50 protein-coding genes (2 of these 50 cut by a window edge) are annotated in these 57,671 nt (G+C 71.5%); 40 read left to right on the forward strand and 10 right to left on the reverse strand.

Going from position 1 to position 57,671, the window contains the following annotated elements; genetic code table 11:
• The 5 genes from ACFYPG_RS20050 to ACFYPG_RS20070 all read left to right on the forward strand — a co-directional run.
• Window positions 1-682, forward strand: the 3' portion of a protein-coding gene (locus ACFYPG_RS20050) for a branched-chain amino acid ABC transporter permease (RefSeq protein WP_387353313.1). The gene continues 200 nt to the left of window position 1, outside the view; 682 of the gene's 882 nt are visible here — the last part of the coding sequence; its start codon lies beyond the left edge, outside the window; the stop codon is at window positions 680-682.
• The gene (locus tag ACFYPG_RS20055) at window positions 679-1,692 is read left to right on the forward strand and encodes a branched-chain amino acid ABC transporter permease (RefSeq protein WP_112583339.1); all 1,014 of its coding nucleotides are present in this window, start codon (window positions 679-681) and stop codon (window positions 1,690-1,692) included. Before ACFYPG_RS20050 ends, ACFYPG_RS20055 begins: the two co-directional genes overlap by 4 nt.
• A gap of 78 nt (window positions 1,693-1,770) precedes the next feature.
• Window positions 1,771-2,442: a transcriptional regulator gene (locus ACFYPG_RS20060; RefSeq protein ID WP_387353315.1), complete on the forward strand. Its 672-nt coding sequence runs from the start codon at window positions 1,771-1,773 to the stop codon at window positions 2,440-2,442.
• Between the two features lie 84 nt (window positions 2,443-2,526).
• A complete protein-coding gene (locus ACFYPG_RS20065) occupies window positions 2,527-4,095 on the forward strand; it encodes an MFS transporter (RefSeq protein WP_355007307.1) in 1,569 nt (522 codons plus the stop codon).
• Between the two features lie 11 nt (window positions 4,096-4,106).
• Entirely contained in the window at window positions 4,107-4,715 is a 609-nt protein-coding gene (locus ACFYPG_RS20070; protein ID WP_355007308.1) for a TetR/AcrR family transcriptional regulator, read from the forward strand.
• A gap of 116 nt (window positions 4,716-4,831) precedes the next feature.
• On the opposite strand, the gene ACFYPG_RS20075 is transcribed toward ACFYPG_RS20070, so the two are convergent.
• Both ACFYPG_RS20075 and ACFYPG_RS20080 read right to left on the reverse strand, forming a co-directional pair.
• A complete protein-coding gene (locus ACFYPG_RS20075; protein WP_355007309.1) occupies window positions 4,832-6,751 on the reverse strand; it encodes a helix-turn-helix domain-containing protein in 1,920 nt (639 codons plus the stop codon).
• 14 nt (window positions 6,752-6,765) lie between these two features.
• The gene (locus ACFYPG_RS20080) at window positions 6,766-7,548 is read right to left on the reverse strand and encodes a 3-hydroxybutyrate dehydrogenase (RefSeq protein ID WP_355007310.1); all 783 of its coding nucleotides are present in this window, start codon (window positions 7,546-7,548) and stop codon (window positions 6,766-6,768) included.
• 1,034 nt (window positions 7,549-8,582) lie between these two features.
• Between ACFYPG_RS20080 and ruvC the strand changes: the two genes are divergently transcribed.
• The 8 genes from ruvC (at window position 8,583) to ACFYPG_RS20120 (ending at window position 18,090) form a co-directional block, all read left to right on the forward strand.
• Window positions 8,583-9,110: a crossover junction endodeoxyribonuclease RuvC gene (gene ruvC / locus ACFYPG_RS20085; RefSeq protein ID WP_112584546.1), complete on the forward strand. Its 528-nt coding sequence runs from the start codon at window positions 8,583-8,585 to the stop codon at window positions 9,108-9,110.
• A complete protein-coding gene (gene ruvA / locus ACFYPG_RS20090; RefSeq protein ID WP_210784947.1) occupies window positions 9,107-9,709 on the forward strand; it encodes a Holliday junction branch migration protein RuvA in 603 nt (200 codons plus the stop codon). Before ruvC ends, ruvA begins: the two co-directional genes overlap by 4 nt.
• Window positions 9,710-9,784: 75 nt before the next feature.
• Window positions 9,785-10,852: a Holliday junction branch migration DNA helicase RuvB gene (gene ruvB, locus ACFYPG_RS20095; protein WP_355007311.1), complete on the forward strand. Its 1,068-nt coding sequence runs from the start codon at window positions 9,785-9,787 to the stop codon at window positions 10,850-10,852.
• Window positions 10,853-10,973: 121 nt separating this feature from the next.
• Window positions 10,974-11,330 (forward strand): preprotein translocase subunit YajC, encoded by a 357-nt coding sequence (gene yajC / locus ACFYPG_RS20100; RefSeq protein WP_355007312.1) that lies wholly within the window; start codon window positions 10,974-10,976, stop codon window positions 11,328-11,330.
• A 280-nt stretch (window positions 11,331-11,610) separates the two neighbouring features.
• Window positions 11,611-13,524, forward strand: coding sequence for a protein translocase subunit SecD (gene secD / locus ACFYPG_RS20105; protein ID WP_355007313.1), 1,914 nt, complete (start codon window positions 11,611-11,613; stop codon window positions 13,522-13,524).
• A 1-nt stretch (window position 13,525) separates the two neighbouring features.
• On the forward strand, window positions 13,526-14,725 hold the full coding sequence (secF, locus tag ACFYPG_RS20110) for a protein translocase subunit SecF (RefSeq protein WP_355007314.1): 1,200 nt from the start codon (window positions 13,526-13,528) through the stop codon (window positions 14,723-14,725).
• A 78-nt stretch (window positions 14,726-14,803) separates the two neighbouring features.
• On the forward strand, window positions 14,804-15,370 hold the full coding sequence (locus ACFYPG_RS20115; RefSeq protein ID WP_355007315.1) for an adenine phosphoribosyltransferase: 567 nt from the start codon (window positions 14,804-14,806) through the stop codon (window positions 15,368-15,370).
• Window positions 15,371-15,567: 197 nt separating this feature from the next.
• The gene (locus ACFYPG_RS20120) at window positions 15,568-18,090 is read left to right on the forward strand and encodes a RelA/SpoT family protein (RefSeq protein ID WP_387353321.1); all 2,523 of its coding nucleotides are present in this window, start codon (window positions 15,568-15,570) and stop codon (window positions 18,088-18,090) included.
• A 77-nt stretch (window positions 18,091-18,167) separates the two neighbouring features.
• Here the strand turns inward: ACFYPG_RS20120 and ACFYPG_RS20125 are convergent, their stop codons facing one another.
• On the reverse strand, window positions 18,168-19,007 hold the full coding sequence (locus ACFYPG_RS20125) for a peptidylprolyl isomerase (protein ID WP_387353323.1): 840 nt from the start codon (window positions 19,005-19,007) through the stop codon (window positions 18,168-18,170).
• 59 nt (window positions 19,008-19,066) lie between these two features.
• Entirely contained in the window at window positions 19,067-19,951 is an 885-nt protein-coding gene (locus ACFYPG_RS20130; protein ID WP_355009235.1) for a peptidylprolyl isomerase, read from the reverse strand.
• Between the two features lie 270 nt (window positions 19,952-20,221).
• Between ACFYPG_RS20130 and ACFYPG_RS20135 the strand changes: the two genes are divergently transcribed.
• From ACFYPG_RS20135 to ACFYPG_RS20145, 3 genes are all read left to right on the forward strand, one after another.
• Window positions 20,222-20,932 carry an MBL fold metallo-hydrolase gene (locus ACFYPG_RS20135; RefSeq protein ID WP_238659786.1) on the forward strand — a complete coding sequence of 237 codons (711 nt, stop codon included), beginning with the start codon at window positions 20,222-20,224 and terminating at the stop codon, window positions 20,930-20,932.
• 73 nt (window positions 20,933-21,005) lie between these two features.
• Window positions 21,006-22,334: a histidine--tRNA ligase gene (hisS, locus tag ACFYPG_RS20140; RefSeq protein WP_387353325.1), complete on the forward strand. Its 1,329-nt coding sequence runs from the start codon at window positions 21,006-21,008 to the stop codon at window positions 22,332-22,334.
• Window positions 22,335-22,405: 71 nt separating this feature from the next.
• Window positions 22,406-23,347: an acyl-ACP desaturase gene (locus ACFYPG_RS20145; protein WP_181518646.1), complete on the forward strand. Its 942-nt coding sequence runs from the start codon at window positions 22,406-22,408 to the stop codon at window positions 23,345-23,347.
• A 151-nt stretch (window positions 23,348-23,498) separates the two neighbouring features.
• On the opposite strand, the gene ACFYPG_RS20150 is transcribed toward ACFYPG_RS20145, so the two are convergent.
• Window positions 23,499-24,005 (reverse strand): PaaI family thioesterase, encoded by a 507-nt coding sequence (locus ACFYPG_RS20150; RefSeq protein WP_355009233.1) that lies wholly within the window; start codon window positions 24,003-24,005, stop codon window positions 23,499-23,501.
• A gap of 55 nt (window positions 24,006-24,060) precedes the next feature.
• Between ACFYPG_RS20150 and ACFYPG_RS20155 the strand changes: the two genes are divergently transcribed.
• Together ACFYPG_RS20155 and ACFYPG_RS20160 are read left to right on the forward strand one after the other, a co-directional pair.
• Window positions 24,061-24,537: a winged helix-turn-helix transcriptional regulator gene (locus ACFYPG_RS20155; RefSeq protein ID WP_387353328.1), complete on the forward strand. Its 477-nt coding sequence runs from the start codon at window positions 24,061-24,063 to the stop codon at window positions 24,535-24,537.
• Between the two features lie 299 nt (window positions 24,538-24,836).
• Window positions 24,837-25,883 carry a S1 family peptidase gene (locus tag ACFYPG_RS20160; protein ID WP_355009231.1) on the forward strand — a complete coding sequence of 349 codons (1,047 nt, stop codon included), beginning with the start codon at window positions 24,837-24,839 and terminating at the stop codon, window positions 25,881-25,883.
• A 76-nt stretch (window positions 25,884-25,959) separates the two neighbouring features.
• On the opposite strand, the gene ACFYPG_RS20165 is transcribed toward ACFYPG_RS20160, so the two are convergent.
• The 3 genes from ACFYPG_RS20165 to ACFYPG_RS20175 all read right to left on the reverse strand — a co-directional run bounded on the left by ACFYPG_RS20165 (window position 25,960) and on the right by ACFYPG_RS20175 (window position 28,194).
• A complete protein-coding gene (locus ACFYPG_RS20165; RefSeq protein WP_387353330.1) occupies window positions 25,960-26,583 on the reverse strand; it encodes a DUF998 domain-containing protein in 624 nt (207 codons plus the stop codon).
• A gap of 136 nt (window positions 26,584-26,719) precedes the next feature.
• Entirely contained in the window at window positions 26,720-27,454 is a 735-nt protein-coding gene (locus ACFYPG_RS20170; RefSeq protein WP_387353331.1) for a DUF998 domain-containing protein, read from the reverse strand.
• Window positions 27,455-27,507: 53 nt separating this feature from the next.
• Complete coding sequence (locus ACFYPG_RS20175) at window positions 27,508-28,194, reverse strand: hypothetical protein (RefSeq protein WP_387353333.1); 687 nt, start codon at window positions 28,192-28,194, stop codon at window positions 27,508-27,510.
• A 351-nt stretch (window positions 28,195-28,545) separates the two neighbouring features.
• Between ACFYPG_RS20175 and ACFYPG_RS20180 the strand changes: the two genes are divergently transcribed.
• From ACFYPG_RS20180 to ACFYPG_RS20200, 5 genes are all read left to right on the forward strand, one after another.
• Window positions 28,546-29,220, forward strand: coding sequence for a hypothetical protein (locus ACFYPG_RS20180; protein ID WP_387353335.1), 675 nt, complete (start codon window positions 28,546-28,548; stop codon window positions 29,218-29,220).
• A 134-nt stretch (window positions 29,221-29,354) separates the two neighbouring features.
• Entirely contained in the window at window positions 29,355-31,160 is a 1,806-nt protein-coding gene (aspS, locus tag ACFYPG_RS20185) for an aspartate--tRNA ligase (protein ID WP_355009226.1), read from the forward strand.
• A gap of 100 nt (window positions 31,161-31,260) precedes the next feature.
• Window positions 31,261-32,073, forward strand: a complete 813-nt coding sequence (locus tag ACFYPG_RS20190) for a sugar nucleotide-binding protein (protein ID WP_387353337.1) — start codon at window positions 31,261-31,263, stop codon at window positions 32,071-32,073.
• Between the two features lie 61 nt (window positions 32,074-32,134).
• A complete protein-coding gene (locus tag ACFYPG_RS20195) occupies window positions 32,135-32,743 on the forward strand; it encodes a helix-turn-helix domain-containing protein (RefSeq protein ID WP_355009224.1) in 609 nt (202 codons plus the stop codon).
• On the forward strand, window positions 32,740-34,026 hold the full coding sequence (locus ACFYPG_RS20200; protein ID WP_387353339.1) for an MFS transporter: 1,287 nt from the start codon (window positions 32,740-32,742) through the stop codon (window positions 34,024-34,026). Before ACFYPG_RS20195 ends, ACFYPG_RS20200 begins: the two co-directional genes overlap by 4 nt.
• Window positions 34,027-34,060: 34 nt before the next feature.
• On the opposite strand, the gene ACFYPG_RS20205 is transcribed toward ACFYPG_RS20200, so the two are convergent.
• On the reverse strand, window positions 34,061-34,807 hold the full coding sequence (locus ACFYPG_RS20205) for a GNAT family N-acetyltransferase (protein WP_387353341.1): 747 nt from the start codon (window positions 34,805-34,807) through the stop codon (window positions 34,061-34,063).
• 140 nt (window positions 34,808-34,947) lie between these two features.
• Between ACFYPG_RS20205 and ACFYPG_RS20210 the strand changes: the two genes are divergently transcribed.
• From ACFYPG_RS20210 to mltG, 8 genes are all read left to right on the forward strand, one after another.
• Complete coding sequence (locus ACFYPG_RS20210) at window positions 34,948-35,160, forward strand: hypothetical protein (RefSeq protein WP_124855015.1); 213 nt, start codon at window positions 34,948-34,950, stop codon at window positions 35,158-35,160.
• 74 nt (window positions 35,161-35,234) lie between these two features.
• Window positions 35,235-36,773: a replication-associated recombination protein A gene (locus tag ACFYPG_RS20215; RefSeq protein WP_387353343.1), complete on the forward strand. Its 1,539-nt coding sequence runs from the start codon at window positions 35,235-35,237 to the stop codon at window positions 36,771-36,773.
• Between the two features lie 2,447 nt (window positions 36,774-39,220).
• The gene (locus ACFYPG_RS20220; RefSeq protein WP_355009241.1) at window positions 39,221-39,916 is read left to right on the forward strand and encodes a hypothetical protein; all 696 of its coding nucleotides are present in this window, start codon (window positions 39,221-39,223) and stop codon (window positions 39,914-39,916) included.
• Window positions 39,917-40,065: 149 nt separating this feature from the next.
• Entirely contained in the window at window positions 40,066-40,530 is a 465-nt protein-coding gene (locus tag ACFYPG_RS20225; protein ID WP_124823092.1) for a DUF948 domain-containing protein, read from the forward strand.
• 30 nt (window positions 40,531-40,560) lie between these two features.
• Window positions 40,561-40,866 (forward strand): hypothetical protein, encoded by a 306-nt coding sequence (locus ACFYPG_RS20230; RefSeq protein WP_091401860.1) that lies wholly within the window; start codon window positions 40,561-40,563, stop codon window positions 40,864-40,866.
• A complete protein-coding gene (gene alaS, locus ACFYPG_RS20235) occupies window positions 40,863-43,541 on the forward strand; it encodes an alanine--tRNA ligase (RefSeq protein ID WP_387353346.1) in 2,679 nt (892 codons plus the stop codon). Before ACFYPG_RS20230 ends, alaS begins: the two co-directional genes overlap by 4 nt.
• Window positions 43,542-43,613: 72 nt before the next feature.
• Window positions 43,614-44,072 (forward strand): Holliday junction resolvase RuvX, encoded by a 459-nt coding sequence (gene ruvX / locus ACFYPG_RS20240; RefSeq protein ID WP_387353348.1) that lies wholly within the window; start codon window positions 43,614-43,616, stop codon window positions 44,070-44,072.
• Window positions 44,072-45,265, forward strand: a complete 1,194-nt coding sequence (gene mltG, locus ACFYPG_RS20245) for an endolytic transglycosylase MltG (RefSeq protein WP_387353350.1) — start codon at window positions 44,072-44,074, stop codon at window positions 45,263-45,265. The genes ruvX and mltG overlap by 1 nt, the downstream gene beginning before the upstream one ends.
• Window positions 45,266-45,375: 110 nt before the next feature.
• Here mltG and ACFYPG_RS20250 read toward each other — a convergent pair whose 3' ends face one another.
• A complete protein-coding gene (locus tag ACFYPG_RS20250; RefSeq protein ID WP_355009217.1) occupies window positions 45,376-45,807 on the reverse strand; it encodes a peptidoglycan-binding protein in 432 nt (143 codons plus the stop codon).
• 266 nt (window positions 45,808-46,073) lie between these two features.
• Here ACFYPG_RS20250 and ACFYPG_RS20255 point away from each other — a divergent pair, with 266 nt between their 5' ends.
• From ACFYPG_RS20255 to ACFYPG_RS20295, 9 genes are all read left to right on the forward strand, one after another.
• The gene (locus tag ACFYPG_RS20255; protein WP_387353352.1) at window positions 46,074-46,904 is read left to right on the forward strand and encodes a shikimate dehydrogenase; all 831 of its coding nucleotides are present in this window, start codon (window positions 46,074-46,076) and stop codon (window positions 46,902-46,904) included.
• A 249-nt stretch (window positions 46,905-47,153) separates the two neighbouring features.
• Window positions 47,154-48,860, forward strand: coding sequence for a glycosyl hydrolase (locus tag ACFYPG_RS20260; protein ID WP_355009215.1), 1,707 nt, complete (start codon window positions 47,154-47,156; stop codon window positions 48,858-48,860).
• 221 nt (window positions 48,861-49,081) lie between these two features.
• Window positions 49,082-51,019 carry a hypothetical protein gene (locus tag ACFYPG_RS20265; protein WP_387353354.1) on the forward strand — a complete coding sequence of 646 codons (1,938 nt, stop codon included), beginning with the start codon at window positions 49,082-49,084 and terminating at the stop codon, window positions 51,017-51,019.
• 132 nt (window positions 51,020-51,151) lie between these two features.
• The gene (locus tag ACFYPG_RS20270; protein ID WP_355009213.1) at window positions 51,152-51,667 is read left to right on the forward strand and encodes a DapH/DapD/GlmU-related protein; all 516 of its coding nucleotides are present in this window, start codon (window positions 51,152-51,154) and stop codon (window positions 51,665-51,667) included.
• On the forward strand, window positions 51,660-53,258 hold the full coding sequence (locus ACFYPG_RS20275; protein WP_387353356.1) for a lipopolysaccharide biosynthesis protein: 1,599 nt from the start codon (window positions 51,660-51,662) through the stop codon (window positions 53,256-53,258). Before ACFYPG_RS20270 ends, ACFYPG_RS20275 begins: the two co-directional genes overlap by 8 nt.
• Window positions 53,259-53,326: 68 nt before the next feature.
• Window positions 53,327-54,616, forward strand: a complete 1,290-nt coding sequence (locus ACFYPG_RS20280) for an O-antigen ligase family protein (protein WP_355009211.1) — start codon at window positions 53,327-53,329, stop codon at window positions 54,614-54,616.
• Window positions 54,613-56,250: a lipopolysaccharide biosynthesis protein gene (locus ACFYPG_RS20285; RefSeq protein ID WP_387353359.1), complete on the forward strand. Its 1,638-nt coding sequence runs from the start codon at window positions 54,613-54,615 to the stop codon at window positions 56,248-56,250. Before ACFYPG_RS20280 ends, ACFYPG_RS20285 begins: the two co-directional genes overlap by 4 nt.
• Window positions 56,251-56,258: 8 nt before the next feature.
• Window positions 56,259-57,161, forward strand: coding sequence for a sulfotransferase domain-containing protein (locus tag ACFYPG_RS20290; RefSeq protein WP_355009240.1), 903 nt, complete (start codon window positions 56,259-56,261; stop codon window positions 57,159-57,161).
• Window positions 57,158-57,671, forward strand: the 5' end (the start) of a protein-coding gene (locus ACFYPG_RS20295) for a hypothetical protein (protein WP_387353361.1). Its footprint extends 749 nt past the window's final position; only the first 514 of its 1,263 coding nucleotides appear in the window; the start codon lies at window positions 57,158-57,160; the stop codon falls past the right edge of the window. Before ACFYPG_RS20290 ends, ACFYPG_RS20295 begins: the two co-directional genes overlap by 4 nt.

The raw sequence follows: 57,671 nt of genomic DNA on the forward strand, positions 1-57,671 counted from the left end.
CATGCCGGTGGGGCTGGGTCTGCTCGGCATGGCGCTGGAACGCGCGGTGATCCACCGCCTCACCAGACTGGACCCGCTCTACAACTTCCTGCTCACCTTCGGTCTGACGCTGATCCTGCAGGACCTGGTGAAACTGCGCTACGGCGTGCAGTCCAGCCCGTACGAGACGCCGTCGCTGTTGAGCGGGTCGGTCGACTTCGGGCTGTTCGACTTCCCGACGTACCGGGTGTTCATCCTCGGCTTCGCGGTGCTGCTCTGCGTCGCGGTGTGGTGGGTGCTGACCCGGACCCGGATCGGCATGGTGGTCCGTGCGGCCACCGAGCGGCCGGACCTGACCCGTGCGTTCGGCATCGACGTCGGACGGTGGGTGACTCCGGTCTTCGGCTTCGGCATCGGGCTGGCCGGCCTCGCCGGTGTGCTGGCCGCACCGATGCGCGCGGTCAACCCGCTGATGGGCGCAGACCTGATCATCGTGGTGTTCGCGGTGGTGGTGATCGGCGGGCTGGGCTCGATCTTCGGGTCGGTCGCGGCAGGCTTCGGCATCGGACTCGTGCAGGCGTGGGGTGAGGCGTACCTCTCCAGTTTCCCGCTCGTCTCGCAGACGATCGTCTTCGTCGTGATGGCCGGCGTGCTGCTCTGGCGCCCGGCCGGCCTGTTCGGTCGGGAGGAGGCCCCCGCATGACCAACACCGTGGACACTCCTACCGACGCGTCCCGTTCGACGCCACCGTCCGGGCTGATCGCCGTGGCCCGGGCCCCCGGCTGGGTCCGGTACGCGCTGCTCGCCGTCGGCCTGGCCGTCGCGGCGTGGCTGCCCAACGGCCTCTACCCGGCGGTCGCGGTGGACATCCTCTGCTGGGCGCTCTTCGCCGTGGCGGTGGACCTGCTGCTCGGCTTCACCGGGCTGATGTCCTTCGGCCATGCCGCGTTCTGGGGCACCTCCGCGTACGTCACCGGGCTGGTGGCCATCCACGCCGGCCTGCCGTTTCCCCTCGCGGTGCTGGCCGGGGCCCTCGCCGCGGCCGTGCTGGCCGTGCCGATCGGGTACCTGGCGGTCAAGCGGACCGGCATCTACTTCGCCATGGTGACCCTGGCCTTCGCGCAGATGGTCTACTACGTCGCCAACGAGTGGCGCTCGGTGACGCAGGGCGAGAACGGCCTCCAGGGGGTGCCCCGCGAGCTGTTCGGCGTCGACCTCACCGACGACTACTTCTTCTACTACGCGATCCTGCCGATCGTGCTGCTCGGGCTCGCCGCCGCCTGGCGGATCGTGCACTCACCGTTCGGTCGGGTGCTGGTCGGCATCCGGGACAACCCGGCGCGGGCGCGGGCGCTGGGCTACCCGGTGCACCGCTACAAGCTCACCGCGTTCGTGCTCTCCGGGTTCATCGCCGGCCTCGGTGGCGGGTTGTTCGCGGTCGGCCACCGGTTCGTCTCGCTGGACGTGCTGCACTGGACCACCTCCGGCAAGGCGGTCATCGTGGTGGTGCTCGGCGGGATCGGCACCCTCTGGGGTGGGGTGCTCGGCGCCGCGCTCGTGGTCCGGCTGGAGGACTGGTTGTCGTTCTCCGGGTTCGAGGCGATCGGCCTGGTCACCGGCGGCATCTTCGTCCTGGTCGTGGTGCTGTTCCGGCGCGGCATCTGGGGCAGCGTCGCCGCGCTGGCCCACCGGCTGGCGGCCCGCCGCCGCTGAAATTCCGCGACGGCGCATCCGCCAGGTGCCCGCCGAGCGAACCCCCGGGTAGAGAACGTCTACCCGGGGGTACGTCTGGTGCTGACCGATCCGATGCCGGCGGAGGCCGTGGAGATCGCGCACAAGCAGGTGTCGCTGGCGGCCGAGGACCTGGACGCCAACGCCGTCGCGACGCTGGTGCTGGAGTTGGCCGAGGCCTGGGGCGTGCCGGCGTTCTGGGAGCAGGTCTGTCGTCCGTTGCTGGCCCGGCTGTCGGGGCGTACCGCCGTCGAGGTCGTCGTCGAGCACGCCCTCTGCGAGGGTGTCCGGGTCGGGTTGGACGCGTACCGCCGGGAGCCGGGCCGGTCACTGCGCACCGGCGGGGTGCTGCTGGCCGGTGCCGAGAAGGAGGCGCACAGCCTGGGTCTGCTGGCGCTCGCCGCCGCGTTGCGCGAGCAGGGTCGCGGCTGTCTGAACCTTGGCCCCGCGTTGCCCTGGTCCGCACTCACCAGTGCGGTGTACCGGGCCCGACCGCGCACCGTCGTGCTCTGGTCGCAGACGCCGCTCACCGGCCGCGCGTACCGTCTGGTGCGCTTCGCCAGGGATTTTCCGCGCCTTCGGGTGTACGGCGCGGGGCCGGGCTGGATCGAGCCGCTCAGCGGTCCGGCGGTCCGTCTCGGCACGTTGACGGCGGCCGTCGACGCCTGCCTGTCGGTCGCGGCCGGGCGTGATGCCCACCACATACGATACGGATCGGTGCCGTATCGTTAATGGGAGTCGTAGGCTGATCCGCGTTACGAGTCTGACCCGTATCGTATTGCGTCTCGGGTGACAAGCGTGGGGGGAAAGCCAGGCATGGAGCTGCACAACAACACCGGACACCCGAGGCGGTGGGCGATCCTGGGGGTGCTGGTGATCAGCCTCCTCGTGGTCGTCCTCGACAACACGATCCTCAACGTCGCCCTGCGCACCCTGGCCGACCCGGTGCACGGTCTCGGCGCCAGCCAGGGCGAGCTGGAGTGGTCCATCAACTCCTACACGCTCGTCTTCGCCGGGCTGCTGTTCACCTTCGGAGTCCTCGGCGACCGCGCCGGCCGCAAGCGCTTCCTGATGATCGGTCTGGTGCTGTTCGGCCTGGCGTCGCTGCTCTCCGCGTACGCCCAGAGCCCCGGACAGCTCATCGCGGCCCGCGCCCTGATGGGGGTCGGCGGCGCGGCCATCATGCCGGTGACACTGTCGATCATCTCCAACGTCTTCGACCCGCGCGAGCGTGGTCGGGCCATCGGTGTCTGGGCCGGCGCTGTCGGTCTCGCCGTGGCGATCGGCCCGATCCTCGGCGGCGCGCTGCTGGAGCACTTCTGGTGGGGCTCGGTCTTCCTGATCAACGTGCCGGTGGTCGCCGCCGGCGTGGTCCTGGTGGCGCTGCTGGTCCCCGAGTCGCGTGACCCGCGGCCCGGCCGGATCGACGTGCTCGGCGTGCTGCTCTCCGTGGTCGGCCTGGTCGCCCTCTCCTACGGCATCATCGACGGCGGCGAGCACGGCTTCGACCGCCCGCTGGCCTGGGGCTCGATCCTGGTGGGCATCGCGGTGCTGGCCTGGTTCGTGCAGCACGAGCGGCGCAGCGACCACCCGTCGCTGGACGTCCGACTGTTCAAGGTGCCCCGGTTCGCCGCGCCGGTCGCCATCGTCGGCCTGGTCTTCTTCGCCGCGATGGGCTCGATGTTCTTCGGCTCGTTCTACCTGCAACTCGTACGCGACTACAGCCCGTTGCAGACCGGCCTGCTCTTCCTGCCCTTCGCCGGCGCCCAGTTGGTCTTCGCGCCGCGCAGCGCCGCGATGGTCCGCCGCTACGGTGGTAAGGCCGTCGCCGCCGTCGGGTTGGCGCTGACAGTGGTGTCCCTCGCTGCCTTCGTCTTCATCGGCGCCTCCACCCCGATCTGGATCGTGCTGCTGGTCTTCCTCATCCAGGGCGCCGGGATGGCCAACATCATGCCGCCGGCCACCGAGTCGATCATGTCGGCGCTGCCCCGGGAGAAGGCCGGAGTGGGCTCCGCGGTCAGCAACACCATCCGCCAGGTGGCCGGCGCGCTCGGCGTGGCCGTCCTCGGCTCGGTGCTCTCAGCGGTCTACCGCAGCGACATCGGTGACGCCCTGACCGGTCTGCCCACCCAGGCCCAGGACGCGGCCAACGAGTCGATCTCCGGGGCGTACGCGGCGGCGGGCCAGCTCGGTCCGGCGGCGCCGGGGCTGATCTCGGCGGCCAACGACGCCTTCGTGACCGCCATGCACTGGGCGGCCGGGCTCTCCGCGGTGATCGCCGCACTCGGGATGATCGTGGTGCTGCGCTGGATGCCGGGCAAGGAGGACGCGAGCGTCGCCCCGGCGGCGCCCGTCGCCGAGCCTGAGTTGGCCGGCACGGCATAGGTCCGGGAAGAATGGCGGACATGATGTCCACTGCCGATGCTCCGCGGTCGCCCGGTCGACCGCGGAGCATCCGCGCCGACGAGGCGATCATCGAGGCCACCCTCGACCTGCTCGCCGAGGGCAGCACCATCGAAGCGCTCTCGATCGAGGCGATCGCCACCCGCGCCGGGGTCGGCAAGGCCACCATCTACCGCCGGTGGGCCGGCAAGGACGCGTTGCTGCTGGACGCGTTGCGCCGACTCAAGGGCGTCATGGCCCAGCCGGCGGGCCACTCCGTCCGCGACGACCTGGTGCTGCTGGTCGGCGCGATCGGCAAGAACGTCGACCCGCGAGCAGCCAAGATCATGCCCTGCCTGGCACCCGCGGTGAACCGCAGCGCCGATCAGTTCCAGCTCTACCAGAACATCATCTCGCCCCGACGGCAGCTGATGCGCGAGGTGCTGCGTCGCGGCATCGACGAGGGGGTGCTGCGCGCCGACATCGACGTCGAGGTGACGATGGCGCTGCTCACCGGGCCGATGCTGATCCAGCGGGTGCTCCAGTGGAACCCGGACCTGGACGAGCAGACCCTGCCCGAACGGGTCGTCGACGCCGTGCTGGAGGGCATCCGGGCCCGCTGACACCGGGCGCTCGGTCGGCGGCTGTTGTCCGCCGACGCTGGTTGCTCGGTCGGCGGCTGTTGTCCGCCGACGCTGGTTGCCCGGTCGGCGGCGTTCCTGCCGCCGGCCGGCGTCGGTCAGCCGGCTGGTGTGCGCAGTCGGTGCAGGCGCAGCGCGAGCTGCACCTCCAGCGCACGCTCGGGCCGCTGCCAGTCGACGCCGAGCAACTGCCCGACCCGTTCCAACCGCTGGGTCACCGTGTTGACGTGCACGTGCAGTTGCTCGGCGGCCCGGGCCAGGCTGCCGCCCACCCCGAAGTACGCCTCCAGCGTCTTCACCAGAGCCGTGCCGCGCCGGGCGTCGTAGTCGAGCACCGGCCCGACGGTGGCGGTGAGAAACTCGGTCACGTCCTTCTCACCCCGGTCACCGACCGTGCCCAGCAACAACCCGACGAAGCCCAACTCCACGGTGCTCGCGCCCTGCCCGGCGCGGCCCAGCGCGCCCAGCGCCGTCAGGCACCGGTCCGCCTCCTGAAACGTCCCGGCCAGCGCCGACGGCGTGTTCGACGGGCCACTCGCTCCGGCGGTCACCGGTCGACCGGTCACCCGGGACAGGTCCCGGGCCACCGCGCGGGCGCTGCCACCCGCGTCCAACCCCGGCAGCATCAGCACCACCCGACCGTCGCGCGCCGCGGCCAGCCCGCCCCGCGCCGACGCGTACGTGGTGGCCCAGGACAGCACCCGCTGCCGAGCCGAACCGGTCGCGGCGATCGCGTCGTCGCCCACCGCCACCAGCACGTGCGGCGCGTCCAGGTCCACCCCGAGCCGACGGGCCCGACTGCGAAGCGCGTCGGTGTCGCGCAGCGGGCGGGCGATCAGGTCGTCCAGCAACTCGCCACGCACCCGCCCCTCCGCCTCCGCGACCGTCCGGCGGAACAGCAGCAGCAGCGCGGTCACCAACGCGGCCCGCTCCAGGATGCGCTGGTCGGCGTCGACCAACTCGTCGTCCGGGCGCAGCACCAGGGCGCCCAGGTTCTCCGCGCCCGCCACCACCGCCGCGTACCAGAGCGGACCCCGGCGTACGCTGCGCCCCTCGGTCCTGGACGCGGCCACCGCCTCGACGATGTCCGCGCGGTCCGGCTCCTCGATCTCACCCACCCGGGCCAGCAGGCGGCCCTCGGCGTCCAGCGCCAGCAGCGCGCCGCCCAGCACCTCGGTCACCGCGGCCGCCACGTCCTCCACGCCGCCGCCGCGCAGTACCAGCGCGGTCATCCGGTCGTGTGCCGCGGCGGCCCGCTCCACCGAGCTGCTGTGCGCCCGGATGGTGGTGTTCGCCGCCGACAACTCGGCCAACGCCGAACGGGTCTCGGTCAGCAGCCGGGCGGTGTCGATCGCCACCGCGGCGTGCGCGGCCAGCGACACCAGCAGCGCCACCTCCTCCCGAACGAACGGCCGGGCCGAACGGTTGGCCGCGTAGAGCACGCCGATGGAGGTCGAACCGAGCCGCAGCGGCACCCCCAGGATCGCCACCAGACCCTCCTCGCCCACCCCGGCGTCGATCTCGCCGGTGTGGTGGAAGCGCGCGTCCTCGCCGTAGTTGGCGGTGACGTACGGGGCACCGGACTGGGCCACCAGGCCACCGAGACCGGCACCCATCGGCAGGCGCAGCCGCTGGAAACGGGCCGACACCGACCCGTCGGTCACCCGCATGTAGGTGTCGCCACGTTCGTCGTCGTTGAGCGTCATGTACGCCACGTCCGCGCCCAGCAGATGACGGGCCCGGTGCACGATCGCCCGCAACACGTCGTCCAGATCGCGCAGCCCCGCCAGGTCGCTGACCGTGTCGTACAGGCCGGACAGCTCGCTCTCCCGGCGGCGGCGACGCTCCAGCAGCGCGCGGACCCGCAACGCCACCGACTTGGCCTGCTCCAGCTCGGCCAGCCGGTCCGGCGGTAGCCCGGCGGCCCGCGCGGCCACCAGCGGTCCCTCGAACTCGACCGCCGCGGCCTCTCGGGCGAGCAGCTCCAGGAACTCCACCGGCGAAGACATGGTCGACATTGTGCTCAGCCCCACTAGTTGGCCGTCCAGCCCCCGTCGAGGGCGATCGACGCCCCGGTGATGAACGCCGCCGGCGGCGAGCAGAGGTACGCCAGCAGCTCGGCCACCTCCTCCGGCTCGATCAACCGTTTGATCGCGGCCCGGGCCAGCATGATCTTCTCGATCACCTCGGCCTCGTCGATGCCGTGACTGGCCGCCTGGTCGGCGATCTGGCTCTCCACCAGCGCGGTACGCACGTACGCCGGGTTGATGCAGTTGGCGGTGACGCCGTGCGCGGCGCCCTCCAACGCGACCACCTTCGACAGCCCCTCCAGGGCGTGCTTGGCCGAGACGTAGGCCGCCTTGTACGGCGAGGCGCGCAACCCGTGCACCGAGGAGATGTTGACGATCCGCCCCCAGCCCCGCGCGTACATGTGCGGCAGCGCCCGGCGGATCAGCAGAAACGGCGCCTCCACCATCACCCGCTGGATGTACTCGAACCGCTCGACGGGAAAGTCCTGCAACGGTGCGACGTGCTGGAGCCCGGCGTTGTTCACCACGATGTCCACGTCCACGTCGAGCGAATCCACCGCCGCGGCGTCGGACAGGTCCACGCCCTCGGCCCGGCCACCGGCCTCGGCGGCCACCGCCTTGGCCGCCTCCAGGTTGCGGTCCACCACGAGCACCTTGGCGCCGGCCGCGCCCAGCCGCAGGGCGCACGCCCGCCCGATGCCGCCGCCGCCCCCGGTGACCAGGGCGGTCCGACCGGAGAGGTCGAGCTGTACGACGTGGGGGACCACCACGGGTTCTGCCGTCATGGCGCAAGAAGTTACGAGCTGTGTGCTCCCCGGCACATGGGCCAGCGACACATACTCCGTACCAAAGCTGTGTGGCCCACCCGCCCCCTAGTACCCGCTCCCACCCACCGCCCCCTTTGCACCCCGCTTCCGCGCCTCGCCGTCTCGCCGCGCCTTGTGCCGCCCCGCCGCCCCGCCCGCCCGGCCCATCCCGTCCCGCCGCGCCTTGGGTCGCGCCGCCGCCTGCTGGGCCTCGCGCCGCCGCCTGCTGGGCCTCGCGCCGCCGCCTGCTGGGCCTCGCGCCGCCGCCTGCTGGGCCTCGCGCCGCCGGGCCTGGCCTCTGCCACAGCCCGCCACGCCGCACGCCGCAATATCGCGTTAGCGCTGTGGCTGGCGGGTCAACCCGTGCTGGAGAAGGGGCTCCTGGTCGATCACCGTAGGTGGAGCGAGAAGATCGCGTCGATCTTGCGGTTTCGGTTGTCGACATGGGTGAGATGCGGCTTGTGTCGGGACAGGAAGTGCAAGATCGCGGGGCAGGGGCAGGGGCAGGGGCAGGGGCAGGGGCAGCGCGGGGCGGGGTGGCGCGGGGCGGCGCGGGGCGGCGCGGGGCGGCGCGGCGGGGGCGATCATGGAGTTGTGGTGCCCGGATTGGCGGTTTGTGGGCGTTTTGTTGCCCACCACGACTGCATGATCGGCGAGGTGGCGCCGGTGACGAGCAGCCGCCCCGCCCAACGCAACGGTGTTGTCCTGGATGTGGGGGCATCCAGGCGCGCCGTGGCCACTAAATCCTGGATCGGGCGTGACCTTGACGGCGGTGGGTGTCCCCGCAGGCCGCTCCCGGTCACTCGGAACGACGTTTGTCGTGAAGATCCGCGCAATATCAGGGATGTTGCTGTCTCTCGCGCGCTGGAGGCAGCAACATCCGGCAAGTTGCGCAGATCTTGGGGCGTGGGTGGGGGCGTGGCGGCGTGGCGGCGTGTCCCGTGGGGCTGGTGGGAAGGGCGCCGGTTAGGGTGTCGAACACACGTACTGCTGACGGCTGGGGAGGGGGCGGCGTGCGCGTGCTCGGTGTGGACCCGGGGTTGACCCGGTGCGGGGTGGGTGTGGTCGAGGGTGTGCCCGGCCGGCCCTGCACCCTGGTCGCCTACTACGTGGTCTACACCGACCCGGCCGACGACCTGGCGTTGCGCCTGTTGCACCTGGACCGGTCGCTGAACAAGCTGGTCGCCGAGCATCAACCGGAGAGCGTTGCCGTCGAGCGGGTGTTCAGTCAGCACAACGTTCGTACCGTGATGGGCACCGCGCAGGCCAGTGGCATCGCCGTGCTGGCCGGGGCGCGGGCCGGGCTGCCGGTGCAGACGTACACCCCGAGCGAGGTGAAGGCCGCCGTGACCGGGTCCGGTCAGGCCGACAAGGCACAGATGACCGCGATGGTGACCCGGCTGTTGCGGCTGGCCGAGCCGCCGAAGCCGGCGGACGCCGCCGACGCGTTGGCCCTGGCCATCTGCCATGTATGGCGCGGCGGGACCCGCTCCAAGCTGGCCGCCGCGGCCGACAGGGCACGACGAGGAGGAGCGCGATGATCGCCAGCGTGCGCGGCACGGTGACCGCGACGGGTCCGGACCAGGCGGTGATCGAGGTCGGCGGGGTCGGGCTCGCCGTGCACTGCGCCCCGGGGACCCTCGCGGAGCTGCGGGTCGGCCAGGTCGCCCGGCTCGCCACCAGTTTGATCGTGCGGGAAGACTCGCTGACTCTTTACGGCTTCGCCGACGACGACGCCAAGTCTCTGTTCGAGCTGCTCCAGACCGCGAGTGGCGTCGGCCCGCGACTGGCCCAGGCGGTGCTGGCGGTGCACACCCCGGACGCGGTACGCAAGGCGATCGCCAACGCGGACACGGCCGCCCTGACCCGCGTACCCGGGATTGGCAAGAAGGGCGCGGAACGTCTGGTGCTGGAACTACGGGACCGGATCGGCCCGGTGCCGATCGGCGCCGACGGGGCGGCCGGGGTGACCCGCGGCAGCTGGCCCGACCAGGTCCGGCAGGCGCTGGTGGGGCTGGGTTGGACGGCCGGGCAGGCCGATCAGGCGGTGGCCGCGGTGGCGGAGTCGATCGAGGGTGAGACCCCGCCGGTGCCGGTCCTGCTCAAGCAGGCCATCCGACTGCTGGGCCGCACCCGATGACCGCCCGGGCGGCACGATGAGTGCGAGGAGTGAGCCGGGTTTGCGAGCCCCGCAGTCGCGAATGAAGGCGGCACGATGAGTGAGACCGAGGGGCTCGTCTCGGCGTACGTCAGCGACGCCGATCGGGACGCGGAGGCCACGGTGCGGCCGAGGCGGCTGGCCGAGTTCATCGCCCAGGACCGGGTACGCGACCAGCTCGACCTGTTGTTGCAGGGCGCGATGCGGCGGGGGTCGCCGCCGGATCACATCCTGCTGTCCGGCCCACCCGGGTTGGGCAAGACGAGTCTGGCCAACATCGTCGCCGCCGAGCTGGGCGCGGGCATCCGGGTGACCAGCGGCCCGGCGATCGAGCGTTCCGGCGATCTGGCGGCGATCCTGACCAGCCTCGCCGAGGGCGACGTGCTCTTCATCGACGAGATCCATCGGATCGCGCGGCCGGCCGAGGAGTTGCTGTACAGCGCGATGGAGGACTTCCGGGTCGACGTGGTGGTGGGCAAGGGGCCCGGTGCGACGGCGATCCCGCTGGACGTGGAGCCGTTCACCCTGGTCGGCGCGACGACCCGTTCGGGTCTGTTGACCGGGCCGATGCGGGACCGGTTCGGCTTCGTGGCGCACCTCGACTTCTACGCGCCGGCGGATCTGGAGACGTTGCTGCACCGTTCGGCGCGGATCCTGGGGGTGCCGATCACCCCGGAGGGCGCCACCGAGATCGCCGGTCGGTCCCGGGGCACGCCCCGGATCGCGAACCGGTTGCTGCGCCGGGTCCGCGACTATGCCGAGGTCCGGGCGGACGGGGTGGTCGATCTCGACACCGCGCGTGCGGCCCTGATCGTGTACGACGTGGACGCGCTCGGCCTGGACCGGCTGGACCGGGCGGTGTTGACCGCGTTGGTCGACTCGTTCCGGGGCGGCCCGGTCGGGTTGTCCACCCTCGCGGTGGCGGTGGGGGAGCAGCCGGACACGGTCGAGGAGGTCTGCGAGCCGTTCCTGGTGCGGGCTGGGCTGTTGGCCCGTACGCCCAGGGGTCGGGTGGCGACCGAGGCCGCTTGGCGGCATCTGGGACGCACTCCGCCGAATGGTACATTTGGTGTGGATAGTCCACCTGTGCCCGACTTGTTCTCCTTGGACGTCGATCAGCCGTGATGTGAACGTGATCTGTGCCGCATTCGGCGTTCCCAGGTGCAGGGTTTAGACTTCGCCGCGGTCTGTACAGGACGTGAGAATCCGCCTCCGCTCCGGCACCCCGGTGCCGGGCAGGTGGCCAATGGGAAGGTCAGTAACCGTGCAATTGGCAGCAGCGGGTGGCGGGGCCGGCGGTTTCACGCCGATCCTGATGATCGCCCTGCTCTTCGGTGTCATGTACTTCATGATGATCCGGCCGCAGCAGAAGCGCCGCAAAGAGGCAGAGGCGATGCAGTCCAACCTCGGCCCCGGCGACGAGGTCGTGACCATCGGTGGGCTCTACGGCACTGTCACCGGCATCGAGGACGACACCGTCCTGATCGAGGTCGCCCCGGGCGTGCAGACCCGGTACGCCCGCCCGGCCATCGCGCGGGTGGTTACCCGCGCGGAGCTGCCGAGCGAGCCGGTCACCGAGGACGCGGACACCGTCAAGGAGTGACCCCTTCCCTCGGGGAGCGGCGATTGCGGCGTACGGCCGGTCGGCCGGCTTCCGGGGTCGTCGCGCCCGGACGGGGCAGCGGGCGAGACGTGAAAACTGGATAGTTGGGTCGACGCCGGGCGTCGGCACGTTCCCGTGACCGTCGGCGTTCCGCGCCGGGGGCGCCCGGTCCTCGTGTCGGCATTCCGTCGGCTCAAGGCAGACCCGTCGGGCGGGACCCCCGGCCCGACACCGCCGCCGCTGCGACAGCGGCGCGACCGTACAGGGAGACAGGACAGCCGTGGCACCACCTCAGGGACAGATGCGCCCCGGGCGGCAGCTCGCCGTGCTCGGGTTCATCTTCGTGGTCCTCTATCTTCTGGTGTTCTTCGCCGGCGCCAGCGGCAGCTGGAAGGACCGGCTCGAGCCCAAGCTCGGCCTGGACCTCATCGGCGGCACGCGGGTGACACTGGAGGCGACCAACAGCGTCGACGGCAAGCCCCCGACGGCGGAGAACCTCGAGGAGGCCCGCGAGATCATCGAGAGTCGGGTCAACGCGTTCGGCGTGGCCGAGGCCGAGGTGGTCACCGAGGGCAACCGCAACATCGTCATCTCCCTGCCCGGTGAGAACCGGAACCTCGACGACGTGGGCGAAGCGGCCGAGTTGCGCTTCCGCAAGGTGCTCAAGGGCGCGTCCGGCAGCGGGGTGGCCGAGGCGCCGCCCGCCGCCACGCCGACCCCGTCCGGCAGCGCCGCCCCGACCGGCAGCGCGACCCCGTCCGGTGCCGCGACCCCGTCCGGCAGCGCCTCGCCGAAGGTGACCTCGTCGCCCAGCGGCGGTCAGGGCGGAATGGCCCCGGCGTCGCCCAGCGCCACGCCGACCCCCTCCGCGTCCGCCACGGCCTCGCCGAGCGCCGCCGCGCCCAGCGCCAGTGCCGAGCCGGTGCCGGCCAGCGTCGAGGAGCAGCGCAAGGCCGTCGAGCAGAAGGTCGGCGCCGCCGCGTGGCAGGCCGCCAACGGGTTGCAGGCCCCGGCCGATCTGACCGCCGACCCGTCGCTGGCCGAGAAGTTCAAGCCGTTCGGCACGCTGTCTCCGCAGGAGGTCGCGGTGCTGCCGGCGCAGATGCAGTTCAACGTGCCGACGATCGGCTGCGCGCAGCTCGACCAGCGCCCTCCGGCGTCGATCTCCGACGCCAAGCAGCAGGTGGTCTCCTGCGAGGACGGCGCGTCGAAGTACCTGCTCGACCAGGCCAAGGTGCTGGGCACCGACGTGTCCGACGCCGACGCGGTGCTCGACCAGACCAACGCCTGGGTGGTCAGCCTGGACTTCACCGGCGACGGTCAGGGCAAGTGGACCTCGCTGACCCGTGAGGCGTTCAACAACGAGGGTCAGGCCTGCGACGCGACCGCCCTGGGCCAGGACGGCAAGTGCCGGGTGGCCGTCGTGCTGGACAACAAGATCGTCTCCTCCCCGGAGATCCAGGGCGTGCTGACCGGCAACTCCCAGATCACCGGCACCTTCACCCAGAAGGACGCCAGCACCCTCGCCGGTCAGCTCCGCTATGGCGCGCTGCCGGTGACCTTCGAGCAGCAGGAAGCGCAGAACGTCACCGCCACGCTGGGTGCCAGCCACCTGCGCGCCGGTCTGCTCGCTGCCGGCATCGGCATGCTGCTGGTCATCATCTACGCGTTCTTCTACTACCGGCTGCTCGGCTCGGTGATCTTCCTGAGCCTCATCCTCTCCGCGCTGCTGGTCTTCGGCGCGCTGGTGGTGCTCGGCCGGCAGATCGGCTTCACGCTCACCCTCGCCGGCATCGCCGGAATGATCGTCTCGCTCGGTGTGGCGGCGGACTCGTTCGTCATCTACTTCGAACGACTGAAAGACGAGATCCGGGAGGGACGCAGCCCGCGTAGCGCGGTGCCCCGCGCCTGGATCCGGGCCCGTCGGACGATCATCTCGGCCAACGCGATCACCCTGCTCTCCGCTGTGGTGCTCTATGTGGTCTCGGTCGGCACCGTCAAGGGCTTCGCGTTCGCGCTCGGCCTCGCCACAGTGCTGGACCTGGTCGTGGTCTTCCTCTTCCGGCACCCGATCATGACGATGTTCGCCCGGACCCAGGCGTTCCTGTCCCCGCGGGTCAGCGGTCTGGGCCGAGCACTGCCGGCTCGCAACCAGCCGACTCAGCCCCGCAACCCGCGCGCCAAGGAGGCCTGAGATGGCTGAAAACGGTTTGGCGAGCCGCCTCTACAACGGCGAGGCCGGTCTCAACATCGTCGGTCGACGCAAGCTCTGGTTCGGCGTCGCCGGGCTCCTCATCCTGATCGCGATCCTCAGCTTCTCGATCCGTGGGTTCAGCCTGGGCATCGAGTTCGCCGGCGGCAACTCGTTCCAGGTGCCGGCCAGCGTCGGCACCCTGGACGACGCCGAGCGGGAGGTCAACTCGGCCCTCGCCGCCGAGAACACCGGCGTCACGGTGGCCACCACGCAGAAGGTCGGCGGTCCGGGCGGCGACTCCTACGAGCTCCGCACGCCGCAGCTCACCGCCGAGCAGGCCACCGCGGTCAAGGCCCAGATCGCCGAGGACCTCGGCATCAGCGCCGACCAGATCAGCGACAACCAGGTCAGTGAGGCCTGGGGCAGCCAGGTGACCGAGCGGGCCGTACTCGGTCTGGTCATCTTCATCGCGCTGGTGATGGTCTACCTGATCCTGCGCTTCGAGTGGCGGATGGCCGTGGCCGCGGTCGCCTCGCTGATCACGAACCTGATCCTCACCGCCGGCATCTACTCGCTGGTCGGCTTCGAGGTCACCCCGTCGACGATCATCGGCTTCCTCACCATCCTGGGCTTCGCGCTCTACGACGTGGTGGTGGTCTTCGACAAGGTCCAGGAGAACACCCGGGGCATCACCGCCAACAACAACCAGACGTACGCCGAGGCGTCCAACCTGGCCATCAACCAGAGCCTGATGCGGTCGTTGAACACCTCGGTGGTCGCCCTGCTGCCGGTCGGTGGTCTGCTCTTCATCGGTGCCGGCCTGCTCGGTGCCGGCACGCTGAAGGACCTGGGTCTGGTGCTGTTCGTCGGTATGGCGGTGGCGTTCCTGACCTCCATCCTGGTGGCCACTCCGCTGCTGGCGCTGTTGAAGAACTACGACCCGCGGATCCAGGCGCACAACAAGCGCGTCCTGACCCGGCGGGGCGCGATCAGCCGCGGCGAGGTCACCGGTAAGGGTGCTGCCGCGAGCCCGGTCGCCCAGGCCGACGCGACCGACGAGCCTGTCGACCAGGACGCCGCCGCGCTGGCCGGTGCCGCCCCCAAGGTGGGCGCTCGGCCGGCGGGCAAGCGGTCCACCGGTGCCCGGGGCGGTCGCCCGGGTGGTGGCGGCAACCGGCCGGGTGGCGCCAAGCGGCGCTGACCCGACACGAAACACCCGAACGGCGTCCGGCATGCTGTTGCCGGACGCCGTTCGTCGTCGAAGGAGAGCGAAACAGCCGTGACGGAGACCCACAGCGCCGCAGCGCACGGGGACAGTGGCCCGGAGGCCGCCCGACTGGTCGCCAGTCGGGTGCTGGACGTGCCCGACTTCCCCAAGCCCGGCGTCATGTTCAAGGACCTGATGCCACTGTTCGCCGACGGCAGGGTCTTCCGTGAGGTGATCGACGGGATCGTTGCCCACCACGGGCGGGACACCTTCGACGTGGTGGTCGGCATCGAGGCGCGCGGGTTCGTCGTCGCGGCGGCCATCGCGTACGCGACCGGGGTGGGCGTGGTGCCGGTGCGCAAGGCCGGCAAGCTGCCGCGCCCCGCGCACTCGGTCTCCTACGAGTTGGAGTACGGCGAGGCCACCCTCGAAGTGCACGAGGACGCCTTCACCGCCGGGCACCGGGTGCTGGTGGTCGACGACGTGCTGGCCACCGGTGGCACGGCCGAGGCGACGCTGGACCTGGTCGAGCGGGCCGGTGGCACCGTCGCCGGCTTCACTGTGCTGCTGGAACTCGGCTTCCTGGGTGGGCGCGAGCGACTGGCGCCGCGTCCCGTCCACGCCCTGTTGACTGTTTGAGTCGGTCGGTACTCTGCTGACCGTTTGGTCCCGGACCGGTCGGATGGACGCGGCGCCGACCGTCCGGCGGAGCGGCAGGGGGCCGTCCGTGCGGGTAGCATTGCCCTTTGCTGACGCCGGCGGTATCCCGTCCGGCGGGCGAGACCAGGTCGGCCGATCTTCGGCCGGCGTGTTTCCGGCGAGCGGTGAGGAGGCCGGTGTCCCACGATGTCGTCCCTCCGGCGGAGGGCACGGTGCACCCGACAGGCGACGCTGACGGCTCGGTTACCGACCCGACAGGCGATGCGCCGGCCCGGGTGACGGGCAACGGCAACGGCTCCGGCCGGGCTCCCGGCGAAAGCGCGGTGAATCCGACCAGCGGCCCGCCGAGCGTCGAGGCGTCCCCTGGCGCCGATGGCGTCGTGGTGCCGTTTCCGGCCGACGCCGGCATCGACCCGTCGCCCAGCGGCGGGTTCGGGCTGTCCAACGCGCCCACCGGTCGGCGGGTCCGGGCCCGGCTGGCCCGGTTCAACGCGCCCTGGCAGACCTCCCAGGTCAGCGAGGTGCTGGAGCCGCTCATCGCCAGCCACCGGGACAACCACCCCAAGGCGGACGCCCGGCTGCTCCAGCGCGCCTTCGACACGGCCGCGCGGTGGCACTCCGGGCAGTACCGCAAGTCCGGTGACCCCTACATCACCCACCCCCTCGCCGTGGCGACGATCCTCGGCAACCTGGGGATGGACACCACCACGCTGGTCGCCGCGCTGCTGCACGACACCATCGAGGACACCGAGTACACCCTCGACCAGATGCGCGCCGACTTCGGTGGCGAGGTCGCCCTGCTGGTCGACGGCGTCACCAAGCTCGACAAGGTCAAGCTGGGTGACGCGGCCAAGGCCGAGACGATCCGCAAGATGGTCGTGGCCATGGCCAAGGACCCGCGGGTGCTGGTGATCAAGCTGGCCGACCGGCTGCACAACATGCGCACCCTGACCTTCCTGCCCCGCCCCAAGCAGGAGCAGAAGGCCAAGGAGACCCTCGAGATCCTGGCGCCGCTGGCGCACCGGCTCGGTATGAACACGATCAAGTGGGAGCTGGAGGACCTGTCCTTCGGCACGCTGTTCCCGAAGCGCTACGAGGAGATCAACCGGCTGATCGGGGAGCACCAGCCGCAGCGCGAGGCGCTGCTGCGGCAGGTGACGCAGAAGGTGCAGACCGACCTGAAGGCCGCCAAGATCAAGGCGGAGACCACCGGGCGGCCGAAGCACCTCTACTCGATCTACCAGAAGATGATCGTGCGGGGTCGCGACTTCAACGACATCTACGACCTGGTCGGTGTGCGGATCCTGGTCGACACGGTTCGCGACTGCTACGCGGCGCTGGGGGTCATCCACGCCAACTGGCAGCCGGTGCCGGGCCGGTTCAAGGACTACATCGCGATGCCCAAGTTCAACATGTACCAGTCGTTGCACACGACTGTCATCGGGCCCACCGGCAAGCCGGTGGAGATGCAGATCCGCACGTACGCGATGCACCGCACCGCGGAGTTCGGCATCGCCGCGCACTGGAAGTACAAGGAGCACAAGGGCACCCAGATCGTCGGCCCGCCGGCACACATCGACGAGATGACCTGGCTGCGGCAGTTGCTCGACTGGCAGCGTGAGGCAGCCGACCCGAGCGAGTTCCTCGACGCGCTGCGCTTCGACCTGTCTAGCCAGGAGGTGTACGTCTTCACCCCGAAGGGTGACGTCATCCCGCTGCCGACCGGGTCGACGCCTGTGGACTTCGCGTACGCGGTGCACACCGAGGTGGGGCACAAGTGCATCGGCGCGCGGGTCAACGGCAAGCTGGTGCCGCTGGAATCGACGCTGTCCAACGGCGACGTGATCGAGATCTTCACGTCGAAGTCCGAGACGGCCGGCCCGACGCAGGACTGGTTGGGCTTCGTCAAGAGCCCTCGCGCCCGGACGAAGATCCGCCAGTACTTCAACAAGGAGCGGCGCGAGGAGGCGATCGAGGCCGGCAAGGACGCGATCGTCAAGGCGATGCGCAAGCAGGGCATGCCGTTGCAGCGGATGCTCACCTCCGACGCGCTCATGTCGATCGCCCGGGACCTGCACCTGGCCGATGTGGCGTCGCTCTACGCGGCGGTCGGCGACAGTCAGGTCTCCGCGCAGTCGGTGGTGCAGAAGCTGATGGCCGCGTACGGCGGCGAGGAGGGCGCGGCGGAGGACATCGCCGAGACCGCCGTCGCCACCCGGCCGCCACGCAGCCGGCAGAGCAGCAGCGACCCGGGCGTGGTGGTCCGGGGCGTCAGCGACGTCTGGATCAAGCTGGCCCGCTGCTGCACACCGGTCCCACCGGACTCGGTGTTCGGCTTCGTCACCCGCTCCGGCGGGGTGAGCGTGCACCGCGACGACTGCGCCAACGCCGAGGACCTGCGCGCGCAGAGCGAGCGGGTCGTCGAGGTGAGTTGGAAGCTCACCTCCGCGTCGACGTTCCTGGTCGCCATCCAGGTCGAGGCCCTGGACCGACACAAGCTGCTGGCCGACGTCACCAGGGTGCTCTCCGACGAACGGGTCAACATCCTCTCCGCGACCGTCACCACCACCCGTGACCGGGTGGCGGTGAGCCGGTTCAGCTTCGAGATGGCCGACCCGAAGCACCTGGGCCACCTGCTGGCCACGGTTCGCAAGGTCGACGGCGTCTTCGACGCCTACCGGGTCACCTCCGGGGCCTGAGCGCCAGTACTCCGTACCCTGGGAACACGACAGCGCCCGCCGGCTCAGCCGGCGGGCGCTTCGTCGTGCGCGTGGGGTCAGCCCTGCGGGTTGCTCATCGTGAGGTCCTTGATGATGACCTCCTTCTTCGGGTGGCCGCCGCCGGCCTGCTGGGCGAACGCCCCGTCGTCGCCGGTCTTGGCCACGTCCTTGACCAGGTCCATGCCGCCGGTGATGGTGCCCAGCACCGTGTACGCCGGGTCCAGCGGCGAGTCGCCGTAGACGATGAAGAACTGGCTGCCGGTGCTCCCCGGATCCTGCGACTTGGCCATCGCGATGACGCCCTCCGGGTACGGCGGGCGCTTGTCGGTGGGCAGGTTCTCCTCGGCCATGCGGTAGCTCGGGCCGCCCTGGCCGTCGGTGTCCCGCCAGCCGTTGCCGGTGGCGCTGGGGTCACCGCACTGCAACACCTTGATGCCCTCGCTCACGAGGCGGTGGCACTTGGTGTTGTCGAAGAAGTTCTTCTCCGCGAGGTAGGTGAAGCTGCCCGCCGTGCACGGCACCAGCGACCGGTCGACCTTGGCCGTGATCGGGCCGAGGTTGGTGTCGATCGTCATGGTCTGCACGCCCGTGGCGGACTGCTCGTTGCTCGGCACCCCCACGTCCTTGATCTGCGGGGGCCGCTGGTCGGTGGGCAGCGCGTTGTACGCGCACTCGGCTGCACCGGCCGCCGGCGCGGCGGTGTCGCTCTTGTCGTCGTCGCCGCCGAGGCTCACCGCCAGCCAGACGGTGCCGGCGACCACGAGCACCAGCGCGGCAGCCGCGCTGACGATCGCCGTCGTCTGCCGGCGCTTGCGGGCCTTGGCCGCGCGCTCGGCCATCTCCTTCTCGAGCCGGGCGCGTGCCGCCGCGCGCTGCCGCTCTCTGGTGGACGTCACGCCTGGATCCTCCTGGCTGTCTGCTGCTGGGTGCCGCTTGGGTGGTTGGTGGCGCCCGGTCAGCCGGCGCTCGGGCTGCTGGCCGGGGTGCCGGAGGCCGACGGAGCCGGTGCCGCACCGGTGACCGGCTCACCGACCGTGAGGCTCTGGATCGTCACATCGGTGCTGGGCTTGACCTTCGCCCCGGTCCCATTGTCCACGGTCGGGAGGGCGCCGATCTTCTCCACCACGTCAAGCCCGCCGGTCACCCGGCCGATGACCGGGTACTTCGGGTCGGCGGTGGTGAAGTCCTTGAAGAAGATCAGGAACTGGCTGCCGTTGCTGCCCGGCGGGTTGGAGACCATCGTCACCGTGCCCTTCGGGTACGTCGGCGGCTGGCCGGGGGCCGGACTGGCCGACGGCGACGCCGACGGCACGGTCGGCACCTCTTCGTCGTAGAACGAGTAGGTCGGCCCACCGAGACCCGTGCCGCTGGGGTCGCCGCAGCGCAGCGCGCCCTCGGCGGTGATCTCGTGGCACTTGGTGTTGTCGTAGAACGACCGGCTCGCCAGGTGGGCGATGCTCGCCGCCGCGCACGGAGAGTTGGTCAGGTTCAGTTCCGCGGTGATCGGCGCGCCCTGGTTGGTGGTCACGGTCATCGCCCGGGTGCCGTCGGTGGGCAGATCCTTGGTGGCCGGCGTGCCGACGTCCTTGAGGTTGGTGTTGGCCGTCGCGTCCTGCGGCGTCCAGAGGCAGGTGTCCTGTGCGGCCGTGTTCTGCTTCGGGTCGGAGTCGAAGGCCCCGAGCGCCCAGGCTGAGCCGGCCACGACCAGCACGAGGATCAGAGCGGCGCCAACTCCGGCCTGGATCTGCCGTCGGCGCCGCGTGGACGCGGCCCGGCGAGCCATCTGCCGGTCGAGCTTGGCCCGCGCCATTTTGCGCTGCCGGTCCCTGCTGGAAGCCACCGGTGCTCCCCTTTCCTCTGCCTGGTCGTCGCCGGCGGCCGGTCGCCCCGGCCCGTCCGGGCGTCACGTGTGCCGCGCCACACGCCCGCCAGAGTGTACGGCTAGTGACTGGGAATGTGGTGTACGAGGTCCACCCCATCCCGAGCAGCGCTTATCGGAGGTTGTCACTGTGCCTGGCGGGACGTGTGGGACGGACGCGGCAAACTCGCTCGGCCCGCCCGATAGGCTGCTGTGCAGGACGACAGCTGCTCGACGGAAAGGACAGCGCCTGTGCTCGTGGCCGGCTTTCCCGCGGACGCCTTCGGCACCAACTGCTACGTGGTTGCCACCGCGCCGGGGGAGCAGTGCGTGGTGGTCGACCCGGGCATCGGGGTGCTCGACCAGCTCGACGCGCTGCTCGCCGAGCACCGCCTGCATCCGGCCGCCGTGCTGCTCACCCACGGCCACCTCGACCACACCTTCTCGGTCGCTCCGGTCTGCGGCGCGCGCGGCATCACGGCGTACGTGCACCCCGGTGACCGGGAGATGCTGGCCGACCCGTCGAAGGGCCTCTCGACCGACCTGACGTCGCTCTTCGGCGGCCGGCTGAGCTACACCGAGCCGGAGGACGTGGCGGAGCTGACCGACGGCGCCACCCTCACACTCGCCGGCCTGGAGATCGCCGTCGACCATGCCCCGGGCCATACCGGCGGGTCGGTGCTGTTCCGGCTGCCGGGCGCCGGGTCGGGCTGGGAGGCTGACGAGCTGTGCCTCTCCGGTGACGTCCTCTTCGCCGGGTCGATCGGCCGCACCGACCTGCCGGGCGGGAGCATGCCGGCCATGCTCACCAGCCTGCGCGACAAGATCCTCCCGCTGGCCGACGACACCGTCGTGCTGCCCGGCCACGGCCCCAGCACCACCATCGGCCGCGAGCGCGCCAGCAACCCGTACCTCATCGAGGTGGCTGGCACGTCGCCGGCCGCTCCCACCCGGGGCCTCTAGATCTTCCGTCCGCGCCGCGCGCGGACCCACGACACCACCGCGCCACCGGCGCGGAACCGCAAGGAGTACGCCGATGAGCAAGCCCACGCCCATCTCCGGCTTCCCGGAGTGGACTCCCGGACAGCGGATGATCGAGCAGTTCGTGCTCGACAGGATCCGGGCCACCTTCGAGCTGTACGGCTTCGCGCCGCTGGAGACCCGCGCCGTGGAGCCGCTGGACCAGCTGCTGCGCAAGGGCGAGACCTCCAAGGAGGTCTACGTGATCCGGCGGCTGCACGCCGACGCCGAGGGTGCCGGTGGTGACGACCAGCTCGGCCTGCACTTCGACCTGACCGTGCCGTTCGCCCGGTACGTGTTGGAGAACGCCGGCAAGCTGAGCTTCCCGTTCCGCCGCTACCAGATCCAGAAGGTGTGGCGGGGCGAGCGGCCGCAGGAGGGCCGTTACCGGGAGTTCGTCCAGGCCGACATCGACATCGTCGACCGGGACACCCTGGCCGCGCACCACGAGGCGGAGATGCCGCTGGTCATCGGGGACGCGTTGCGCTCGTTGCCGATCCCACCGGTGACGATCCAGGCCAACAACCGCAAAATCTGCGAGGGTTTCTACCGGGGCATCGGGCTGACCGACCCGGAGGCGGCGCTGCGGGCCGTGGACAAGCTCGACAAGATCGGCCCGGCGAAGGTGGCCGAGCTGCTGGCCCAGACCGCCGGGGCGAGCGAGGCGCAGGCCAAGGCGTGCCTGGCGCTGGCCGAGATCTCCGCCCCGGACGCCTCGTTCGCCGACGCCGTCCGGGCGCTCGGGGTGAACGACCCGCTGCTCGACGAGGGCATTGAGGAGCTGGTCCGGGTGGTGGACACCGCCGCCGAGCACTCGCCCGGCCTCTGCGTGGCGGACCTGCGCATCGCCCGTGGGCTGGATTACTACACGGGCACCGTCTACGAGACCCAGCTGCGCGGCTACGAGCGCTTCGGCTCCATCTGCTCCGGCGGCCGGTACGACAACCTGGCCAGCGCCGGCGCTGTCTCGTACCCGGGGGTGGGGATCTCGATCGGTGTGACCCGGCTGCTCGGTCTGCTCTTCGGCGCGGGGGAGCTGTCGGTCTCGCGGGAGGTGCCGACCGCCGTGCTCGTCGCGGTGACCAGCGAGGAGCACCGTACGGCCAGCAACCGGGTGGCCGAGGCGCTGCGGCGGCGTGGGGTGCCGACCGAGGTGTCGCCGAGCGCGGCGAAGTTCGGCAAGCAGATCCGTTACGCCGAGCGTCGCGGTATCCCGTACGTGTGGTTCCCCGGTGCCGAGGGAGCGCCGGACGAGGTGAAGGACATCCGCTCCGGTGAGCAGGTCACGGCCGGTGCGGGGGAGTGGACGCCACCCCCGGGAGACCTCAAACCCACTGTCGGTTGAGTGCCCCCACTGGCGCTGACGGCCGCGGGGACCTACGGTAGCGTAAGTTACGCCACCGTAGGGAGTTTCTCGTGACCGTCAGCACCACAGTGAGCCAGACCGCGCTGCTCGTCGAGTTGGAGCCGGTTGTCGCCCGCAACCTGGACCGCCACCTCTCGCTCGCCAAGGAGTGGTTCCCGCACGAGTACGTGCCGTGGAGCGAAGGGCGGACCTTCGACGGGCCACTCGGCGGCGAGGCGTGGTCACCGACCGACTCCACCATCCCGGACGTGGCCCGCACCGCGCTGATCGTGAACCTGCTGACCGAGGACAACCTGCCCTCGTACCACCACGAGATCGCCACCCTGTTCGGTCGCGACGGCGCGTGGGGCACCTGGGTGCACCGGTGGACCGCCGAGGAGGGCCGGCACGGCGTCGCGATCCGCGACTACCTGACCGTCAGCCGGGCGGTCGACCCGGTGGCGTTGGAGCGGGCCCGGATGACGCACATGTCGGAGGGCTACACCAACGCCCACGGCGACGAGGTGCTGCACTCGCTGGCGTACGTCTCGTTCCAGGAGCTGGCCACCCGGATCTCGCACCGCAACACCGGCAAGGCCACCGGCGACCCCACCTGCGAGGCGCTGCTGGCCCGGGTGGCCGCCGACGAGAACCTGCACATGGTCTTCTACCGCAACCTGCTCGCTGCCGCGTTCGAGCTGGCTCCGAGCCAGGCCATGCGGGCCGTCGCCGACGTGGTGGCCGACTTCCAGATGCCGGGCAGCGGCATCGACGGGTTCGCCCGCAAGTCGGTGGCGATCGCCCTGGCCGGCATCTACGACCTGCGCCAGCACCGCGACGAGGTGCTGCAGCCGGTCCTGCGTCAGTGGGATGTCTTCAACGTGACCGGCCTCAACGCCGACGGTGAGGCCGCCCGCGAGCAGCTCGCCGCCCAGCTGGAGAACCTGGACCGCGCCGCGAGCCGCTTCGAGGAGAAGCGCGACGCCCGAGCCGCCCGCCTAGCCCTCCGCTAAACCCACCCCGTCCCACCCCACCCCACCCCACCCCACCCCACCCCCACCCCACCAGCCCTGGTTGATCATGAAGTTATTGCCACTCGCGACGGCGTGTCGGGGCAATAACTTCATGATCAACCCAAAGGAATGGGAATGGGAAGGGGTGGGGTTAGGGGAGGGGTAGGAGGAGGCAGGTACTGGTGGCGTGGGCTACCAGGCGGTCGGTGGCGTCGGTGATGCGGGCCTCGGCCAGGGCCGTACGGCGGCCGCGTTGCAGCACGGTGCCCTCGCAGCGCAGGGTGCCGCTGTCGACGGTGACCGGGCGGAGGAACTTCACGTTGAGGTCCAGCGAGGTGTAGCCCACCCCGGCGGGCAGGGTGGTGTGCACGGCGCACGCCGCAGCGGTGTCCAGCAGGGTCGAGAGCACGCCACCGTGGACGCTGCCGAGCGGGTTGTAGTGGAACTCCTGTGGAGTCAGCTCGACGACGACCCGGCCCTCGTCGGCTTCCATCCTGGCCATGTCGAGAAGGTGCATCACCGGCGGCGCGGCCAGCTCGCCGGCGATCATCGCCCGGAGCATGTCGAGGCCGCTTCGCCGACCGACCTGGGCGGCGTTGGTCGCCGGGTCCGCCCACGTGAAGGTACGGCTGCGCGCTGGTTCCTGCGTCTGCGTCATGGACGCAGCCTGGCAGCCGGTTGCTGAGTCTGTCAACGAGATCTAGCCTGGTCGGATGCGACCCGCGGCTCTGGACTGGTCAGTGGAGAACTGCACCATCGCCCGCGCGATGGAGGTCCTCGGTGAGCGCTGGACGCTGGTGGTCCTCCGTGAGGTGTTCACCGGCGTACGCCGCTTCGACGACATGCGGGTACGCACCGGCATTCCGCGCCAGGTGCTGACCAACCGGCTCGCCACCCTGGTGGAGCAGGGCGTGCTCAGTCGCGAGCCGTACCGGGAGCCCGGCAGTCGGCTGCGCCACGAGTACCGGCTCACGGACAAGGGCCTGGACCTGTGGCCGGTGCTGGTCGCCGTCCTCGCCTGGGGTGACCGGTACCTCGCCGACGCGGAGGGCCCACCGCTGCGCGTCACGCACCGCGACTGCGGCGCCGAGGTACGCGCCGAACTGCGCTGCTCCGAGGGTCACGACGTGGGTCAGCCACGTGACGTGGTACCCAGCCCGGGCCCCGGCGCCCGACGCCGTACCCCCTGACCCGACGCCCGCCGCGCCCCGCGCTGAGCGGCGACTCGGAGAAGACATCGATGACCGTACGCGCTGAAAGTGCGGCGGTCGTCGATTAGGTGTGACGGTGGCTGTTCGCCAGCGTGTCGGGGGTGTTGCGGCCGTGCGACCGGCCGAGGTCGACGAATTCGGGCGAATCCAAGCCTTGTTAATGATCTTAAGTATGTGAATACTTCAGTCTCAGCCGGCCGATTTCCCCAGATCGGCCGCGTTGCCCTCGGGTCAGTCGCCCCCGGCAGACCCGCTCCCCCGCCCAGGAGGTTTGTTACATGCGACCCACGAGGTCCTCATTCCGCGTTGCGGCCACAGTCGCCGTTTCCGGAACCCTGGTCGTCGGCTCGCTCATCGGCGCGCCCGCCCAGGCCGCTCCTGCCGCGTCCCCCGACGCCGCCGCCGCGATCTCCGCGGCACTCGGCGACCGCTCCGCCGGCTCGTACATCGACGCCAGCGGCAAATCCGTCGTCACGGTGACCGACGCGGCCGCCGCCAGTAAGGCGAGCAAGGCCGGCGCCGTCGTCCGCTACGTCACCCGCGGTGCCGCCGAGCTCAACCGGGCCACCGCCGAGCTGGAGCGCTCCGCCAAGATCCCAGGCACCGCCTGGTGGAGTGACCCGGTCACCAACCAGGTCGTCGTCTCCGTCGACAGCACCGTCACCGGGGCCAAGCTGGAGCGGGTCAAGGCCGCCGCCGCGCGGGCCAACGGCGCGGTCCGGGTCGAGGCCGAGGCGGGCGTGCTGAGCACCCGGATCTCCGGCGGCCAGGCCATCTACGCCGGCGGGGGCGGGCGCTGCTCGCTCGGCTTCAACGTGCGCAGTGGCAGCACCTACTACTTCGTGACGGCTGGGCACTGCACCAACATCTCGGCCAGCTGGTACTCGAACTCCGGCCAGACCTCGCTGATCGGCACCCGTACCGGCACCAGCTTCCCGGGCAACGACTACGGCATCGTGCGGCACAGCAACTCGGCCAACGCCGCCGGCAACGTCTCCCTCTACAACGGCAGCTTCCGCGACATCACCGGCTCCGGCAACGCCTCCGTCGGTCAGTCGGTGCAGCGCTCCGGCAGCACCACCGGCCTGCGCAGCGGCACGGTGAACGCCACCAACGCCACGGTGAACTACGCCGAGGGTTCGGTTTCCGGCCTGATCCGCACCAACGTCTGCGCCGAGCCGGGCGACAGCGGCGGCTCGCTGTTCGCCAACACCACCGCCCTGGGTATGACCTCCGGTGGTAGCGGCAACTGCCGCACCGGTGGCACGACCTACTTCCAGCCGGTCACCGAGGCGCTCAGCCGCTACGGCGTCAGCGTCTTCTGATCCACGCACCGCTCGCGGGCCGCCGGAACTCTCCGGCGGCCCGCGTCGCGTTGACAGCCACCGAACACGACGACGCTCAGCCGGGCCCGGACCGTCCCGGTCGACGCCGGACGACCAGCACGGCGGCCAGCGGTACGCCTGCCTCGGCGGCCGCCGCCAGCCTCTCGGTCAGCCCGATCAATGCCCCTTCGGTGATGAACTCGACGGCGAACCAGCCGACCAGTCCGAGCAGGAGCACGGCCGCCGCGAGCGCCAACGCGCGCATGGGAGCCGGCGGGTGGTGGTGTTCCCGATCGGGCGACGGCGCGGCCCGACGGGGCACCGCCAGGGCCGGCCAGACGGCCAACGCTCCGAACGCCACACCGGCGGCCACGACGTGCGTCGTCGAGCTGCCCCTCGCGTTCTGCGGGAACGCGACCAGGACCAGGGTCGCCAGCCCGCCCAGCGCGAGCAGCGCTCGGCCCGCCGGCGCGGCGCTGACCAGGCCGAGCGCGGTCACCAGGTGACAGAGGCCCAGGCCGGCCAGCCCGACCGTCATGATCCAGCGATGGTCCGCACCCGTGGCGGCGAGCGCGCTGATGGTCTGCCGCACCGGGTCGAATCCGTCGGACTGGGCGGCCTGGGCCAGGGTCCAGCCGCCGATGAGGAACAGCGGTGCGCCACCGGCCGACACGAGAGCCCAACGGGGAACCACAGACATCGAGCGATCGTAACGACGCGACGGTACGGTTCCGGGACCGGGCAAGGGCCGATGGCACGGTTCCGGGGCTGGGCGCGGGCCGACGGCACGGCCGCCGGTTCAGGCCGGGCGCCGAAAGGTCAGACGGGGCGACGACTCACGGCAGCCGGTCGGGTCGCCCGGGGGTGGGCCCGCTGGATGGCCCGAGGGGATCCGGGGGTACGACGCCGATGGTCGGCAGGTCCGGGCCGACGCGTACGGTGCCGCCGGTCGACCAGGCGAGGTGCGCCCGCCGGGCGGAGAGAACCGCCAGCAGCGGCCAGAGGGAGACCGCCACCGCCGTCACCCGCTCGGCCAACCCCGTGCGGGAGCCACTGGTCACCTCGAACGCGCACCAGCCGAAGAGCGCGAGCAACACGAGCGTGGCGCTCAGCCCGACCGCCCGGCGGAACGCCCAGGGCGGCTCCGGTCGGGTGGGGTGCTCGGTGTCGTTGCCGCGCGGCAGCCGCAGTGCCGAACCAGCCGGCCAGAGCACCAGGGCGAGAACGGCCACCGTCGCCGCGACGCCGTGGCTGAGTGAACCGCCGACCGGCGGCCGGGGAAAGGCGACGAGCGCGATGGTGGCCACCCCACCGATCGCGAGCAGAAAGCGGCTGGGCAGCCCGGCCGCGTGCAGGACGGCGGCGACCGAGAGGTAACAGCAGCCGAGCAGCACCAGGGCCACCACCATGATCCAGGCGTCGGTGGCGTCCTGTCCTGCCAGCTCGCTGATGGTGTCCCGGACCGGGTCGTACCCGACGGGCTGTCGGGCCTCCGCCACCGTCCAACCGGCCACCAGCAGCACGGGCGCCGCCGCCGCCGTGGCGACGGCCCAGTTCGGTACGGGCCGCATTTCGCCACGTTAACCGCCGAGACGCCTGGTTGAGCCGGGTTCGCCGGGAGCGGTCAGCCCGCGCTGACCGTGGCGGCGGTGAGGATGACCGACCCACCCGGGTATTGGCACTGGACACGCAACGTCAGTTCGTCGGCACCCTCGATGTCCGCCGTGAGGTCCTGCGGACTGTTCATTCGAGCGTCGAACTGCTGCCCCCGCGTCACCCGGGTGATCGTCCCGTCCGTCTGCCGAATCGCCACCAGCGCATAGACCAGGACGACGCCGTCATGGTCGTCCGGAGCTGAGAAGAACGGCCGTACGGTCGAGGTCAGATCGATATAGCGGCGCTGCAGCTTGAAGGTGACCTCACGTTGCTTGTCCGCGCCAGAATTCGTCGGGCAGCCGATGACAATAGGGCGGTCGTACTCGGATCGACCGTTCAGTTGGCGGGGAAGCTTTCCGAGATTCACCGCGCCAGCTTCGACGGCCAGGGTGTCCAGTCGAACGGCCTGCGGGGCGCTGGCCGATGGTGCGACACCCGACGCGGGACTGGCGGGCGACGGGTTGGCTGGCGCGGCACCCGCCGTCGACGCGGTGGCTGTCAGCGCGCCCGGGCCCACCCGCCAGTCGAAGACGTCCCGCGCTAATGCGGCAGCCGCGACGAGCACCCCGAGCACCGTGAAGGCGATTGCCACCTGTGCCCCGCGCCGGGCCGGTATTGGCGTCGCTCCCTGGCTGGAATCCTGCATATCGGGCATCTACCTTTCCGCCACCGACGTAGAGATTGGACCGCTGATGTCTGACGGGTTCCGGTCACTTCGCGTCGGCGAAGAATACTCTGCCCCGGGCGATGGCGGGTTCCTGATAATGTGCCGATCCCGAACTGGAGAACAGCCTGCCCCCATCCGACGTTGACTTCTGCCGATGCAGGAGGTTTTGCGGTGAGCCAACCCGATCCGCGTCCCGAACCCCCCGAACCCACCCCGGTTCCTCCGCCACCAACGCCACCGCCCGGTGGCGAAAAATCAGCTCCCTTCTCGAGTGGGGCCACGCTTCCCCGACCATCGGCTGCACCGGTCGCCACCGCGCCCCGCAACACGTTGGGCCTGGTGGTGGTCGCCGTCGCCGTGCTGGCGCTGCTGGTGGCCGTCGGCTCGGCTGCCGTCTCTTGGCGTGCACTGGACCAGGCGCAGACCGCGCGAGACATCGCGTCCGCCCGGCAACCCGTCGGCTCGACCGGCACCGGACCCGTCGCGGATCCTCCCAGCACGTCCGGAGCGGCCGATCCTGCGCAGACGACCGCCTCGCCGGAGGAACCGCCGCGTTCGCCGGGGACGCCCCCTGCGCTCAACGAACAGACGGTCTACGAGCCTGAATACGAGAATCAGAGCCTCACCTTGAAGCCGACAGACTGCTTCAAGGAGATGGAGGTGGACCTCGATGAACCACGTGCCAACGTGGGGTCGAACAGCACGGAGATGGCCCTCAACGCTGGCTGTCCGGGCGCTCCCTTCATCAAGCTGGCAAACGGGGTGGAGGGCAGTGAAGCCGCGACGGCGGGGATGAAGCCAGCGGAGTGCAACAACTCGATCCGCTCCGCCCCGATCGCCTCGGAGGCCGAGGTGCCACTTCGCAAGGGCTCCTGGCTCTGCATCAGGACCAATTACGCCGCGGCGCGTGAACAGCGGGACAGATGGCGGGTGGTGCTGCTGGAGGTCGTCGCCATCAGCAACGACCGGACGACCGTCATCCGGGTCACGGCCTGGAACATTCCCGAAGACTGAGGTTTGCGGACAGACCGCGCCACCCGTTGATTCGCCCGGATTGATCGGCCGGGTCGACGGGTGGCGCGGATCGTTGCCGACGCTCCTGACAGAATGCGGAGGCACACCGCACCGCGAATGAGGAGTTGCCAGCCGTGATCCGTACCCACAATGCCGGAAGCCTGCGCGCCGCGGACGCCGGCTCGACGGTGACGCTCGCCGGCTGGGTGGCCCGCCGCCGCGACCACGGCGGGGTCATCTTCGTCGACCTGCGCGACGGTTCCGGTGTTGTCCAGGTGGTGTTCCGCGAGGAAGACGCGCACGCGCTGCGCAACGAGTTCTGCGTGAAGGTCGTCGGTGAGGTGACCCGCCGCCCGGCCGGCAACGAGAACCCGGAGCTGCCCACCGGCGAGGTCGAGGTGACCGTCGTCGAGCTGGAGGTGCTCTCCGAGGCGGCGCCGCTGCCGCTGCCGGTGGACGACCAGATCGAGGCCGGCGACGACATCCGACTCCGGTACCGCTACCTGGACCTGCGCCGCAGCGGCCCGGCGAACGCGCTGCGGCTGCGCTCGCGCGCCAGCCAGCTGGCCCGGGGCGTGCTGCACGAGCGGGACTTCCTGGAGATCGAGACGCCGACGCTGACCCGCTCGACGCCGGAGGGCGCCCGCGACTTCCTGGTGCCGGTGCGCCTGCAGCCCGGCAGTTGGTACGCGTTGCCGCAGTCGCCGCAGCTGTTCAAGCAGCTGCTGATGGTGGGCGGCATGGAGCGGTACTACCAGATCGCCCGCTGCTACCGCGACGAGGACTTCCGCGCCGACCGGCAGCCGGAGTTCACCCAGCTCGACATCGAGATGTCGTTCGTGACCGAGGACGACGTGATCGACCTTGGTGAGGCGATCGTCTCCGCGCTGTGGAAGGACCTGGCCGGGCACGAGATCAGCCGTCCGATCCCACGGATCACCTGGCACGACGCGATGGCACGGTACGGCTCGGACAAGCCGGACCTGCGCTACGGCGTCGAGCTGACCGAGCTGACCGAGTACCTGCGCGGCACCGAGTTCCGGGTCTTCGCCGGGGCCATCGACGCGGGCGGGTACGTCGGCGCGGTGGTGATGCCGGGCGGCGCAGCGCAGAGCCGCAAGGAGCTGGACGGCTGGCAGGACTGGGCGAAGGCGCGTGGCGCGCGGGGCCTGGCGTACGTGGTGCTGGACGCGGAGACCGGCGAGGCACGTGGCCCGGTGGCGAAGAACCTGTCCGCCGAGCACCTGGGTGGGCTCGCCGACGCGGTCGGCGCGAAGCCGGGTGACGCGGTCTTCTTTGCCGCGAGCGCCACCACCCGGGAGGCGCAGGAGCTGCTGGGTGCGGCCCGCGTCGAGATCGCCAAGCGGTCCGGCCTGATCGACGAGAGCGCCTGGGCGTTCTGCTGGGTGGTCGACGCGCCGATGTTCGAGCGCACGGACGAGGGCGGTTGGACGGCCGTGCACCACCCGTTCACCTCGCCGAACTCGGAGTGGGTCGACCGGTTCGAGGAGGCTCCGGACCGGGCCCTGGCGTACGCGTACGACATCGTCTGCAACGGCAACGAGATCGGCGGCGGGTCGATCCGTATCCACCGGGGTGACGTGCAGAAGCGGGTCTTCGACCTGCTCGGCATCACCCCCGAGGAGGCGCAGGACAAGTTCGGCTTCCTGCTGGAGGCGTTCAAGTACGGCGCCCCGCCGCACGGCGGCATCGCCTTCGGCTGGGACCGGGTCTGCATGCTGCTCGCCGGTGCCGACTCCATCCGCGAGGTCATCGCGTTCCCGAAGACCCGGGGTGGCTTCGACCCGCTGACCAGTGCGCCCACCCCGATCACCGCGCAGCAGCGCACCGAGGCCGGCATCGACGCCAAGCCCAAGCCCGCCGCGACCGCCCACACCGGAACGGCCGGCCCCGCAGCCCCGGTGGCAGACCCGGTCTGACCCCCTATCGCGCCGTCGATCATGAGGTTGACGGGCCCGCGCCACGGCGTGTCGCTCGTTAACCTCATGGTCGGCGGCGGCGGTGGGGGAGTGGGCTGGGATGCGGGTGCTTGTTGTCGGGGGTAGTGGGTTACTCGGGCGAGAGGTCTGTCAGCGGGGCCTGAGCGCCGGGTTCTCCGTTGTCGGGACGTTCCACTCCGGTGAGATCGCGGTGCCGGGGGTCGCGGCACGGCGGCTGGACGTGACCGACCGGTCCGCCGTGCGCGCACTGGTCGCCGAGGTGCGGCCGGACGCCGTGGTCGGGACCCCGTATCGGTACGGCGACTGGGCGGTCACCGCCGACGGGGCCGCGCACGTGGCGGTCGCCGCCGCCGAGGTGGGTGCCCGGCTGGTGCACGTGTCCAGCGACGCGCTGCACGCTGGACGACCCGTGCCGTACGCCGACGACGAACCACCCACGCCGGTGCACGCGTACGGTGCCGCGAAGGCGGCGGCCGAGACCGCCGTACGGGCGATCGACCCGGGTGCGGCGCTGGTGCGGACCTCCCTGATCGTGGGGGAGGGCAGCAAGCAGATCCAGCTCTGCCGGGACGCGCTCGCCGGTCGGGCCACCCTGTTCAGCGACGAACTGCGCTGCCCGATCGACGTCGCCGACCTGGCCGCCGCCGTGCTGGAACTGGTCGCCTCGACGTACGCCGGTGTGCTCAACGTGGCCGGCCCGGACGCGGTCAGCCGAGCCGACCTGGGCCTGCTGGTCGCCGAGCGGTACGGCTTGGACGCGGCAGGGTTGAGGACCACCACCAGCGCGGCCACCGGTCTGGTACGCCCCTTGGACGTACGCCTCGACTCCGCGCGCGCCGCCTCCCTGCTGCGGACGCGAGTGCGCGGGGTACGCGAACTCCTCGCCGGCTGACAGGCACACTTTCTGTGCAGAATAGTTGTGCATAGAAAGTGTGCAGAGATAGTCTGCGTTCATGGCGAACGACGAAGACGCTCAGCGGGCGGCGCTACGTGAGGTCCGCATCGACAAGCGGCAGGTCCGGGTCCTGGCGCATCCGCTACGAATGCGGCTGGTTGGCGCCCTGCGTGTGAAGGGGCCCGCCACCGCCACCACCCTCGCCGAACTGCTCGGCACAAACACCGGCGCGACCAGCTACCACCTGCGTCAACTCGCCGAGGTCGGGCTCGTCATCGAGGATCCCGACCGAGGCACCGGGCGGCAACGGTGGTGGCAGGCGGCGCACGACGTCACCAACTGGGAGCCGAGCGACTTCGATGACGACCCCGACGCCCGGGCCGCGATCGAGTGGATCCAGGGCGACCAGGTGCGTCTCCTCGTCGAGACCGCCGACCGCTGGTTCGCCACCCAGCACGAGTGGTCACCCGCCTGGCGGGACGGCTTCGGCATGGGCGACATCTTCATGACCATCCCGCCCGCGAGACTGGAGGAGCTCAAGGCGGAGGTGTGGCAGGTGCTGGAGCGCTACCACCGCGAGGCCCAGCCCGACGCCCCCACCGACCCGGACGCCCGCCCGGTGCAGGTCTTCCTGGCCGCCTACCCGTTGCGCGAGGGCCTCCGGTGAGCGCGTTGACCGTACGTCAGGTTCGGCGTCGTTACCTCACGCTCTACGGCCTGCGCTGGCTGCCCACGGGTCTGATGATCCCGGTGATGATCCTGCTGATGCAGGAGCGCGGCCTGTCGCTGCCGCAGATCGGCCTGGTCGGTACGGCTCAGGGCCTGCTGGTGCTGGCGCTGGAGTTGCCCACCGGCGGGTTCGCCGACGCTCTCGGTCGTCGACCGGTGCTGCTCGCCGCCGGGGTGTTCAACCTTGTCTCCCTCGCGCTGTTCGCCGTGGCCGACTCGTTCGTGCTGTTCTTCGTGGTCTGGGCTCTGCAGGGCATCTACCGGGCGTTGGACAGCGGCCCGTTGGAGTCCTGGTACGTCGACGCCACCCTGGCCGCCGACCCGCAGGCCGAGTACGAGCGTGGCCTCGGCTACGCCGGCACCGTCGTCGGCGGCGCCATCGGCGGAGGCGCGCTGCTCAGCGGTGGTCTCATCGCGCTCGGCCCGATCGGGCCGGTCACCGCGCTCACGGTGCCCGTGCTGGCCGCCATCGTGGCGCAGACGGCGGCGCTCGTCGCGCTCGTGGTGCTGCTGGTCGAGGAGCGGCCGGCCACCGGGGTCGCGGCGATGCGGGCCTCGGTGGTCCAGGCGCCCCGGATGATCGGCCAGGCCGTCGGGCTGCTGCGGCGTTCCCGGGTGCTGCTGGCGTTGGTGGCCGTCGAGCTGTTCTGGGGCTTCGGCATGGTCACCTTCGAGTCGCTGCTGCCGGTCCGACTCGCCGAGGTGATCGGTGATCCGGAACGCGCCGCGGTGCTGCTCGGGCCGGCGAACTCGGCCGCCTGGCTCGCCTCGGCCGCCGGCGCGGCACTGACCCCACTGCTGCTGCGCTGGTTCGGCGCCGCTCCGGGTGCGGCCCTGCTCCGCGTCCTGCAGGGCGTGACCGTGGTCGGGATGGGGTTGTTCGCCGGGCCGGTCGGCGTGCTGGTGGCCTACCTCGCCTGCTACACGGTGCACGGCGCGTCCAACCCGTTGCACAGTGGGCTGCTGCACCGGCAGGTCGACGGCCCGTACCGGACCAGCGTGCTCTCGCTGAACTCGATGATGGGGCAACCGGCCGGCGCGCTCGGCGGGGTGGTGCTCACCGCGCTCGCGGCCGCCACCAGCGTCAGCACCGCGATGGTGGTCGGCGCTGTGGTGTTGGCCGTCGCCGCCCCGCTCTACCTGCCCGCCTGGCTGGCCGGCCGTCGGGCCGCCTCGGCCGTCGAGCCGACCGCGGTCCCGGTGCCCGCCACCGACCGTTAGCGAACGCCCCTCGCCTGACCGGACGGCAGGCCGGTCAGGCGAGGCGGATCGAGCTGAGCGGGAGGGTGGAGGTGTAGCCGAGCCGACGGTAGAGCCGCGCCGCACCGACGTTGTCTGTGTAGACGCCGAGCCCGACCAGGTCGTGACGTGCCAGCAGCGCCCGGGTCATCCCGGCGGTCAGGGACGCGCCCAGCCCCCGACCACGTTGGTCGGGGGCGACGGTCAGGCCGGCCAGGAAGCCGATGTCCCCCTGGCTGCGGTCCGCGCCGCACGCCACCAACCGGTTGTCGGCCCAGATGCCGTACCAGTCGACCACCCGTGGGTCGCCCGGCCGCGAGGTGCTGGTGGGGAACGACTCTTCGACTAGTGCCGCCAGCGCCGGCTGGTCGGCGGCGGTGAGGCGGACCACCGGCTGTTCGTCCGGCTGCGCCGGCGGCGCCGTGTCGGTCCAGTGGAAGTCCCAGTCGCTGTGTTCGGTCACCGCCAGCCGGTCGACCAGCAGACCGCGATCGTGTCGAGGCAGGTGCAGGTGCGGGCGCTGTCCGGACTGGAACATCCCGTCGGTGGCCAGCGCGACACAGATCTCCAGCGCCGGCTCGGCCGGGCCGATCGCGCAGCCGGCCGGCCCGTGCCCCGGCGGCACCACCCACAGCACGGCACCATCACGCTGGTACGCGCGCACCGGCCCGGCCCGTCCGAGGGCGTGCCGGGCGAACGGGTGGTGCCCGACGGCGGCCAGGACGGCGCTCCGGTCCTGGAGCACCTGGTCGTCGGTGATCATGGGGCCCAGCCTAGGAGCCGGGGTTCGAATGCCTCCGTCGGGCCGTCGCGGCATGGCCACCTCCACCGTGGAGATTGGCGAGTCGACCGATTGGGTACATCACGCGCCGACCTACTGGGAACCCCCACCGGAGGACCGACATGCTCGCCATTCTCGCGGCCATCGTTTTTGGCTTTGCCCTGCTGCTCGACCTGCTCGGCACCGACTTCGGAGCGCCGGACCTGTTCAACTGGAACACCCTCGTACTCATCGGGCTGCTTCTGCTCTCGCTCTACCTGGCCGGCGTCGGCAGCGGCCCGCGCGGCGGTGGCGGCGGCCGCTGGTACCGGGGCCGTCGCCCCGGGCGTGGCTGACCGGAACCGATCACCGGTGGCGGGCCTGCGGCGCGATTCCGGCGTCGTGGGCCCGGCCCGGTACTGTCTTCGTGATGGAGTCCGACGCCCTCTTCTCCCTCGGTGAACCCGCCGGGTCGCGCAGCGCGCCCGACGGTCCCGCCGGTGTCGACGGCTTCACCGCGGTGGCCGACGATTCGCCCCTGCCCGTCCGGATGCGCCCGGTGACCCTCGACGAGCTGGTCGGGCAGGAGCACCTGCTCGCTCCCGGCGCACCACTGCGGCAACTGGTCTCCGGCGGTGCTCCGATGTCGGTGATCCTCTGGGGCCCGCCGGGCAGCGGCAAGACCACGATCGCGCACCTGGTGGCCGGGGCCACCGACCGCCGCTTCGTCGCCATGTCGGCGCTCTCCGCCGGCGTGAAGGACGTCCGGGCGGTGATCGAGGCGGCTCGCCGCCAGCGTCGTTCCGGTGGCCCGCAGACCGTGCTCTTCATCGACGAGGTGCACCGCTTCAGCAAGACCCAACAGGATTCGCTGCTCGCCGCCGTCGAGGACCGCACTGTCACCCTGCTGGCGGCGACCACCGAGAACCCGTACTTCTCAGTCATCTCACCGCTGCTGTCGCGGTGCGTGCTACTCACCCTGCAACCGTTGGACGACGAGGCGGTGCGGGGCCTGCTGCGCCGCGCGGTCGCCGACAAGCGTGGTCTGGACGGCGCGCTGGTGCTGACCACCGAGGCCGAGGATCACCTGGTCCGGCTGGCCGCCGGTGACGTCCGTAAGGCACTCACCGCCCTGGAGGCGGCGGCCGCCTCCGCGACGGCCCTCGGCGGCGGGCGGATCGACCTCGCCACCGCCGAGCAGGCCGTCGACGTGGCGGCGGTGCGCTACGACCGCGACGGAGACGCCCACTACGACGTGGTCAGCGCCTTCATCAAGAGCATGCGCGGCTCGGACGTGGACGCTGCGGTGCACTGGCTGGCACGCATGCTGGTAGCCGGTGAGGACGCCCGGTTCATCGCCCGTCGCCTGGTCATCTTCGCCAGCGAGGACGTGGGCATGGCCGACCCCGGTGCGCTGAGCGTGGCGACCGCCGCCGCGCACGCGGTCGAGTACGTCGGGTTGCCCGAAGCGCAGCTCAACCTCGCCCAGGCGGTGATCCACCTGGCCACCGCGCCCAAGTCGAACTCGGCCACCACCGCCATCGGCGCCGCCATCGCCGACGTCCGGGCCGGTCGCGGTGGCCCGGTGCCGCGAGGGCTGCGCGACGCGCACTACGCCGGCGCCCGAGGGTTGGGCCACGGGACCGGCTACCGCTACCCGCACGACGACCAGCGCGGCGTGGTCACCCAGCAGTACGTCCCGGACGACCTGGTGGGCACCGACTACTACCAGCCCAGCCCGCACGGCGCGGAGCGGTCGGTGGCCACCAGGTTGCCGCTGCTGCGCCGGATCGTGCGTGGTCTGCCGGCTCCGGCCGTGCGCCCGCAGACGCCGACATCCGAGCCGTCCGTAACGGCGCAGACCGCGCCAGCGCTATCCCCGGGGGCCGCCCGTCCGACGACGGGCACGGATGCCCCCGGCACGATGCAGGACAGCGGCACCGACGCCGCAGGAGAGGGTCAACAGTGAGATCGCGTGGTGGGGACCGCCCGGACGAGGGCCCGGACGAGCGGCGCGATCCCCGCGCCAAGACCCGCCGTTGGGGTCGCGGCCGGGCGGCTGAGCCCGAGCCGGAGGAGCCGGTCGCCGGCGAGGAGTTCGGCTGGATCGACGATCTGCGCTCGGCCAAGCAGCAACGCACCGAGCTGGGCCCGGACGGCGCACCGGCGGAGCCGAACCGGCCCCGCGGGGGTATGCCGCCGGCAGACCCGGCCGGGCCTCCGGCACAACCCGCCGCCCCGCGTACGGCGGGAGAGCCGGCCGGTGCGCGCGGCAGTGCGTCGGAGCCCTCGGCGCCGCCGGCTCCGCGTCAGAGTGAACCGGGCGGTGCCGCCGCCCGTCGCCCGGTCGACGGGCCCTGGCCCGGGGAGACACCGCCAGTGGGCCGTCGCCCGGACAACCGGCCGCCCGCAGCCGGCCCCGTAGCCGGGCAGCCGCCACGCCGCGGTGTTCAGCCGGTGCCCGGCGCCCGCGGCGCCGCACCACAGTCGCCGCCCTCCGCTCGCCCGGGCGGGGGTGACCCGGCCGGCCCGCCGGGGCCTCGTCCGGCACCCGACGCGCCCGGCGGCTCGGCCCGTCCGCGCGGTGCGGCCGCCCCTCCCGGCCCACCCGTGGGCCCACCGACCTCGGGCCCACCGGCCGGTCGTCGCCCGGACGCCGCCGCTTCGCCGGCCCGTCGTCCGGACGCCGTTGTTCCGCCGGGCCGTCATCAGGACCCCGCCGCACCCGGCGGTCAACCCGACTCCATGCCGCCGCTGCGCCGTCCGGACGCCGGTCCGCCGGTCCGCCGACCCGGCCCGGAGCAACCGGTCGAACCCGGCCGTGCCCGTCCTCCCGCCGACGGCACGCCCGCCGGTCGCCGCGCCGCCGGCTCGGCACCCGACCCGACGCGGTCCGCCGGAGCTCCCGCCGCCCCCGGGCCGGCCCGCTTCGACGGCGCGCCGGCCGGCGTCGTGCCGTCGACAGCGGACGGCCTGCGGCCCGACCCCGCCATCGACCGTGACCCGCGTACCGCCCGGCGTCGTCCGGGCCCGGCCGACCCCGGTGCACCCGAACCCGCCGCGCGCGCGTCCGAGGGTGCCCGTCCGACAGCCGGCGGGCGTCGCCGCGCCGCGGAACCCGACGAGCCGGTCGTGCCCCGCTCGGGTAACGCGCCACCCGTGCCCCGCTCGGGGAACGCGTCGTCGGTGCCCGAGGCGACCGGCGCGCACAGTGGCGCCCTGCCCACCACCGGCCCCGCCGACGGCACCGGTCGCCGCCGGGTCGTCTCCGATGAACCGGAACGCCGAACGCCGCCCGGCGGCGAACCCCGCCCGGACCGGCCGGACCGCCCGGAGCGGCCAGCGGACTGGCTGCGCCAGGCCGGCCGCCTGCCACACACCGACCCCGCCCTGCGGGTGGTCAACCGCCGAGACGGCAGTCCGCCGGCCGGGGGACGCCGTCCGGCGCCGCCCACCGGGCCGGTAGACCTCACCGACCAGGCGTCCGGTCGGCTCGCCGTGCCCGACCCGGCCGCGGAACGCACCGCCGCCCGCCGGCCCGCCGGCCCGCCGGTCGACCCCGGCGCGGACGCACCGACCGGTCGTCGCGCCGTCCGGCCCGACGGGTCGGGATCCACCGGAGAGCAGGCTCTGACCTACCCCTCGCCGCCCGGTGAGCGGCCCGCCCGTGGGCGGGGCGCTGCGGCGGTGCCCCCCACTCCGGACCCCACTGTTCGGCGCGGCCGTGCCGTGGCGGGGCCCGGCCCGGACGCACCGCCCGCCCCGGATCCGACCGGCCGACGACGACGTGGACCGGCCGAGGCCGGCCCTGACGGTACGGCTGCCCCCGGTCGACAGGGGGCCGCGAGCGACAGTGGCGACGACCCCTACGCCGGCGCTCGACCCGGCGGCGGTCCCGCTGCTCGGGGCGCTGCCCGCTCCGTCCCACCCGGGCGGGCCCGCCCCGTTCCGGGCGACGCGCCGGCACCCGGCACCGGGCGCCGTGGCGCCGACGGCCCACCGCGTCCCGGCCCGGGTGGCGATGCGGCACCCCCGGACGCGACCCGTCCGGATGGTCCGGCTCGTGCCGCAGTGCCGCCGGGTGTGGACGGTCCGCCGCGTGCCCGTCCGGATGGTGCGGCTCGTGCCGCTGTCCGCCCACCCGGCGGGCAGCCGGCAGCCGACGACCGGACCGGGGAGTCCGGCCCGGCCCGTGGTGCTGCGCCGGCCGGGCGACCCATGCCGGCCGACCGCGCCGCCGGCCGCGCCCTGCCGCCGAATCGGGAGCCCGGCCGTGCCGAGCCGAGCGGTGTCGCGCCCGTGCCGCCGCCCGGACGCGCCGGCGAGCCCGTCGGCGTGGCCCGCGCCGCCGCCGCGGTGCCCGCCACCGCCGGTCCGGTGGACCGGCCGGAACCGGAGCCCTCTGACGGGCCAGCGCTGCGCTCGGCCGGTCAGGACGCGCCGGACGACGACGCCGCACCGGGTGCCCGTTCTGAGGAACGCCGGCAGACCCGTGAACGACGTCGCCTGCGTGCGGCGGTGTTGGTGCTGGTCAGCGTCGTGCTGCTCGGTGCGGTGCCGCTCTTCTTCGGGATCCGGACGCTGAGCCGTGACCCGGTCTTCGACAACCTGGACCAGCTCGGCGTGCCCGGCTGGGCGGCCGCGAAGACGGTCGACGACGTCAGCGGCAGCCGCTGGTGTCTGCTCGACTGCCGGCTGCGTGAGCGCACCGTGACCTCGGAGAAAGCGCCCAAGGAGACGGCGCAGGTCTACGAGGACGCGCTGCGCCGGGACGGGTGGCAGCCGTGGAAGGTGAGCCGCTGCCCGGAGCAGGAGACGAAGGGCAGCTACACCTGCTGGCGTCGCGACGAGTTGACCCTCGACCTGTGGGTACGCGAGCCGACCTGTGTGCCGCCGCCGGTGGACGGCGAGCCGGCGGTCGTGCCGTCCGGCGACCCGTCGGCCGCTGCGACCGAGTGCACCGGCTCGTTGGTGTCGGTGAAGGTGCGCAATGCGATCGACGACGAGCGGACCAGGCCGCAGCCGACCACCGACCCGTCACTGACCGGTGAGGATCCGTTCCCGACGGTCAGTGCGGACCCGCTGGGCGAGGAGACACCCTCACCGTCCTGAGCCGGTCTCCATCACGGACGGTAGGGTCTGGGGCTGGCGGGCACGCCCGCTACCGGTGAGCGCCGACGGCTCGGCGGCCGGTACGGGCGGCATGGTTGTGCGTTCCGGGGACGTCGGGTCCTGCGGAACTCTGCTTGAGGAGGACAGGCGTGGGCGACATTGGAGCGATAGCGGCGCTGATCGCGGCATCCGCGTTCGCGGTGCTGGTGCTCATCCTGACGCTGCCCATCCTGCGGCTGCGGCACACGGTTGACGCCACCACCCGCATGATCAACGACCTGAACGATCGGACCGCACCGCTGCTCGGCGACGTGAACACCACTGTGAAGAACGTCAACACCGCGCTGGAGCAGGTGCAGATCTCGCTCGACGGTGTGAACCTCCAGCTGGCGAAGGTCGACACCATGACCAGCCACGCGCAGAACGTCACCGCCAACGTCGCCAACCTGGCCACCGTGGTCTCCGCCGCGGCCGCCAACCCTCTGGTGAAGGTGGCCGCGTTCGGCTACGGCGTGCGGAAGGCCGCCGCCGGCCGCCGGCACGCCGAGACCGAGCGCGAGGTACGCGACACCATCAAGCAGCAGCGACGGGCCGCGCGACGCGGCAACAGCTGACCGGCCCGGCGCACCAGGAGGTAGCGGGACATGAGGCGCTTGTTCTGGCTCGGCATCGGGGTGGCCGTCGGTGTGATCGTGGTCCGCAAGGCGACCCGGACCGCGCAGGCGTACACGCCGGCGGGTATCGCCAGCTCGCTGACGGAATCCGCTGGCGGGCTCGTCGAGTCGCTGCGTAGTTTCGTGGAGGACGTCCGGGTCGGGATGGCCGAACGCGAGCAGGAGATCCACCACGCGTTCGCCCAGGGCGAGGCGTTCGACGACAAGTTCGCCGACCTGCGGGAAGACCCGCGAATCGGCGATCGAGAAATCTTTCCGGAGGAACACCAGCGATGAAGACGGCGGAGATCAAGCGGCGGTACCTCGCGCATTTCGAGGCGAATGGGCACGCCGTGGTGCCGTCCGCTCCGCTGCCCGCCATCAGCGATCCGAACCTGCTGTTCGTCAACGCCGGCATGGTGCAGTTCGTGCCGTACTTCCTGGGTCAGCAGACGCCCGCGTACCAGCGGGCGGTGAGTGTGCAGAAGTGCATCCGTACGCCGGACATCGACGAGGTCGGTAAGACGAGCCGGCACGGCACGTTCTTCCAGATGAACGGCAACTTCTCCTTCGGGGACTACTTCAAGGCCGGTGCGATTCCGCTGGCGTGGGAGTTGTCCACGAAGCCGATCGCCGAGGGTGGGTACGGGCTGGATCCGGAGCGGATCTGGCCGACGATCTACCTCGACGACGACGAGGCGTACGAGATCTGGCGGTCGGTGGGTGTGCCGGCGGAGCGGATCGTGCGTCGGGGCAAGGCGGACAACTTCTGGTCGATGGGCATTCCCGGGCCGTGCGGTCCGTCGTCGGAGCTGTTCTACGACCGGGGCCCGGAGTACGGGCGTGAGGGTGGTCCGGCGGTCGACGAGGACCGGTACATGGAGTACTGGAACCTCGTGTTCATGCAGTTCGAGCGGGGGCCGGGCACCAACAAGGAGGACTATCCGATCCTGGGTGACCTGCCGGCGAAGAACATCGACACGGGCATGGGCCTGGAGCGGATGGCGTCGATCCTGCAGGGTGTGGACAACCTGTACGAGATCGACGAGGTCCGGCCGATCCTGGCGCGGGCGGCCGAGCTGACCGGGAAGCGGTACGGGGCGCACTCGGGGCACGTGGCGAGTGAGTCGCACCCGGACGACGTGCGGTTGCGGGTGATCGCGGATCACGTGCGCACGGCGCTGATGCTGATCGGTGACGGGGTGACCCCGTCGAACGAGGGCCGCGGGTACGTGCTGCGGCGGATCATGCGTCGGGCGATCCGGTCGATCCGGTTGCTGGGTTGGCAGGAGCGGGCGCTGCCCGAGCTGCTGCCCGTGGCGCGGGACTGCATGGCGCCGTCGTACCCGGAGTTGGCGAGTGACTTCGACCGGATCGCGGACTACGCGTACGCGGAGGAGGAGGCGTTCCTGTCCACGCTGCGGGCGGGAACGACGATCCTGGACACCGCGATCGCGGAGACCCGCACTGCGGGCGGCTCGGCGTTGTCCGGGGCGAAGGCGTTCCAGTTGCACGACACCTACGGCTTCCCGATCGATCTGACCCTGGAGATCGCCGCGGAGCAGGGTCTCAGCGTCGACGACGAGGGGTTCCGGCGGCTGATGGCCGACCAGCGGACCCGGGCGAAGGCCGACGCGCAGGCCCGCAAGACGGGGCACGTCGACCTGTCGGCGTACCGGTCGGTGCTCGACGCGGGTGGTCCGGTGACGTTCACCGGGTACGGCGAGGTGTCCCGCGAGTCGACGGTGCGGGCGCTGCTCGGCGCCGACGGCCCGCGTCAGGCGGCGACCGAGGGCGACACCATCGAGCTGGTGCTGGACACCACCCCGTTCTACGCCGAGGGCGGTGGGCAGCAGCCCGACCAGGGCATGATCACGGTTGGTGGCGGGCAGGTCGAGGTGCTCGACGTGCAGCAGCCGGTGCCCGGTCTGATCGTGCACCGTGCTCGGGTGATCCGGGGCGAGGTACGCGCCGGTGAGGCCGGCTTCGCCGAGATCGACACGACGCGGCGTCGGGCGATCTCCCGGTCGCACACCGCAACGCACCTGGTGCACCAGACAATGCGCAACTTCCTCGGAGAGTCGGCCACGCAGGCCGGGTCGCTGAACGCCCCCGGTCGGCTCCGGTTCGACTTCAACACCCCGACCGGGGTGTCGCCGAGCGTCCTGCGTGACGTGGAGCAGCAGGTCAACGAGGTGCTGCTGGCCGACCTGGAGGTGCACGCCTTCATCACCTCGTTGGAGGAGGCGCGGCGCATCGGCGCGATGGCGCTCTTCGGCGAGAAGTACGGCGAGGAGGTGCGGGTCGTCGAGGTGGGTGACTACGCCCGGGAGCTGTGCGGCGGCACGCACGTGGCCCGCTCGGCCCAACTCGGCCTCGTGAAGATCCTCTCCGAGTCGTCGATCGGCTCCGGCGTCCGCCGGGTGGAGGCGCTGGTCGGTATGGACGCCTTCGGCTTCCTGGCCAAGGAGCACCTGTTGGTCTCCCGGTTGGCCGAGCTGTACCGGGTGCCCAACGATCAGGTCGCCGACCGGGTGGAGCAGACCGTCACCCAGCTTCGGGACGCCGAGAAGGAGCTGGAGAAGCTGCGCGCCCAGTTGGTGCTGGGTGGCGCGGCGGCGCTCGCGGCGCAGGCCAAGGACGTGCGCGGGGTCGCGTACGTGGGCACGGAGGCGCCGGAGGGCGCGGCCGGTAACGATGTGCGCACCCTGGCTCAGGAGATCCGCGGCAAGATCGACCCGGCGCGGCCGGCGGTCGTCGCGGTGGCGGCGCGCTCGAACGGCAAGGCGTCCCTGGTGGTCGCGGTCAACGCGGCGGCGCGCAGCCGGGGCCTGGCCGCGTCGGATCTGGTGAAGGCGGCGTTCTCCGGGCGGGGCGGTGGCAGCCCTGATCTGGCCCAGGGCGGCGGTCTGCCCGCGGCTGAGGCACCGAACCTGCTGCTCACCGTCGAGAAGGCGATTACTGAAGCGTGACGGATCATCACTGTGAGTCAGGGCGGGCCGATTGGTCCGCCCTGGTTCGTACCCGGTCGGTGGTGACCGTCGGTGGCTGAGCTGACGCGCGGTGTGCGGATCGGTGTGGATGTCGGTCAGGTGCGGGTGGGCATCTCCCGCTCGGATCCGGACGGGATCTTGGCAACGCCGCTGGTCACACTGGCCCGCGATCTCAAGGCGGCGCCGGACGCGGTGCCGAGCGACCTCGCCGAGTTGGCCGCGTTGGTGGCGGAGCACGAGGCCGTCGGCGTTGTCGTCGGTCTTCCGGTCAATCTCGCCGGCAAGCACGGTCCTGCGGCCGTCCATGTGAAGGCGTACGCTGACCGACTGGTCGATGTGATAGCGCCTGTCCCGGTAACGCTCACTGACGAGAGGATGTCGACCGTGGTCGCTTCTCGTAGGCTTGCCGAGCGTGGCGTCCGAGGTAAACGTCAACGTGCGGTTGTCGATCAGGCGGCCGCGGTGGAGATCCTGCAGAGCTGGCTGGACGCGCAGCGGAGGCGGACGTAATGATCGACGATCTGGATCTTGGGTTCGACGATGCGGAGCGGGGGGAGAAGGGTCGGCACCGGCGCGGCTTCCGCAAGCGCAAGAGCGGGTCCGGCGGCGGCCGGGGCAAGACGTTCCTGGCTCTGCTGATGGCCCTGCTCCTGTTGGGCGGCATCGGCGGTGGCGCGTTCTACGGCTTCGACCGTATCCAGAACTACTTCGTCACCCCCGACTACGACGGCAGCGGGGCTGGTGAGATCACCGTCGAGATCAAGGCCGGCGCGCTGCTCGCCGACATGGCCGACGCCCTCGTGGCAGCTGACGTGGTCAAGAGCCAGAAGGCGTTCATCGAGGCGGCCGAGGCCAACTCGCGCAGCAAGAACATCCAGCCGGGCACGTACAAGCTGCGCAAGCAGATGAGCGGCGCGAACGCCGTGACCGCGATGCTCGACCTGAAGAACAAGATCGTCAACGGGTTGACCATCCCCGAGGGCCGCACCAGCTTCAACATCTACAAGCTGCTCTCCGAGAAGACCAAGATCCCGGTCAAGGACTTCCAGGCCGCCGCGAAGGACCCGGAGGGGCTCGGCGTCCCGGACTGGTGGTACACGCGCGGTGACGGCAAGAAGAGCGTCAAGTCCATCGAGGGTTTCCTCTTCCCGGACACCTACGAGATCCCGCCGAAGTCCACCGCCGAGAGCATCCTCAAGCTGATGGTGAACCGTTTCCTGTCGGTGACCGGTGAGATGAAGTTCGCCGACCAGGTGCAGGAGAAACGCAAGGTCAGCCCGTACGAGGCGCTGATCGTGGCCTCGCTGGCCCAGGCCGAGGCGGGCAACAAGGACGACCTCGGGAAGGTCGCCAGGGTCGCCTACAACCGCGCGTACGGCGAGTTCCCGTGCAACTGCCTGGAGATGGACGTCACCGTCAACTACTACCTGGAGTCGATCGGTAAGCCGACCAAGTCGTCCAAGCAGATGACGGCGGCCGAGCTGGACGACCCGAAGAACCCGTACAACCGCAAGCTGCCGGGCATGATCCCCACCCCGATCAACAACCCGGGCAGGCAGGCCCTGGAAGGCGCGATGGACACGCCGACCGGCAAGTGGCTCTACTTCGTGGCCATCGATGACAAGGGCCACTCCGCATTCGCCGAGACGTACGAGCAGCACCAGCGCAATGAGAACAAGGCTCGGGAGGCCGGCATCATCTGACCGGCCCAATCACGCCGTAAAGGCTCCCTTCCCATTGCGACCGCAATTGTGGTCATCGCCGGGAAGGGAGCCTTTGCGGTCAGTCCTGACGCGCAATTACTGCGTCATTGTCAGTGACTCGTGCCGGTCCACGTGCCGGTGCGCGGGTTGAGGAACGTCCACACGCCATTGCTGTTCTGCTTGCGCAGACCGAACGTGCGGTTGTAGCCGTAGTAGAAGTAGCCGGTCTGGGTGCTCGTGTCGAACCCGGTGTTGCGGTTGACAGCGCCGTACGCCTTGCCCCAGGTCTGCGGCCCGACGGAGCCGTCGATGCCGATGTTCATCACGTCCTGCCAGGTCCTGGTCTTGGCAGCGGTGTTGGAGCCGAACTCCCCGTCGATGAAGCTGGTGCCGACGGTGCCGCTCAGGTCGTCGGCCCAGACGATGGCCTGCCAGAGCCGCACGATGTTGCCCGAGCGCACGCAGGAGCTGGAATTGCACAGCTGGTGGTTGTCCGACCAGCTTCCCGCTGCGGCATCGGCCTTGGCGGGTGCGCCGATCATCAGCGAAAGGCTGAAGACCGCGGCAATTGCGATCAGGGCACGCAGAATGCGTTTGTTCAAAGGTTCCCCCCATTTTCGGATCGGTCGTACCGTCGCCGGAATGCTTTCACTCCCATCGATGAGCGTCAAGCGCTGGCCGCCCCCGGGCGTGGTCCTCGACAGTGGGTCTCTGGTGGCTCGATCTGCCTGCTGGGTAGGGTCGATCCGAGGGTCCGTGAGGACGGAGACGTGATGCGGAACACGACAGCAGCGCTGGGTGGTGCGGGGTGAACGAGGCGAGCCGTAGGGCCGCGGTGCTGGGCAAGCCGATCGCGCACTCCCTCTCCCCGGTGATCCACACCGCGGGTTACGTCGCCGCCGGGCTGACTGGCTGGTCATATACCCGGATCGAGTGCGCGGCGGCCGAGCTGCCGGATCTGGTCGCCGGCCTGGGCCCGGAGTGGGTCGGGTTGTCGGTGACCATGCCGGGCAAGGAGGCGGCGCTCGCCGTGGCCGACGCCGCGTCGCCGGTCGCCGCCGCCGTCGGTGCGGCCAACACGTTGGTACGCCGTCCGGACGGCTCCTGGTACGCGGACAACACCGACGTCGCCGGCATGGTGCGGGTGCTCACCGACGCCGGTGTGACAGCCGGCGCCGCCGTGACGGTGCTCGGCGCCGGCGGGACGGCCCGCGCCGCGCTCGCCGCCGCCGCGCAACTGGCCTGCTCGTCGGTGACGGTGGTGGCCCGCCGACCCGAGGCGGTCGACGAGTTGCGCCCGGTGGCGGACGCGGTGGGTGTCGCGCTGACACCCGCTTCGTGGGCCGACGCGCCCCGGCGGCTCGGCACCGCCGACGTGGTCGTCGCCACGGTGCCGAAGGGGGTGGCCGACCCGCTGGCCGGCGCGGTGGCCTGGCGGCCGGGCGCGGTGTTCTTCGACGCGCTCTACGACCCGTGGCCGACGCCGTTGGCGACGGCCGCCGACGCGGCCGGTTGCCGGATCGTCTCCGGTCTGGATCTGCTGCTGGCCCAGGCGGTCGGGCAGTTCGAACAGTTCACCGGCGTGACCGCGCCGACGGCGGCGATGGCCGCCGCGCTGACTGCCGCTCGCGCCGGCTGACGGACCGAACAGGCAGCCGGAACGTCCTGGAGGCGGCAGCTTTCCACCGGTTCCGTTGACTCCGCGCGTGCTCCACGGGCAAGGTGTGTGGCGGGCTTCGGTCGCGCCCCTGGCCAGAGGCCCTGAATTCCCCGAGGCGGTTCCTTAGCTGACGGTTAAGACGCGCTTACGGAAAACTGTCCTACCTGCCACATGTCCTGGTCATCGATACGCTGCTCACCGTTACGGACGCAGACACAGGGAGTTTCCTTGACCAGGCACGGACTGCACCGCATCACCCGGTTCCGCTCCGGGCCCCGGCGTAAGGCGATTGCCATCGGCGTGGTCGGCGGTTCGGTGGTGGCCGGCATCGTGGCGACGATGATGCCGCTGCTCGCCAGCGACGACCTGTCGATCCGGGCGGCGGCCGACACCACCGCCACCGCGGTCTCGCAGGACGGTGACAACGCGGCCAAGTCGACCCTCGCGACCTGCGCGACGCGCTGCGACGGCAACCCGCGCGGTGGCCGCGAGGCGGTCATCGAGTTCGCGGTGACCACGGTGCCGTCCACCGCGGTCAACATCCGGGCGACGCTGCGGGTGCACGCCTGGCAGCAGTTCCCCGCCACGGTGACGGCGCACGCCTCGCCGCTGAGCGCCCGCGAGTCGCGGCCGCCGCTGACGTCGGCCGGTGCCGCACTGGACAGCGTGACCAGCGTGTCCAAGGGCTTCAACGAGTGGGACGTCTCCAAACTGGTCACCGGCAACGGCACCTGGACGGTCTCGTTGGCGCAGAGCGGCCTGGAGAGCCGGATCTACTGGGCGTCGGTCGAGAACCGCAACCCGGACCTGCGACCCAGCCTGCTGATCAGCTACGACCTCGGGTCCCGGCCGTCGCCGCCGTCGCCCACCCGGCCGGCACCGCCGCCGTCGCCGAGCACGTCGCCGACCACCGCCTCGCCGAAGCCGTCGCCGACCATCGCCCCGACCCGGACGGCGACCCCGAGCGCCAGCGGCACCGTTCCGTCCGGCAAGTGTGGTTCCGTCTCGGACAAGCTCGTCCCGTCCTGTGGCGCCTGGTGGGGCATGTACTCGCCCGCCGGTGCGGCCGGCGGCTGGGACCACGGCAAGGCCGTCACCGATGTGGAGAGTCAGGTCGGGCGCAAGTTCGACATCGTGCACCGCTACCACGACTTCTCGAATGCCGGCAGTAACGGCGCCTTCCCCGACATGTACGAGCAGCAGCAGATGCGCGAAGGCCGGCTGATGTTCTTCGCCTGGGAGTCCCGGGACTTCTCGGCCGGCACCACCCTGAAGTGGTCGGACGTCTACGGCGGCAAGCAGGACGGCACCATCGACGCGGTCGCGGGCCGGATCAAGGCTGCTGGTGTGCCGGTCTTCATCGGTTTCGACCACGAGCCGGAGGACGAGCCGAACAAGGGCAGCGACGCCGATTTCGTCCGGGCCTGGCGCTACGTCCACGAGCGGTTCGCCAACGCCGGTGCGACCAACGCGGTCTGGGTCTGGACGATGATGGGCTGGTCCGGGCACTACTCCCGGTACGCCGGCCTGTACCCGGGTGACCGGTACGTCGACTGGGTGGCCTACGACCCGTACAACTTCCACGTCTGCAACGGCAGCACGGTGTGGAAGAGCCCGAGCACGACGGTCGGTGGTTTCTACCGGTGGCTGGACGACAACGGCATCGGCGCGGGCAAGCCCCGGATGCTCGCCGAGTTCGGCACCAACTTCAACTCCGCCGACCTGGGCGCCAAGCAGCGCTGGTTCCAGGATTTCCCGGCGGCGCTGAAGGAGCACCCGAAGATCAAGGCGGCCATTTACTTCAACTCGGCCGGCATGACCAGCCGCACGTCGACCTGCGACATGACGATGAACCACGACGCCGCGGCGGTGGCCGGCTTCGCGAAGGCCGGCCAGGACCCTTACCTGCGGCAACCCACCGGAGGTAACCGCTGACGTTCGAAACGGGCTGACCGGACGACGTTCGCCGGGGGTCGCGCAGCCGATCCTCCGGCGTTCTGTCGGCTTGCGGATTCATGCACCGCCCAATCGGCGGATTTTGTTTACCAGGCTGGACGAGGCACGCTACCTCGGGTTCTCATCCAATCTGGAGGCGCAGCGTGCCCAAACTCTCGCACTTGTGGCGTTTTGCAGGACGACGTCGTACTCGGGCGGGGATGGTCGCGTTGGCGATCATCGCCGCAGCTCTGGGCGTGCCCACGACCGCGTCGGCCGCGGTGGTGCCGGTCCCGGCCACGGCGACTCTGGTGTCGGCGAACCCCGCCGACACGACCCCGCACGCCCGAGACGGTGAGACCCGTGCCTTCGCGCAGGTGGGCAACACGGTCTTCGTCGGCGGCAGCTTCACCCAGCTCCGGCAGACCGCGAGTTCCGCGTGGGTGACGCAGCGTTACCTCTTCGCGTACGACCGGACGTCCGGCACCATGTCGACCACCTTCCTGCCGGTGCTCGACGGCGCGGTCAACACGCTCCTCGCCGGCCCCGGCGGCACGCTGATCGTCGGCGGCACCTTCAAGAACGTCAACGGCGTCTCCCGGAAGAACCTGGTGGCGCTCAACCCGTCGACCGGCGCGATCATCGACAGCTGGGTCGGGCGTTCCGACGGCGGCACCGTCCGTGACCTGGCGCTGCACGGCAACTGGCTGTACGTGGCCGGCGCGTTCAACTGGCTCAACGGCACCGCGCACGCCGGTCTGGGCCGGCTCAACGCGACCACCGGCGCGATCGACCCGAGCTTCAGCATCGACGCCACTGTGGGACGGCACGGCACCACGTCGTACGTCTGGACCATCGACGTCGCGCCGGACGGCGGCACCCTGGTCGTCGGCGGCAACTTCACGCTCGTCAACGACCTGCCGCGCAACCAGATGGCGTTGGTGGACGTCTCCGGCACTCCCACCCTGCTCGACTGGAGCACCGAGAAGTTCGCCCCGCCGTGCGCTTCGCCGACGACCTTCGTGCACTACGTGCAGGACGTGAAGTTCGGTGAGGACGGCAGCTGGTTCGTGGTCGGCACCAACGGCGGCGCCGGCTGGCCGACCGCGTACTGCGACGCCCTGGTTCGCTTCGAGACCGCCGCGCGGGGCAGCGGCCTGCTCGCGACCTGGGTCGACTTCACCGGCAACGACACCATCACCTCGGTCGAGGTCGCGGACAACGTCATCTACCTGGGCGGGCACTTCCGTTGGCTGAACAACCCGAACGCCAGCGACAACGCGGGTTCGGGCGCGATCGACCGGCTCGGCATCGCCGCCGTCACTCCGGCGACCGGCATGCCGGTGAACTGGAACCCGCGCCGTAGCGGCAGCGCCTCGATGCCGTCGGGCACCAGCAGCTGGGGTTCGTCGGTGCCGGTGCTCTGGCGCGGCTCGGACGGCCTTTACTTCGGGCACAACTCCGATGGCATGGGCGAGGAGTACCACGGCCGGCTCGGTATGTTCCCGCTCGCCGGCGGACGCACCTTCACCGCGAAGAACCCGCCGTCGGCCACCACCGGCAACCTCTACGTCGGCACCGCCTCGGGCACCGTGGCGAAGGTGCCGTTCAACGGCACCGAGCTGGGCACCGCGACCAGCGTCAGCCAGCCCACGTACACGGCGGCCGGCGCGACGTGGCGGGTGGACGACCGGATCTACTGGTCGCACACGGTGGCCGGCACGCCCACCGGCAGTCGGATCGACATCTCGCTCTTCAACGGGGGCGCGATCGGCTCGCCGTGGGAGGCGTCCGGCTACAACGACTGGTACAACCCGGCGTTGCTGACCGGTGCCTTCTTCCTCGACGGCCGGCTCTACTACACCCGTACCGGGGCCAACAACCTCTACTACCGGTACTTCGAGATCGACGGCAACTACCTCGGTGCCACCGAGTTCGCCCTGCCGACGACCGGTGTGACCTGGTCCACGGTGCGGGGCATGGCCTGGGTCGGCGGCCGGATCGTCTACGGCTCCACCGACGGCACGCTGCGGAGCGTGCCGTTCGACCCGACGGCCGCGCCGACGGCGGTGGTCAACGGCACCACGGCGACGGTCATCAGCAGCGCAACGCCCGAGTTGTCCTGGTCTACCCCATCGACATTCTTCTCCGTACAGTAAGGGTCAACCGTTCGTAACGGAGCATCGGTAGATTGTTCACGTTGGGCCGGTGGCGGGTACCCACCGCCGCCGGCCCGCGACGGTGGGGGAGGGTCGTTGCTCGGCGCCGGTGGCATCCGAACGAGACGCGCGGTGCGTCTGGTCTTCGCGGTCAAACGCGGCTGGTATCAGCTCCGTTACCGACGGTTGACGCTCGGTCGAGACGTGGAGATCCGTGGCCGGATCCGGTTGCGGCGCGGTGTGCGGGTCACCATCGGTGACCGCACCCGGTTGAACAAACTCGTCCGCTTCGCCGGTCCCGGCGAGGTACGCGTCGGCGCGGACTGTCTGCTCAACGCCACCTGGATCGGCACCTGGACGTCGGTGACAGTGGGGGACAGGTGCCTCCTGTCGGACTGCGAGCTGCTCGACAACGACTTCCACAACCTGCCCCCCGAGCAGCGGCACGCACCGCCCGGCCCGCTCACCCGTGCTCCGATCGTTCTCGAGGACAACGTCTGGGTCGGTGCGCACGCTCTGGTCCTGAAGGGCGTGCGGGTCGGCCGGGACAGCGTCGTCGGCGCGGCGACTGTGGTCCGCACGGACGTACCGCCCGGCGTCGTGGTCGTCGGCAATCCTCAACAGACGGTGAAGAAGTTCCATGACTGATGCAGCGCCCGCCCCCTGGCCCACGGACGGCCCGTCCTCCGGCACCTCACGTGCCGTGACACTGACCGACCTGCTGCGGGTGCCGATGCACCGGTTGCGGTTGGTCGCGGCGGTCGCCATGGTCGGCCTGCTCGCCGCGCTCGGCTACGTGCTGCTGGTGCCAGCGGCGCTGTCCGCGAGCGCCGTGGTCGCGGTCCGGCCGGTCGTGACAGACGCCTTCACCCCCAGCGGCGCGGGTGCCGACCGCGCGGTCAACATGAACGTGGAGAGCGGCATCGCCACCGGCACCGAGGTGGTGCAGCAGCTCGCCGAATTCGCCGGCGGCGACCCGCGCGACATTCGTGACGCGCTCGAGGTCGAGGTGCCCACCGGTGGGCAGATCCTGCGCTTCACCTACCAGGCGCGCGAGGCGCAACAGGCCGTGCAGAGCGCCAACAGGGCCGCCGAGGCGTACCTGAGCGTGCGCCGGACCATGTACGAGCAGCAGCGCGCCGAGATGCTGCGCTCCTACGACGCCAGCATCACCAAGGTCGCCGCCCAGCAGACCGCGTTGCAGAAGCGGGCGAACACCGCCAAGGACACCGCAGCCGGTGACGCGCTGGTGGCCGAACTGGCCGGGATCAACAACCAGCTCACCCAGCTCAACGCCGCCCGTACCGAGATCGCCGCGGTCGACGTCAACCCCGGGTGGGTCACCCAGACGGCCGAGAAGGCGCTGGTCACCTCCGCCGGGCACCGGCCGCTCTACCTGGTCGCCGGCCTGCTCGGTGGCGCGCTGGTCGGCATCGTCCTGGCGTACCTCTGGGAGTCGACCGACCGGCGGGTCCGCTCGGTCGCCGACGGCCGGGAGGCCTCCGGCCTGCCGCTGCTCGGCACGGTGCGCCGGCCGGCGTTCCGGGGCAGCCCCCGGGCGGTCGACGCCGACATCCGGTACGTGGCGATGGCGGTCGCCGAGCGGGTCCGGCAGCCGGCCCGGGTGGCCCTGGTCACCGCCCGGGAGGACGCCACCCCGCTCACCGCCGGTCTCGCCGTGGCGCTCGCCGTGGACGGCCGGGAAGTCTTCGTCGCCGACGACAGCGGACGGATCGAGCGGCTACGTGCCAGCGTCCTCGCCGACCGGGGGCGACTGCCCATCGACCCGTCCCGACCGCTGGTGCCCAAGCCCCGGCCGGCCGGCAGCACACCGGCCGCCGGTGCCACCACGGAGAGCACGCCCGCCCGTCGGCCCTCCCCGCACCCGCCCGGCGCCCGCCCGTCCACCGACCCCGACGCCACCCTGACGCTGCCGAGGGTGGCGTCCGCCCGCCCGGAGAACAGTCGCGTCGTCACCCCCGACGAGGTTGTCGTGGGTGTGGGCAGTGTCCGGTTCGGCACCTGGCGGCAGGGCGCGGACCACGGCCTGGTTCTGTTCAACGCCCCGCCGGCCGAGTCCGACGAGCGTGGCGTGGCCGTGGCCCGGCAGGGCAGCGCGGTGGTGGTCGTGGAGCGCGACCGCACCCGGCAGAGCGACCTGCGGCGCCTGGTGGAGCGGCTGCGCGCCGCCGGGGTCACCCCGCTGGGCTTCGTGCTCACCCGAAACGGCCGGGCCTGAGCGTGTCGGTGACCCGCGCCCCGGCGACCGAACCACCACCCGGAGGCGCTCCGCAGGAGCCCGCGCCGGTGCCGCCGTCCGCGCCGCCGCACCTGCCGCTCTGGCCGCTGTCGATGATGTTCGGCCTGGTGCCGCTCTGGTGGCTGCTCGGTGCGTTCTACCTCGGCTGGCCGCTGCTGGGCGCGCTGCTGTTCGCGTTGCTGCTGACCCGGGGGCGCGTGCCCCTGCCGCCGGCGGCCGGTATCTGGCTGCTCTTCCTCGCCATCGTGGTGGTCAGCGCCACCCAGTTGTCGTCGCCCGCCTCGCTGCTCACGTTCGCCCTGCGGCTGGCCTTCTACCTGACCGCGCTGGTGGTCGGCGTCTACGTCTACGCGGCAGCCCGGGAACGCGCCAGCCTGGTGGCGGTGCTCACCCCGCTCTGCGCGTTCTGGTTCGGGCTGGTGGCGCTGGGCTGGCTCGGGGTGCTCGTGCCCCGGCTGGCCATGACGACCCCGATGGAGGTGCTGCTGCCCGGTGGGGTGGCCGGCACCCCGTTCATCCAGGACATGGTGCACCTCACCACCGCTGAATACAGCGCCCGTTCGCTCAACCCGATCTATCGGCCGGCCGCGCCGTTCGCGTACACCAACAACTACGGCAGCGCGTACGCGATGACCCTGCCCTGCGTGGTGGCCTTCGCGATGCTGCGCCGGCAGGGGCTGCTGCGCTGGGCGCTGCTGGCGTCGCTGCCGCTGTCGCTGGCGCCGGCGTTCCTCACCCTCAACCGGGCGATGTTCCTCAGCCTCGGCGCCGGGCTGGCGGTGCTCGGGGTGCGGGCCAGCCTGCGCGGCAACGTCCGGGTGGCCGCCTCCATCGTCGGGGTCGTGGTGATCGGCGGGTTGGCCACCCTGTTCATCCCGATCACCGAGCTGATCAGCAGGCGGGTCGACTCCAGCGACACGAACACCGACCGGCTCTCGCTCTACACCGAGGTGATCCGCCGGGTGCAGGAGTCGCCCTGGTTGGGCTACGGGGCTCCCGTGAACGTCGACACGGTGTCGGCGGCCGCGCCGATCGGCACCCAGGGGCAGTTGTGGATGGTGCTGTTCAGCCACGGCGTACCCGCGCTCATCTGCTTCCTGGCGTGGTTCGTCGCCGCGGCGGTGATCTGCGCGCGGGCGACGTCGGCGGCCGGGCAGTGGCTGGCGGTGGTGCCGGTGGTCTGCCTCGTGCAGGTCCCGTTCTACGGCATGGCGAACCAGAACCTGGCGGTCGCGTTCTTCGCTGTGGCCTTCGCGATGGCGCTCACCGAACGCGAACGGCTGACCCGGCTGGCCGGGTCGCCGCCGCCCGCGCGGATCGCGCCGGTGCCCGCGTGACCGCCGCGACCCGACCGTCGGCCGGTGCCGACGAGGGCCGACCCACGCCCGCCCCCGCCGAGGGCCAGGCCGCGTCGTCGCCCGCCGAGGACACCGGCTCGGCCGAGACCCGCCGCAGCGCGCGTAGCGGCGTGGCCGGACTGCTCGGCGCGGCCACCAGTGGCCTGTTCGGGTTCGTGCTGGCGGTCGTGATCACCCGGGGCTACGGTCCGGCCGGTGCGGGCGCGTTCTTCGCCGCGATCGGGGTCGTCACAGTGGCCACCGCGATCTGCACGCTCGGCGCGGAGACCGGTCTGATGTGGGCCCTGCCCCGCCGCACCGCCGGCGTGCGCGGCGACGCCGCCCGGGTGCTCCCGGTGGCGCTGATCCCGCCGCTGTTGACCGGGCTGCTGGTCGCCGGCGCGGGCGTGCTTGCCGCCGACGCCCTCGCGCCCCGCCTGCTGCGCGGCTCCGGTGCGAGCGGCGACGCTCTGCTCACCGTCACGTTCGCCGCGGTGCCGGTGGTGGTCGCCATGACCCTGCTGCTGGCCGCGCTGCGCTGCGTGCGGCCCATCCGGGCGTACGTCGGGGTGCAGTTCCTGCTGCTGCCGGTCGCCCGCCCGGTGCTGGTCGGCGCGGCCGCGTTGGCCGGTGGTGGCCTGCTCGCCGGCATGACCGGCTGGTTGGTGCCGGCGGCGTTGGCGCTGCTGGCCTGTCTCACCCTCGTCGCCGGCCCGCTCGGGCTGGGCCGGGGCGCGACGCTGCGTCCGCACCGCGCCGACTGGTCCACGTTCTGGCGCTTCGCGTTGCCCCGGGCCGCCTCGGCGGCCATCGACGCCGGCAGCATGTGGGTGGGCGTGCTGCTCACCTCGGTGCTGGCCGGGCCGGCGGACGCCGGTGTCTTCGGCGCCGTCGGCCGGTACGTGCTGGCCGGTCAGTTGGCCATGCAGGGGCTGCGGGTGGCGGTGTCGCCGCAGCTGTCCCGGCTGCTCGGGCGGGGTGAGCGGGCCGCGGCGGCGGCCGTGCACCGGCAGTTGACCACCTGGGGGCTGGTGCTGTCCTGGCCGGTGTACCTGCTGCTGGCGGTCTTCGCGCTGGCCTTCCTCCAACTGTTCGGGCCGGAGTTCACCGCCGGTGTGCCGGCGATGACGGTGCTGGCGCTGGCGATGCTCGTCAACACCGGAGTGGGCAACGTGCAGAGCCTGCTCCTGATGGGCGGGCGCAGCGGGCTGCACCTGGTCGCCACAGTTGCCGGGTTGACGGTGACCGTCTCGCTGGGTCTCTGGCTGATCCCCCGCTACGGCGCGACGGGCGCGGCGGTGGCCTGGGCGGCCGGCATCGCCACCGAGAACCTCACCGCCGCCGGGTTCGCCCGGTCGGTGGTTCGGGAGCCGCTGTTCGACGCCGCGATGGTGCGTGCCGCGGCGGCCACGATCGCCGGTGTGGGTTCGGCCGCCGGGGCCGGCGTGCTGGTGGGCGGTCGCGGCCTGCCCGGCCTCGCGGTGGCGTTGGCGGTGCTGCTGACCGGCTGCGTCGGCATGTTGACGTTGCCCCGGGTGCGCGCCGGCATCCGGGGGACCATGAGGCAGATCCGTGGAGGGGACAACGCGGCCGCGGCCGCCGAACCCACCTCGGCATCGACGAGAGGCAGGTGAGGTTCGTCGTGGTGTCCATCCGTGACCGGGTCAAGCAGTTGGTTCCGACCCAGGTGACCACCCGGGTGAGGGAGTCGCTCGTCGACTACGGCGTTCGCACCAGCGACCGCCGGCCGCTGCCGGACTTCCTGATCATCGGGACCAAACGGGGTGGCACCACCTCCCTGTGGAACTACCTCATCCAGCACCCGTTGGTGCCCCGGCTCTTTCCCGCGTGGAACACCAAGTCGGCGCACTACTTCGAGGAGCACTGGGGTCGCGGCGAAGCCTGGTACCGCTCGCATTTCCCGACCGAGCGGCAGCGCGAGGCCCTGGCCAAGCGGCACGGCGGGCCGGTCCGGGTCGGTGAGGCCGCCCCGCTGTACATGTTCCACCCGCTCGCCGCGGAGCGGGTCTCCGCGCTGATGCCGTCGGTGAAGCTCATCGTGCTGCTGCGGGACCCGGTGGAGCGGGCGTACTCGCACTGGAAGGAACGCCGCACCCACGGCATCGAACCACTGGACTTCGCCGCCGCCCTCGCCGCCGAGCCGGAACGCACGGCGGGAGAGCGGGAGCGGTTGATCGCCGAGCCGGAGTCGTTCAGCGAGCCGTACGACTGGTACACGTACCGGGCCCGGGGGCGTTACCTGGAGCACCTGGAGCCGTGGCTGGAGCGCTTCGACTCCGGGCAGATCCTCTTCCTGCCCAGCGAGGACCTGTACCGCGACTCGCGGGCGACCTACCGACGGACCCTGGACTTCCTCGGTCTGCCGGCGTACGACCTGCCCAACTTCAAGGTCTACAACGATCGGCGCTCGGCACCGTTGGAGCCGAGCGTGCGCGCCGAGCTGACCGACTACTACCGGCCGTACAACGACGCGTTGCGGCAACGGCTCGGGCTGGACCTCGACTGGGCGGACCGGGCGGCGTGACGACAGGGGTGGGCCCGGCCACCGACCCGCGTTCGCGGGTGGACGGCCTGGGTTGGGTGAGCCGCGCGGTCTTCCCGGACGACCGGGTCGGCCTGACCATGGCCGGTGCCCCGCCGGCCGGTCACCAGGCGGTGGCCCGGTACGCGGTGGTGCCGTCGGTCGCCCGGGCCCGGTTCCTGGTGCCGTTGGGCGCGCCCCGGGCCGGGGCGGCGTCCCTGTTGGCGTACAACGCCCTGCGGCCACCGAAGGTGCGCGCGCTGCGGGCGGTGCTCGGCGGGCTGGCCCGGTTCGGTCGGGCGGGGCTCGCTCTCTTTCCCACCTTGACCGTCTCGGTGCCGGCCGGGGTGCCGGCCGCGGAGCTGTTGCTGAGCGAGCGGCTCTCCGCCGACCTGGGTGACACCCCGCTGCTGGCCGCGTTCGGGGTCCGCCCACCCGACCCGAACGGCAAGCCCACCCTGCAACTCTTCAGTGCCGACGGGAGTCCGCGCGGCTACGCGAAGATCGGCTGGA

Origin of the sequence: Micromonospora sp. NPDC005553 (genome assembly GCF_042871765.1) — a bacterium.
GTDB lineage: Bacteria > Actinomycetota > Actinomycetes > Mycobacteriales > Micromonosporaceae > Micromonospora.

Excerpts from the sequence above, each read along its gene's own strand:
- alaS (WP_387353346.1), top strand. The coding sequence starts at position 40,863 with ATGAAGACGGCGGAGATCAAGCGGCGGTACCTCGCGCATTTCGAGGCG.
- ACFYPG_RS20160 (WP_355009231.1), top strand. The coding sequence starts at position 24,837 with ATGCGACCCACGAGGTCCTCATTCCGCGTTGCGGCCACAGTCGCCGTT.
- ACFYPG_RS20275 (WP_387353356.1), top strand. The coding sequence starts at position 51,660 with ATGACTGATGCAGCGCCCGCCCCCTGGCCCACGGACGGCCCGTCCTCC.
- ACFYPG_RS20195 (WP_355009224.1), top strand. The coding sequence starts at position 32,135 with ATGGCGAACGACGAAGACGCTCAGCGGGCGGCGCTACGTGAGGTCCGC.
- yajC (WP_355007312.1), top strand. The coding sequence starts at position 10,974 with ATGGGAAGGTCAGTAACCGTGCAATTGGCAGCAGCGGGTGGCGGGGCC.
- ACFYPG_RS20150 (WP_355009233.1), bottom strand. The coding sequence starts at position 24,005 with ATGACGCAGACGCAGGAACCAGCGCGCAGCCGTACCTTCACGTGGGCG.
- mltG (WP_387353350.1), top strand. The coding sequence starts at position 44,072 with ATGATCGACGATCTGGATCTTGGGTTCGACGATGCGGAGCGGGGGGAG.
- ACFYPG_RS20170 (WP_387353331.1), bottom strand. The coding sequence starts at position 27,454 with ATGCGGCCCGTACCGAACTGGGCCGTCGCCACGGCGGCGGCGGCGCCC.
- ACFYPG_RS20070 (WP_355007308.1), top strand. The coding sequence starts at position 4,107 with ATGGCGGACATGATGTCCACTGCCGATGCTCCGCGGTCGCCCGGTCGA.
- ACFYPG_RS20215 (WP_387353343.1), top strand. The coding sequence starts at position 35,235 with ATGGAGTCCGACGCCCTCTTCTCCCTCGGTGAACCCGCCGGGTCGCGC.
- ACFYPG_RS20210 (WP_124855015.1), top strand. The coding sequence starts at position 34,948 with ATGCTCGCCATTCTCGCGGCCATCGTTTTTGGCTTTGCCCTGCTGCTC.
- hisS (WP_387353325.1), top strand. The coding sequence starts at position 21,006 with ATGAGCAAGCCCACGCCCATCTCCGGCTTCCCGGAGTGGACTCCCGGA.
- ACFYPG_RS20265 (WP_387353354.1), top strand. The coding sequence starts at position 49,082 with ATGGTCGCGTTGGCGATCATCGCCGCAGCTCTGGGCGTGCCCACGACC.
- ACFYPG_RS20175 (WP_387353333.1), bottom strand. The coding sequence starts at position 28,194 with ATGCCCGATATGCAGGATTCCAGCCAGGGAGCGACGCCAATACCGGCC.
- ACFYPG_RS20190 (WP_387353337.1), top strand. The coding sequence starts at position 31,261 with ATGCGGGTGCTTGTTGTCGGGGGTAGTGGGTTACTCGGGCGAGAGGTC.
- secF (WP_355007314.1), top strand. The coding sequence starts at position 13,526 with ATGGCTGAAAACGGTTTGGCGAGCCGCCTCTACAACGGCGAGGCCGGT.
- ACFYPG_RS20230 (WP_091401860.1), top strand. The coding sequence starts at position 40,561 with ATGAGGCGCTTGTTCTGGCTCGGCATCGGGGTGGCCGTCGGTGTGATC.
- ACFYPG_RS20080 (WP_355007310.1), bottom strand. The coding sequence starts at position 7,548 with ATGACGGCAGAACCCGTGGTGGTCCCCCACGTCGTACAGCTCGACCTC.
- ruvB (WP_355007311.1), top strand. The coding sequence starts at position 9,785 with ATGAGTGAGACCGAGGGGCTCGTCTCGGCGTACGTCAGCGACGCCGAT.
- ACFYPG_RS20065 (WP_355007307.1), top strand. The coding sequence starts at position 2,527 with ATGGAGCTGCACAACAACACCGGACACCCGAGGCGGTGGGCGATCCTG.
- ACFYPG_RS20165 (WP_387353330.1), bottom strand. The coding sequence starts at position 26,583 with ATGTCTGTGGTTCCCCGTTGGGCTCTCGTGTCGGCCGGTGGCGCACCG.
- ACFYPG_RS20250 (WP_355009217.1), bottom strand. The coding sequence starts at position 45,807 with ATGATCGGCGCACCCGCCAAGGCCGATGCCGCAGCGGGAAGCTGGTCG.
- ACFYPG_RS20075 (WP_355007309.1), bottom strand. The coding sequence starts at position 6,751 with ATGTCGACCATGTCTTCGCCGGTGGAGTTCCTGGAGCTGCTCGCCCGA.
- ACFYPG_RS20205 (WP_387353341.1), bottom strand. The coding sequence starts at position 34,807 with ATGATCACCGACGACCAGGTGCTCCAGGACCGGAGCGCCGTCCTGGCC.
- ACFYPG_RS20055 (WP_112583339.1), top strand. The coding sequence starts at position 679 with ATGACCAACACCGTGGACACTCCTACCGACGCGTCCCGTTCGACGCCA.
- ACFYPG_RS20155 (WP_387353328.1), top strand. The coding sequence starts at position 24,061 with ATGCGACCCGCGGCTCTGGACTGGTCAGTGGAGAACTGCACCATCGCC.
- ruvA (WP_210784947.1), top strand. The coding sequence starts at position 9,107 with ATGATCGCCAGCGTGCGCGGCACGGTGACCGCGACGGGTCCGGACCAG.